The organism is Chromohalobacter sp. 48-RD10, from assembly GCF_029889785.1.
Lineage (GTDB): Bacteria > Pseudomonadota > Gammaproteobacteria > Pseudomonadales > Halomonadaceae > Chromohalobacter.
Map to the genome: position 1 here is coordinate 461,372 of NZ_JARANX010000001.1, position 57,671 is coordinate 519,042.

Sequence of the window (57,671 nt, forward strand, 5' to 3'; positions counted from 1 at the left end):
CTTTGCGCCCGGCCATGACATCCATCCAAAACAGCACTCTCGATGACATGAAAGGCGCAAGCGATGCCAAGGATCACGCTGCAACATCGGTGCGAGGCAACGCCCCTTGACTCTATCGCTCAGCGTCGCCATGTCTCATATATGCCCATCAATGCCAGGAGGCAAGCATGATATTGGAAGGCAAACAGATCATCGGACAAGACATCGCAGCCGGCCCCGGCACTAGTTTCCAGGCGGTAGACCCCGCCAATGGGGAGACTCTTCCACCCGAGTTTCCCAGTGCCGATAACAACCAGGTCGAGCGCGCCTGTCAGCTCGCCTGGGATGCCTTCGATTTATATCGGGAAACCTCACTGGAGGAGCGGGCCAAGTTTCTGGAAACCATCGCCGAGGAAATCGAACATCTGGGCGGTGGCTTGATCGAACGTGCCATGAGCGAAAGTGGCCTCCCGGTCGCACGTCTCGAAGGTGAGCGTGGACGTACCTGCAACCAGCTGCGCCTTTTCGCGGGTGTCGTGCGTGCTGGCGAATGGCTCGATGTCCGCGTCGATCCGGCGCTGCCGGAACGCACACCCATGCCACGCCCAGATCTTCGCCAGCGCCACATTCCGCTGGGACCGGTCACGGTATTCGGCGCCAGCAACTTCCCACTAGCTTTCTCCGTGGCCGGTGGTGACACCGCATCCGCATTGGCATCGGGTTGCCCGGTAATCGTCAAGGCACACTCGGCGCATCCCGGCACCTCCGAGCTGGTGGCGCGCGCCATCCAAAGCGCCGCCAAAAAGTGCAATATGCCTGAAGGCGTATTCTCCATGCTCTTCGATGCCGGTTACGACGTGGGTACCTCGCTGGTCAAGCATCCCAACATCAAGGCAGTCGGTTTCACCGGCTCGCGCAAGGGTGGTCTGGCGCTGCAACAAGCCGCGCAATCGCGTCCCGAGCCGATTCCGGTCTACGCCGAGATGAGCAGCATCAACCCCGTTTTCCTGATGCCCAAAGCACTTGAGGCACGCGGCACCGACCTAGCCCAAGCCTTTGTCGGTTCGCTCAACATGGGCGCAGGCCAGTTCTGCACTAACCCCGGCCTGTTGATCGGTCTAAAGAGCCCGGCACTGGATAGCTTCATCGAGGAAGCTGGCAAGGCGCTCAAGGACACGCCTGCGAATACCATGTTGACGCCTGAAATTCATTCGGCCTACGAGCAGAGCGTCGCCAAGCTGGCGGGCAACGCCAAGGTGAACGAAGTAGGCCGCGGCCTTGCCGGGGAAGGCGAGAACCAGTGCCAGGCTGGCCTCTTCACCACGCAAGGCGCCGATGTGCTGGCCGATGAATCGCTGCAGGAAGAAGTCTTCGGCGCCACCTCTCTAGTCGTCATCTGCAACGACATGGACGAGATGAAGCGCGTGGCCGAAGCACTGGAAGGCCAACTGACAGTCACCCTGCAGATGGACGAAGGCGATACCCAAGACGCAGCACAGCTGCTACCCACGTTGGAACGCAAGGCGGGTCGCCTCATGGCCAACGGCTGGCCGACCGGTGTCGAGGTCTGCCATGCCATGGTTCACGGCGGCCCCTTCCCGGCCACGACCGATTCACGCACCACCTCCGTGGGTAGCGCCGCGATCTTCCGCTTCCTGCGTCCGGTGTGCTATCAGAATCTCTCCGATTCGCTGCTTCCCAAGGCACTCAAGGAAGCGAACGGCCTCGGCCTGAAGCGTCTCGTCGACGGCCAGCGCGAGGGATAAGCATCTCCTCCTGATGCGCCTGAGTCCTCCGGGACGAGGGCCATCACCAACGCAAACGCCCCATGGCAGCAACATTGCCATGGGGCGTTTTTAATGGCCGCTCGTCAGATAACGAGCGGCGCGCGTGAGCCATTAACGGCTAGATCACGCCTGCGAACGATTCCGCTGAGGAGCGTCTCCGCCTTCACGTTGACGCCGCGGGGCGCGCTCCTGATCACCGCCGCGATCCTCGGCAATCTCCAGCGGACGACCGGCGACACGCGCCTGGCCGATGCGCGACAGCACAGCGGCCGGCAGCGTACTCGGCAATTCAACCATAGAGAAGGCATTGCGGATGTCGATACGGCCGATCTTGCCACCGTCGATGCCGCCTTCATTGGCCAATGCACCCACCAGCTGGCCGGGCTTGACGCCATCCTTGTGGCCCACCGACACGCGGTAACGCGTCATGCCAGCGCTCGGTCCACGATCACGACGATTGGGCTTTTCGTTGCGCCCCCCTCCCTGACGGGCGGGACGACGTTCGCCCGGCTTCGGCAAGCGACCAATGGGGGCCTCGCCGGAACGCGCCATGCTGGCCATGGCACACGCCAGATCCACGGGGTCATAACCGTCGTCGGCCAAGCCTTCAATCAGCTCACGCTGATAGTCGCTGTCCTGCTCCAGCGTCTTCAGCACGCGCTCACGAAACAGTTTGTCGCGATGGGCACGGATGACAGACTCATCGGGCAGCTCGACTTCCTGCATCGTTTGACCGGTCACACGCTCCATATCACGTACGCGACGCTGCTCGCGGCCACCGGCGAAGGTAATCGCCACGCCCTTGCGTCCAGCGCGCCCCGTCCGCCCGATGCGGTGAGTATACGCCTCGCCGTCTTGCGGCAGGTCGTAGTTGAAAACGTGCGTGATACGCGGCACGTCGAGACCGCGCGCGGCAACGTCGGTGGCGATGAGGACATCGACCTTGCCACGCCTGAGGCGATCGACGGTCCGCTCGCGCAGGCTTTGATCCAGGTCGCCGGACAGCGCCGCCGCGTTCACGCCACGCGCCAACAATTGCTCGACCAGCGTGGTGCAGGAGGCACGTGTGCGCACGAAGGCGATAGCAGCGTCCACCGGCTCGACCTCGAGTAAGCGCGATAGCGCCTCCAGCTTGGCGCCACCTTCGATACGAACCAACCGCTGCTCGATGCCTTCGGCCGTCTTGGTCTTGGTCTCGATCATGATCCTGAGCGGATCGACCAGGTACTGATCGACGATGCGCGAGATTTCATTGGGCAGGGTCGCGGAGAAAAATACGCGCTGCGCTTCTTTCGGCGTCTCGGAGACCACACGCTTGACGTCATCGATGAAGCCCATGCGCAGCATTTCGTCAGCCTCGTCGAGCACTAACGCATTGAGGCCGTCGAGTTTGAGGCTGCCACGATTGAGGTGGTCGATCACGCGTCCCGGCGTGCCCACGATGACCTGGGCACCACGGCGCAAACCGCTGAGCTGTTCGCGGTACTCTTGACCACCGCATAGGCTGAGAACCTCAAGCCCCTTGAGATCACGGCCGTACTGGACGAAAGAAGCGGCAACCTGCTGTGCCAACTCACGCGTCGGCGCAAGCACCAGCACTTGCGGCTCACGACGCTTGAGGTCAAGACGCGACAACAGCGGCAAGGCAAAGGCAGCGGTCTTGCCGGTACCGGTCTGGGCCTGGCCCAGCACATCGCGCCCGTCAAGCAGCGCGGGAATGGTTTTAGACTGAATCAATGAGGGCGTTTCATATCCCAGTGATTCGAGTGTAGAAAGAAGAACAGACGGCAGCGAAAGCTCGGCGAAAGTCGACGAGGCAGCGGGGGTCGTGGTCATGTCACACCTTGGATAGCCGGAGCGAACCGGCGGAAAAATTCAAGGCACCTTCATTGCCCATCGGCCGCTCGGCCTGGGGCATCGAAACAAAAGGCGCCGGTCGCAGCACCTGCGTCCTGCCGCATACGCGGCAGCTGTGGCGACCTTACGCGTCGTGGCGCGCCATCGATGCGGCAAGCGCTCTCACGGCCGGCTCGAAGCGAGCGGGCAATGCGCCTTGCGCAGAAACGTCCTTAAGGCTCTATCCACGCTAGGTGGAAGGCACATCGCACAGGGACGAATACAGGATGGAGGGGTCAACACATGCGAGGAAATGGCATACTACCATCGACCAATGGCTTTGCCCAATCTTATTCGTTCATCAAGCCCTATTCGCTTATCGAGGAATTCTCCCCATGCCGACGTTATGGATTGACGCCGACGCCTGTCCACGTCATGCCCGCGAAGTCATCGTGCGTGCCGCCGAGCGCACCCAAACGCCGACACGCTTCGTCGCCAATCACCGCTTGCCCTTGCCGCCCTCGGCCTGGGTCAGCGCGCTGGCCGTCCCCGGTGGCTTCGATGCCGCCGACGACGCCATCGTCGACCGAGTGGCGCCGGGCGATCTCGTCGTCACCGCCGACCTGCCTCTGGCGGAGGCCGCGTTGGCGCGCGAGGCCGAGGTCATCACCAATCGTGGCGAAACGCTGACCCGGGACAGTATTCGCGCCCAGGTACAGATGCGTGACTTCATGGAAACCCTGCGCGCCAGCGGCGAGCATACCGGCGGCCCCAAACCCTATGGCGACGCCGAACGCCGCACCTTCGCCAATGCGCTCGATCGCTGGCTGACACGTACCCGGAAGCGACGCTGATACATCGACCTAAGCGCCACGGCCCTAAGCACCACGAATGCCCCGCCCCGGCAACCGCTCGCGGTCATGCGGGCGTTCCAGCGCCAGTACCGGCCCCTTGGGAACGATACGCGTCGGGTTGATGGTCTCATGGCTGTAATAGTAGTGGCGCTTGATGTGATCGAAATTCACCGTCTCGGCAATGCCTGGCCATTGATAGAGCTCGCGCAGATAATTCGACAGATTGGGATAGTCCTCGATACGCCGCAGGTTGCACTTGAAGTGTCCGTGATAGACAGCGTCGAAGCGGATCAACGTGGTGAACAGCCGGATGTCCGCCTCGGTCAACCACTCGCCGGCGAGATAACGCTGCGTATCGAGCCGTGACTCGAGCCGCCCGAGCGCTTCGAACAACACCGTGACGTGTTTCTCGTAGACCGCCTGTTGGGTGGCGAAGCCGGCCTTGTAAACGCCGTTGTTGATGTGATCGTAGACGTCGGCGTTGACGGTATCGATGGTCTCGCGGAGATCCTCTGGATAAAGATCCAACCGGTTGCCGGTCAAATCATCGAATGCCCCACCCAGCATGCGCACCAGATCGGCGGACTCGTTGTTGACGATACGCCCTTCACGCTTGTCCCACAGCGCCGGCACCGTCACGCGCCCGGTATAATGCGTCTCGGTCAGCGTATAAAGCTGGTGGTGGTAGTCGACGCCATTGAGCGGATCGCCACTCGAGCCCTCGTCGATGGCGTAGGACCAGCCCTGCTCCAGCATCAGCGGACTGGTATGGGATACACCTACCAAACCCTCGAGCCCTTTGAGCTTGCGCATGATCAGGGTGCGATGCGCCCACGGGCAGGCCAGCGACACGTACAGATGAAAGCGTCCTACCTCGGCTTCGATACCCGGCTGCCCTTGCGGTCCCGATGCCCCGTCCGGCGTCACCCAGTCACGCAATTGAGCGGACTCGCGAACGAATTCGCCGCCGTGCTTCTTGGTGTCATACCACTGGTCGTACCAACGACCTTCGATCAACAGTCCCATACCTTTACTCCTACACTGATCCTGACGCTTATTGAGCGGACGGCCGGCAGCTGGCCACCCTCGATGCCGCTCAGCATAGAACGATTGATTCGGCGCTCAAGCGTATTAAAACGGCCTAACCGTTCGTTTCTATCGAATGTTCATCGCAGCAATCGCTCACGGCGTCGTGCAGCGCTGCCGCCAGCGCCCGCGTAGCCGGCCCGGCGCGATCCCGGTCGCGGAAAATCAACTGCATCGGCGTTTCGCGACGCCCCCCGAGCGCCAGAGGCAAGGGGACAAGCGCTCCCATACGCAATGCCTCGCGAATGCGGGTCGTCGGCATCCAGGCGAACCCCAATCCGCGGCACAGCATGTCGACCGATGTCACCAGGTGACTCAATGTCCAGCGCTGCTCAGCCTTGAGCCACCCGGCGTCCATCGACTGACGTAGCGCCGAATCGCGCACCACCAGTTGACGATGCTGCTCCAGATCGCGCAGGTCGAGTTCACGTCCCAGATGCTGTAGAGGATGTTCGGGATGCGAGACGGCCAGAAACTCCACATTGACCAATGGCTCGCCCAGAAATCCCTGGGCGGCGATGCCCGACACCACCAGGTCGGCGCGTCCATCGTAAAGCATCTCGACACCGCCATTGAGCACGGTTTCATGCAACTGCACGCGAACATGGGGATAGTGGCGCGAGACGCTGTCCAACGCATGCGCCAAGGCATCCGGCGGGAAAAGCTGATCGACGGCGATCACCACCTCGGCTTCGAGCCCCTCCCCCAAGCGTCCGGCGACATCTTCCAAGGCATCGGCGCTTTCCAGCAGTTGCCGGGCACGGCGTAGCAACATATCGCCCGCCTCGGTCAGGCGTACCTGACGTCCCACGGGTTCCAGTACCTGCACACCTAACTGCTCTTCAAGCTTATGCACCGCATGATTGAGCGTGGAGGGACTCTTGTGCACGGCCTCGGCAGCACGCGCGAACCCGCCATGATCGACCACGGCGGCAAGCATTCGCCATTGCGCTAACGTGACATTGACCATTCGATTATCCCGAAGGTTAGGAGCAAAAATATGCGATTAATTTTCGAAAAATACGAACTAGAATGCCAGTCATGATCATCGAGAGGGTTCACCATGACACACACAATGCAAGCTGACCGCCAGATCAAACACATTCGCTCCAGTCACCCAAGCCAAGACGGCGATGGCGTCAAGATCAAGCGCCTCCACGACTTCGAGGGTGGGCTCGATCCTTTTCTCATGCTCGACGAGCTGGGGTCCGATCAGCCCGATGACTATATCGGGGGCTTTCCGCCACACCCTCACCGAGGCATGCAGACGCTCACTTATGTCATTCATGGAGGGCTGACACACGAAGACCACCTGGGTCACAGCAGCACCATTCATGCCGGCGATGCGCAATGGATGCACACCGGACGCGGGATGATCCATTCCGAAATGCCGCTGACCGACAGCCAAGGTCTTCACGCCTTTCAGCTGTGGATCAATCTACCTGCACGCGACAAGCTGAGCCCGGCCACTTATCGTGATATCCGCGCACTGGAAATGCCGTACCTCGAGGGACAGGAGAGTCGTTTGATCGCCCTCGGCGGCCGCTGGCAAAGCGCCACATCCAGTATCGATGGCCCCCTCGATGCCCTGGCTGGTGGTTCCGGTGTCGCCGACGTACGGCTCGAATCGGGCACCTTGTCGCTGACGCACCTCGGTGACGAAACCCTGCTGGTATATGCCTACCTGGGAACGGTGAAGATTGGCAATCAAACGGTAAATGCGGGTCATCTCGCAGTGCTCGAGGCAGGCGACGCACTTACGTTGGAAGCGGACGGCAAGGCCGGCGCCCTGCTCTTGCGTGGCACACCACATCGCGAGCCTATCGCTCACTACGGACCTTTCGTGATGAACTCACGCAACGAGCTCGAGGCCGCCATGCAGGCCTACCGAGACGGCAGCTTGACCGACTAAAATTATGCAGCTATTGTACAAATTGTGGCACCGGTAAAAGATTACCTACATAGCCACGCATATCCTATGTGGCAAGCTGCTGTTACCGGCTTGCCCATGCTGTATGCATGAACAGGATAGGCATTTCATTTAGCATGAGTTATCGTTCCAATGCCTTTTATCTATTTAACGTTCACGTATACGGCTTCTAGTTATCATGTTGCGGATTCTTCATTCGCTGCCCCGCACTCATAAATTAATCTTGTTACCGGTCGCCACCATGGTGACCGTGCTGGGCACGCACAAAATCGTTACCGTCATCGACGCCAATGGTGGCCATTCAACTACCCAGCAGATCACCCAAAACGACGACGATTCTCGTTCGTCGCCTTCGCTTGCAGACAATGCCCTCGCCACCCTGGAGACTGTCACCACTCGCGATATTCCGCTGAGTGAACTCAAGGCACAGGAAATCGTCGATGTCGACTTCATCGACAAGGCGCATGCAACAGACAACAACGTATCTGACGCATCGGCGTTCGATACCCAATCCTCTCGTCCTTACCTCGGCGCCGAGGCTCTTCACACGGCCATGCAGTTGCCAGGACTGCTTTCTGGGGATGAACTCGACGATGAAGCCTTGGGTGGAACATCCTACGAAGACTTTTCCATCGACCCGACGGAATTGCACGACGAGGATGGCTCTCCCGATCTTGAACGCGAGATCGCCACACAACAGGAATTCGTGCCGGAATGGGAAACCTATACGGTACAGAAAGGCGACACCTTCGCCGTGACGGCGGAACGTACGCTGGGACTGGGATACAGTGATGTCATGCATATCCTGGATAGCGTTCCCGACAAGAGTGCCTTGACGCACTGGCGTGTCGGACGCTCGTTCGATTACAAGCTCAATCAGAACGGCGACCTCCTGGCGCTACGTGTCATGAAAAATGCACGTGAAGGCTATGTCATCGAACGCGATTCTCCCCAGGACGAGTTCGACGTTTCCGACATCATCAAGGCCACCGAGCCGTCTCAACGTCTCTTTGCCGGCACGGTCAACGGAAGCTTCACCCTCTCGGCGGAATCCACAGGGCTCTCCCGCTCCGAGGTCGCACAATTGACAAGCCTGCTCTCAAAGAAATTGGATTTCCGCCACAATACGCGTGCCGGCGATCATTTCCAGGTACTCGTCGAATCCGACATGCTGGAAGGCGAAAGCGTCGACTCACGGATTCTCGCTGCTCAGTATCAAGGCGAGCGCATGGACCTGACCGTCGTACGCAATAACGCCGACGACCAGTTCTATACGCCCGATGGACAAGGCCTCGACCCAGCTTTCAACCGGTATCCGTTCGAAGGGCATTATCGCATAAGCTCGCCGTTCAACTTGCGGCGCAAGCATCCGATCACCGGACGCATCAGCCCGCACCGCGGCACGGACTTTGCCATGCGTGCCGGTACCGCCGTCGACTCGCCAGCAGCCGGTCGCGTCATCAAGTCCGCCTATCAGGCGGGCGGCGCCGGCAATTATCTGGTCATCCGCCACGACAACGGCTACAAGACGCGCTACATGCACCTCTCCAAGCGTCTCGTCTCCGAGGGTGATCGCGTCGAGATAGGTCAAAAAATCGCCTTGTCCGGCAACACGGGCGGTAGCACGGGTCCACACTTGCACTACGAGGTAATGGTCAACAACCGTTCCGTGGACGCCATGCGCGTCAAGTTGCCCGAAAACCAGAGCTTGGAAGGCAAGGCATTGGCAGCATTCCAGAAGGAAGCCAAGCCGTTACTCGCCAAGCTGGAAAGTGACAGCGACACACCGGCTATCGCCAGCGTACATCTCGATCAGGAACCCGGTGACGAAGGCTGAAGCATCTGCCCACTGTGCCTGATTCGGCAAACCGCCCCACCCAACAGTGGGGCGGTTTGCATTTCATCCTTCTCAATCGTTTCCGCGGCCCGAAAACGCCCGCCGTCCAGCAGCTGGTCGCCCCCATGGCGATGTCGCCACGCCGCCCTGCCAGCGACCATTCGGTCGCATGCTCACCTTCGCTCTTGGCATCGACGAGCGAATAATTGAGACCAAGATCATCGGCCGCTTCGCGCGTCAAGTTCGGCGTTTTCTTCCTCGGTAAGCATGAGCATCGGCTTGGGAAAGCGGCGGCCCAGTTGCCCCATGTGCTCCAAGGTAGTGCGTCGGCCCCCAGGACCCGGCCCTTCATGATGAAGATCGCCGACGTCGCGTTCGATCTCCGCTACTCCAACGCTAGAGGATGAGCCATGGAAATCCACAACAAAGCCGACAAGATCGGCCCTCGCAAGGCCTACACCTGGTTATTATGCCTAGGCTCACTGCCGGTGATGATGATTAGCTATCGGCATCATGCTGGTCTTCAGCCTTTTCACTCAAATGGCCGAAGGTGCCACTTTGGGGTCGTCCCCTTTATCAACAAGAAAGCCCTTGGTGCCGTCGCCAGCATCGTCGGTGCAGGCGGTAATGCAACCCCACGTCGATGCCAGCCGCACGCTGAACTGCCTTCGAATTCATGGCTCAAGCGCCTATGGGTTGCGATATACCGACCCGATGGCGCACTGTAAGCGGCCAGGATCGAACACCTGAAGGAAAGGAGTACGTCATGACCATCGCACAAGGCGACAAGCTACCCAGCGTCACCCTCAAGACCAACGGTGCCAACGGCCCAGAAGACTTCGATACCGGCGAGTTCTTCGCCGGCAAGCGCGTGGTACTCTTCGCGGTACCCGGCGCCTTTACGCCGGGGTGCTCCAACACCCATATGCCGGGCTTCGTGATCAACGCCGATGACATTCTCGCCAAGGGAGTGGATACCATCGCCTGTCTGGCCGTCAACGACGCTTTCGTCCTCGGCGCTTGGCAGCAAGATCAAAACGCTCAGGCGATTACCATGATCGCCGATGGCCACGCCGACTTCACTCGCGCCATCGGCATGGAGAAAGACGCCAGCGGCGCCGGTATGGGAACGCGCAGCCAGCGTTACGCCATGATCGTCGACGATGGTGTGGTCAGCTACCTGGGGGTCGATGAAAAAGGCGTCGAGAAAAGCAGCGCCGAAACGATTCTCGCCAATCTGTAAGTCCGCTCAGCGTCGCCGCCCCTATGGCCCGCCTCTCGGCGGGCCATTTCGTAAGTGCCTGCCCGACTTTCGTGACGACGTCAGCGCCAGTCTTTTCGGATTAGACTAGAGATGGCATTCAAGACAAGGAGATGATACGCAATGACGTTATTCGACCTCACCGGCAAAACGGCGCTGATTACCGGCTCGTCCGGCGGTCTCGGCTATGCCATGGCCAAGGGGCTGGCGGACGCCGGTGCCAAGGTGATCTTGCATGGACGCAATACCGAAAAGTTGCAGCGTGCCCAGCAAGCGCTCATAGAGGAACATCACGACGTGCGCACCGCGTCGTTCGATGTCACTGACGAAACCGCCATCGAGCAAACACTTGCCGACTTGGGCGCTCAAGGCATCGATATCGACATCCTGGTCAACAATGCCGGTATCCAGCTGCGCAAGCCGCTCGTCGATACACCCCACGAGGAATGGCAAAAGGTACTCGACACCAACCTGAGCAGCACCTTCCTGATGGGGCGTCACGTTGCCAGGCAGATGATCGCCCGAGGCCAAGGAGGCAAGATCGTCAATATCGGTTCGCTGATGAGCTCAGTGGCACGTCCCACGGTCGGTGCCTATACCGCCGCCAAGGGCGGCGTACGTATGATCACGCAGTCGATGGCCGCGGAATGGGCCGAGCACGGCATTCAAGCCAACGCCATTGGCCCCGGCTACATGATTACCGAGATGACCCAACCCCTCGTCGACAAACCTGAATTCAATGACTGGATCATCAACCGGACACCCGCACGGCGCTGGGGAGCCCCGGACGACCTGGTCGGCACCGTGGTCTATCTCGCCGCTCCCGCCTCGAATTTCGTCAACGGCCAGATCATTTACGTGGACGGTGGGCTTCTCTCGGTGATCTAGGCACACCCATGGTGCACCGCCGCGGAAATTTTGCCCGTCTTGGGGCATCAGTTTCCGGTTTTGGTTCGGCACTGCACGCCGCTCTTACGGCCAGAAACGATAACATGCTGTCTTTAAAGTAAAATCAAAAAAATGGCACGCACTTCGCAACCTATAAGACACGAAGAACGCCAACCATCGAATCCGGCGCCTTCTTCCCCCTTTTTAGCGTCGTTGCCTTGCAGCGATGAACCGAGTGAGCTGGCGTGCTCCCCTAGTCCCCTTCTTGGGGACTTTTTTTGCGACGCGTATTTTGGATCTCTCCTGACATCGACCACACTAGTCCTTTCACTGCAATGAAATGAGGCTCACGCCACATGCCTTGTTGAAAATCGGCGGGCTATATCGGCAACAAGGCCTATTCGATGGTGGGCGCGTGCTTCCTGCCGATTGGATCGCGTCAAGGCGGCTACCGCCGAACTGATCGAAGCCATCGACTGGTTACGGCATCATCTCGTGCCGACGACACAATCATCACTCAAAAAAGGAGTCGCTCATGTCAGCCCCTAATGAAAGCCAAGGCACCTGCCTGTGCGGTGCCGTCAGCCTTCACGTGTCGCTTGCCGGTTACGGCGTGAGCATCTGCCACTGCCGCATGTGCCAGACCTGGAGTGGCGGCCCGATGCTTGCCATCGAAAGCGACGAGCCCATGACTCTCGAAGGCGAGGAAAACATCAGCGTTTATGCGTCTTCAGACTGGGCCGAACGCGGCTTCTGCCGGCAGTGCGGTACGCACCTTTTCTACCGTCTCGCCAATGGCCAGCACTACGCCTTTCCCCTCGGCCTCATTGATGCCGGCGAGCCCTGGACGATCGCTCAGCAGATCTTCATCGATGAAAAGCCGAGCTTCTACGATTTCGCCAACGACACGCCACGTTTGACCGGCGACGAGGTCTTTGCGCAGTTCCAAGGCAGTGCCGACAGCTAAGGGAGAGCGATGCCCCCGCACATGCGGGGTCATGGAGCCTGGTACTGGAAAGCTATCTTGAGGAGCTGGAACGTCTGATCCAGGTAACGCCCCTCAAGCCTTGCGACTGACCAGCACGATGCCCACTAGAATCGCCACACCGCCGAGCACGAAATTCCAAGACAAGGGTTCGTCGAGCAGCACGGCCCCGAACAACACCCCGAATATCGGTGACAAGAACGAAAACACGCCGAGTTGCGAGGCCCAGTAACGGCGCAGCAAGGCGAACCACAAAAGCAAGGCGCCGAACGAAATGATCAGTGTCTGGAAGCTCAAGCTGGCCACCGCCATGCCACTGAACGCAGCATCTTGCCAATCGCCCAACCACAGTGTGATAGGCAACAACAGCACGCCTGCGGTCAATAGCTGATAGGTCAGCGTCTGAAGTGGCGGCGCCTCGGAGAGTGAAGAGCGGCGCACCATCAGCGTGGTCGCGGCCCAAGAAAGCCCCGCCAGCAAGCCCAGGGCATCGCCCAGCAGGATCGCACCGGCATCTCCGCCAAGCGACGCCGAGGGCGCCATGGCGATGAGCATGCCTAGAAACGCCACGCCGATGCCCCACCATTGCGAGCGCACCAATTGCTCGCCCGGCACCCAGAGATGCAGCCCCAGTGCCGCGAACACCGGCGCCGTGTAAAGAAACACCGACATGTGCGACGCCAGAGTGTAGTTGAGTCCCCAGGCGACGAAGGCGAACTCGCCTGCAAAGCCCAGGCCGACCAGCACACCCGCACCCAGGCGCGCACGGAAATCCGCCAACCGGATGCCTCTCCAGCGCGCAATGACGAGCACCAATAGCCCCGCCAGCAAGGACCGCACGACGATCTGACCCAGCGGCGGGATATCGTCGGCCACGGCCTTGATGGCGACCTGCTGCAACCCAAGCGCCACACAAAAACCGGTCATCGCCACGCCAGCGGTCATGTCGAGATCATGCCGCGCGTGAGTCGATGTCATGCTGGGACGAGCCGTCACGGTGCCCGAAAAAGATTTGGTCATGATCGCAACCTCCATTGAATCGAGACTCAGTGGAGCATTTGCGGCGCTGCGATCCAAACGATTAATCTACCCCCTCAGGCTCAGGAAAACTCAACTCATGAAGATCGAACGACTGCCCCTCAACGCGCTACGCGCCTTTTCGGAGGCCGCGCGCGCCGGCAGCTTCAAGACGGCGGCCAAGCACCTCGGCGTTACGCCTGGCGCGGTCAGCCGCCAGGTCAAGCAACTCGAGGATCGGTTGGGCGCGGCGCTGTTCGAGCGTCATGCCAACGGCATGCGCGTCAGTGAAGCCGGCCATCTGCTGGCCGAGGATGTCGATGCCGGTCTGGCGCGCCTCGCCAGCGGCGTGCTGGTTTGCCCTTTCGGCGAGCGCCACGTAATCGACTCGCCGTTCACCTACGACCTGATCCTTCCCGCCACCGGCCAAGCCCCACCCGCCATCCAGCACTTCATCGACTGGCTGATCGCCGAGGCCGAACGGTTTCGAGGTCAAATCAAATAGGGGCGAGACCGAAAAAGGAAATCATCGACCCTGTTCAGTTTATTATCAAATTCCAAACGGTCGCGTGAAAGTACATTCCTTTACCAGCCAATATTTATAATTTACAATTATAAATTATAAAAAATTGGATTTTATAATATTATCGATAACCTGCTTAATACCCATTCATCAGGGAGTACCAAGGACAAACCTATGAAACGGCAAACACTCACCACAGTAGTGGTCCTGGCGCTGCTCGGCACCTGCTCTTCCGCATGGGCAAGTCATGCCTTCTATGTTGGAAAGAACCTGACAGAAAGTGGCAATGTCTTAGTAGGCGGCACCGGAGAGGAGGTATCGAGCCATTGGCTGGAAATCGTGTCCGCCGCCGATCATGATTCCGAGAAAAAAATCGACGTCGGGGTAACCGAGGACGCCTGGATTCCCGGCGAGCTGATCGAAATTCTTCAAGTCGAGCATACTTACCGCTACCTTTCGATGTCTTATTCGGACTATGAGGGCTTTCCCGCGCCGCTGACTAACGGCGGCGTCAATGAGCACCAAGTGGCAGTACGCGACGTATGGGCCACGGGCCGCGAGGAGCTTATCGACGCTACCGAGACGCCGCAAAAAGGCGTCCAATACAGCGACCTGGCTCGCCTGGTACTGGAACGGGCCAAAACTGCACGTGAAGGGGTAGAGCTGATCGGCGACCTGATCGATACGTATGGCTATGCCACCTACGGTGGCAATACTCATTTGATCGCGGACCCCAGTGAGGCTTGGGTGGTCTGGGAATTGCCCGGCAGTCAGGGGCTATGGGCGGCTGAGCGCTTAGGGCCGGATGATGTGCGGGTTCTGTATCCCGGTTATATTGAGGATTTTCCGAAAGACTTCCAGGACAACGACGACTACATGGGGTCTGATAACCTCGTATCCTACGCGGAGGATAAAGGCTGGTTCGACGCACAAGGCGATGAGCCCTTCAATGTCTTCGACGTCTACGGACGTCAGGATACCCAAGCACGCACCGGTGGCTACAAGTACATGAGCCAGGCTAAATTGGAGAAGGCTACGCGTGACATGGCACCTGTCTCCGAGCAGGACATGATCGCTCGGGTACGAGATCATCGTATCTCCGACGACGAGGCGGGTTATGGTCAGGTAGTCTCTCTGGAAAAAGGCCGTGATCCAGATATGGTGCGCATGTGGGTGGCGCCGACTGGCTCGGTCGCCGCGCCTTATATTCCGTGGTGGCTAGGCGTTCAGCAGGTCCCTTCTTCCTTTGCGCAGCATCGCTATCTGACCAAGGGGGCAGGTTCTCACTTCATCAATCCCGATTATGCCATGCAAGAAGCGAGCGACTTCGCGGGGCGTCGCTTCAAGCAGGTCATGTACTACATGTGCGAAGACCCGAAAACCTTCCGTCCCACCGTGCAACGCATGCTCAAGGGATTCGAGCAGAAGAGTTTCGATGACATCCAGTGGGTCGAGGAGTCCGCTCGCACGCTCATCGAGCAAGGTAAGCGCGAGCAGGCCAAGTCGCTATTGACGTTCTACTCCAATACGCGTGCCAGCGATGCTATGCACTTGGGAGCTACCCTAGTGGATAGTCTGGCAGCTTATAGTCATCTAGTGACAGGTGAGCGCCGCCCCAAAGACGAGCATATCAATGATCAGGGCGGTGAAACCGTCAACTGCTTAGTGGGCGCTGACCCCGACAAGCCTCAACCAGCGCAATAAATGACGCTTGGCTAGCGTCGCGCGGCCGCCTTTCGAGGCGGTCGTTTTTCGTTTAGGGGCCTCAAGCGGCAGTGTCTGCATGCAGATACCTGGCCTCTGCTCACGCCTTATGCCATAGCCAACTCACTCCACCGCACCTCTTTGGCATCTGCACCACGCTGCCCACGGCGATCAAACACGGCGAGGGCAGCGGTAATCCCGGGAACGATCTCGGTGGGCCGCCCCGCCTCGGCCAGTACCGCAAGTTCTTCCCCCATGCGCCCGCAAATGCCCGGATCGCCGCCCTTGAGACGCACCACCGATTTCCCCCCGCGCCAGCCGAGCCAGCAAGGCACTCACGCTTGCGATGAATGTATCAGGCCGTTTCCAGCGCCTTATCATCCCAGCATGCGCCACCGCCTCTTCGAACAATGACTTGAGTTCGGGAATGCAGGAACCGCACTGGGTCCCGCAGGCCAGGCGCGCCCAGCGCATCGACATCGGTATCGCCACCGCGAATCGCCTTGCGGATCACCTGAGCACCAACCTGATGGCAACTGCATACCACCGGCCCCGTATCGGACCAAGCGCTGTGCGAGCACTTCGCGCACACCCGCCAAGAGCTCTATTCCATTGTCCGCGTGGAGGGCATGAAGACCTTGCGAACTGATCGAGAAGCACGGCACATCCTCCGATCATGGCCTCGTCGCTTCATCAGCCCCGAAGCTCGGCTCTTGATCAGCCCCGCCGCTCGCCAAGGCGTTAATACGCCCCGTCAGGCAACGTGGCAAGAGATACGCGCTCGGTCTAAGCACACGCACAAAATTGCAATTTTTTGTCGCTCTACCATGCTTAAGTCATGTAACCCACAGAAGGAGAATGCCCGCCCCCACCTTGACCGGACTGTTTTGCAGGCGACGCTGCCGGGGTGTCGGGCGCCACGGAGGCGCAACGCCATCCTGTCAGGGTCGGAGAAGCCGTTAACCAAGGAGTGCTTCCCCCGATGGTGAGACTCGACAAGAAAGTAACCCGGCTCTACGTACTGGATACCAATGTCCTGATCCATGACCCCACAGCCCTGTACCACTTCGAGGAACATGATGTCGTCATCCCCATGACGGTGCTGGAAGAGCTCGACAAGCACAAGAATGGGATTCGTGAAATAGCCCAGACCGCGCGGCAAATCAGCCGCACCCTGTCCGACCTGACCTCCCGTTTTACCCCTGAGCAAATTCAAGAGGGCATTCCGCTACCCGTGAGCCACGGCCCCAGCGGCCGCCTGCGTTTCCTGTGCTACACCGACCTCAAGACGCTCGACCCATTAGTCGATTCTCCCGATAACCGTCTGCTCGCCGAAACCTGCCGCCTGCGTGACGAACGTCCCGACGCGTCGGTGATCCTGGTTACCAAGGACATCAACCTGCGCGTCAAGGCGGCGGCGCTGAACGTCCCCGTGGAGGATTACCTCAACGACCGCGCTTTCGACGATCTCGACGCCATGATCGAGGGCGCCAAGGTTTACGCCGAGGCCGGTGCGGAAGGCCAAGGACTGTGGGACCGGCTCAACGTCGAGGTCGATGTCGAGCGCACGGAAGACGGCACCTTCTATCACCTCGCCGGCGAGCTACCCAAGGACTGGCACGTCGGCATGCTGGTATCGGACAGCGACAACGGCGCCGGTTTCGAGGCCATCGTACGCTCGCTCGCGCCGCACCGCGCCACGCTGCAACTGCTGACCAACTACCGCCATCACGACGGTGTGTGGGGCGTACACGCCCACGACAGCCGCCAGAACTTCACCCTCAACCTGCTGATGGACCCTGAGATCGACCTGGTCACCATCGCCGGCAACGCCGGGACTGGCAAGACCTACATGACCCTGGCGGCAGCGTTCCAGCAAACCCTGGACACCAAGCTTTTCGAACGCATCGTCTTCACTCGCGCGCCGATTCCCATGGGCGAGGACATCGGCTTCCTCCCCGGCTCCGAGGAAGAGAAGATGTCGCCCTGGATGGGCGCCTTCCATGACAACATGGACAACCTGCTACGCGACGAACAACACGGCAGCTCGAGCTGGAGCGACGGTGCCACCCGCCAGCTAATCGGCTCACGCGTGCAGATCCGCGCGCCGAGTTTCATGCGCGGGCGCACCCTGAGCGACACCTTCCTGATCATCGACGAGGCACAGAATTTCACGCCCAAGCAGCTCAAGGCACTGATCACGCGGGCGGGGCGCAATACCAAGCTGGTACTGCTGGGTAACGTCGGGCAGATCGATACGCCCTACCTCACCGCCAACACCTGCGGCATGGCCTACGCCGTGGAGCGCTTCCGCGACTGGCCGCATGCCGGCCACGTGGCGCTGAAAAGCGTCGAACGCTCACGCCTCGCCCTCGCCGCGGAGGAACTGCTCTGACATCGCGTCTCGCGACGTGTTTCCCCTGCGATTTCATCCTTGAACGAATACGCCCCGGCCGATGGCCGGGGCGCGCTCTTTGTCACTGACGTTACAGCTACTCTTGTACAACCTCTTGGGCGAGCTAGGGATCACGCAGCATCTCGGCGGATCTACTCTTCGGTAGAGGACGGCTTGCGGTTGTTGACCACGTCCTCGATGAGCTTCTCATTTTCGCTGCGCGGCATTTCGTCGAGCATCTGCCTGGCAGTCTGATAATCGCAGACTTCGGTACTGCACGAGCTACAGAACACGATATCGTCAGGTTGTTGCGCCTGGGAGACTGTCACCTTATGACTACCGCAATTCGGGCATCCCTTGGGTAAACGCAACTCGACGGAAAAATCTTCGTTCATCGCCTTTCCTCCATGATCCTGCGGTGGCAGAGCAACCGCCGCACCGTGACCCTCGCGATCCATGTGTCTATCTATCCATGTGCCTATCCACAGTGTTTGGGGCCAGGGCGGAGAAATCAAGCGCACTCTACCAACCCACGTTAGCGCCGCAGAAAGACCACGCCCAGATTGTTCGCCGGCAGTTCATCGACACGTTGCAACGCAAGCCCGTTTAGCCGGGCCTCGTCCTCGACATCTTCCAGCGCACGAATGCCCCAGACTGGGTCGCGCTGGCGCAGATCGGCATCGAAGGCCGCATTGCTCGAGGCGGTATGTTCGCCACCGCGCATGAAGGGGCCATAGACGACCAGCACGCCATCTTCGGGCAAGCGACGCCCTGCCTCGCGCAGCAGCGCCTGGGTCGCCGCCCAGGGCGAGATATGCAGCATGTTGATGCACAGTATGGCGGACGGCTCATCGGCGTCATCCGGCCAGGGCTGCGTTACGTCCAGCGCCAGGGGTAAGTGCAGGTTGGCAAGTGCCGCGTGACGCTGCCAGGCGGCGATGGAGCGCCGGGCGCGTTCGCCCGGGTCGCTGGGCTGCCAGGTGAGTGCGGGGAGATGCTCGGCGAAATACACGCTATGCTCGCCGCTGCCACTGGCGATCTCCAACACACGCCCCGAGGCGGGTAGCACCTTGCGCAGCAGCGTCAGAATAGGTTCACGATTGCGCTTCGCGGCAGGTGTAGAAAGGCGCACGCCATCGCTAGGCTCAGATTCTTCCATGGTCTGCATCATGCCCTCTTTACGCCTAGCCGCGCGTTCAGCCAGTGGCCAATGTCGCCAATCTGTTCAGGACACAGCGCATGCTGCATGGGATAGGTACGGTAGTTGACCGCATAGCCCAGCGCCTCGGCCCGTTCGGCGCCCTCGTGGCCCAGGGTTTCAGGCACCATCGGGTCAAAGCTGCCGTGATGCACCTCGATGGGCAGCGCGCGATTGGCCTCGCTGAGCTGGATCGATTCGGCCGTGGCGAAATAGGTCGACAGCGCCAGCAGACCCGCCAGCGGCTGAGGATACGTCAATGCCGCGTGGTAGGCCACCGCGCCGCCCTGCGAGAACCCAGCGACGACAATGCGGCGACTGTCGATACCCTTGGCGATCTCGGCACCGATCAACGCATGCATTCTATCCGCCGAGGTCTTGAGCTGAGCCTCGTCGATGCGCCGACCGAGATTCATGTCGAGGATGTCATACCACGCCGGCATCTCCATGCCGCCGTTTACCGTCACCGCCAAGCGCGGTGCATGCGGCAGAATGAAGCGCACCGCCAGATCATCCGCCAGAGGTAACGCCGGCACCAGCGGCTCGAAATCGTGACCATCGGCGCCCAGCCCATGCAACAGAATCACCGTCGCATCGGCGGCACGGTGTTGGGGTTCGATGATCAGTGGCGAAGATTCGGCCATCGGCTCGGCTCCTTGAAAAGCATTCGAAGACACAAAGGCTCAGGATGTGCAAAACGTTCCCGGCTGTCCATATTCATGGGGCACGACGCCCCCGTTCTAGAACGGCCAGATCAGCGGGGTTAGTACCAACGTCATCACGCCGACCAGCACACTCAGCCCTCCGCCCACGCGCAGATAATCGCTGAATCGATACCCGCCAGGTCCATAGACCATCAAGTTAGTCTGATAGCCGATGGGAGTCAGAAAACTCGCCGAGGCGGCGAACATCACCACGATCACGAACGGCATGATATCCACGCCCAGTTGCTGCGCGGCGCCGGTGACGATGGGAAAACTGATCACCGCCGCCGCGTTGTTGGTTACGATCTCGGTGAGCAGCGCCACCACCAGATAGGCACCGATCAGCAACAGATACGGATTGCCGTCGGCCAACGTCAGGGCGCCTTGGGCCAGGGTCGAGGCGGCGCCAGAGCTTTCCATCGCCGCCCCCACGCCGAAGGAAGCCGCGATGGTCAGCAACACCTGCGTATCCAGCCCCCGCCGCGCGGCACTGATCGTGCAGCAGCCGGTCATCAGCGCCAAGGCGGCACCGAGCATCGCCGCCTTGAGCAGGCTCAACACGCCGAATGCCGCCAGGGCCACCACGCCCAGCATGATCGACCACGCCACCCAAGCACGCTCGTGGTGTGGGCGTGCCTGGCCGTTGAGCTCGCTGATCAGCAGGAAATCTCGCGACTGACGGTGGCGCTCGATGAACGCGGGGCGTACTTCCATGAGCAGCACATCCGCCGGCTGTAGCTGAATCTGGCCAAGGTTGCCGGAAACCCGCTCACCATGGCGACAAACTGCCAGCACCGAGGCACCGTAGAAGGTACGAAAATGCCCCTCGCGCAGCCGTCGCCCCAAAAACTGGCATTGCTCGGACACCACCGCCTCGACCAGTCGCCGTTCGGCGAAGGATTTCTTGAGGCTCGACTGCCCCTGCCCGGTAGGCCGCAGACCGCGAATCTGTTGCAATTCCACCGCCGCTTCCGTGGTCCCCGCAAACACCAGCCGGTCATTGGCCTTGAGACGCTCGCCGCGCCCCACTACCGAAACGATGTTGCCCTCGCGCTCGATCTCGACTAGAAACAATCCATCGAGGTGGCGAAGCCCAGCTTCTTCAACGCTCTTGTCGACGATGGGACCTTGTGGGTCGACCTGCATCTCGATGGTGTACTCGCGCGGATTCTCGAAGACATCCGTCGCTGTGCGGCGCTTAGGCAACAACCAGCGCCCCACCAACATTAGATAGGCCAGACCGACAAGCGCCACGGGCACGCCGATCCACGCGATATCGAACAGATGCAGCGCCTGCTCGGGATAGCGATCGCGCAGCAGGCCATCGACCACCAGGTTGGTACTGGTGCCAAGCAACGAACAGGTGCCGCCCAGAATCGAGGCGAAGCTCAGCGGCATCAGCAAGCGGTGCGCCGGCAAACGCAGACGCCGACTCCAGCTCAGCACCGCCGGCAGAAACGTCGCCACCACCGGCGTGTTGTTGAGGAAGGCGCTGGTCGCCGAGACAGGAAGCAGCAACCGCGCCTGAGCGCCCAGCTCATGGCGTGGACGCCCCAGCACGTAGCGGATGAGAAGGTCAATGCCGCCCGTCTCGCGTATGCTGGCGACGAGAATGTACATGAAGGCCACGGTGAAAAGGCCGGTGTTGGAAAACCCCGCCAGGGCTTCGTCGGCGTTAATGACGCCGGCACCGAACAGCGCGATCACCGCGCCCATGAGGATCACGTCCGGGCCGAGGCGACTCGTCGCCATCAACAGAAAAGACGCCGCCACAATGGCCAGCGTCAGCCAAGCATCGAATGGCATACCGCCAGTGTCCTAACAAGAGATACGATGCCCGCATTGTGACGAACCACGAATATTCCTGGAAGTTATTTGTGGGAATGGCCTTAGATACTTTTTGATCTATGCAGACAAGGAAAGCTCATGGTTCGCTGGTGGCTGACACTGCTACTCGTCAATGCCGCACTCATCGCCACGGCGATCCCTCGCCTGGGCGTCGCCGCCATGCCCTGGCTGGCGCTGGAGGGCCTGATTCTGGTCGGCGTGCTGAGCCTATGGCCTCGGCAGCGCCTGTCGCGCCGACTTTTGGCATACGTCAGTGCCGCGCTGATCGTGCTGGCACTGGCCTGTGCGCTGGGCGATACGATCACCCAGGAGATCCAGGGCCGGCCACTCAACCTCTATCTCGATCCCTCGCAGGTACCGATCCTGCTGGAGTTGTTGCGCGACAACCTAGGCCTACCGATCAGTATCGCACTGGTGACCGCGACGCTCCTGGCGCTGCTGGCCATCGGCCTGGGCTTGGGGCATCTGCTGGCGAGCCTACCGCGCCACGGCGCACCTCGCCGCTGTGCCTGGGGCACGCTGATACTCGGCGCGGGGCTGGCGCTGCTCGGCTTGTGGCGCGACGCGGCCCCCGTCGGCACACCCGGCATCACGCTGCTCACCGACCAGGCCACCCGCACCTACGAGACCCGCGCCTCGCTGCGCGATTTCGACGCACGCCTGTCGACACGTGAATCCCCGCTCGATGCGCCGGGCGGTCAGCCCTTGCCCGAACTTGAAGGGCACGACGTTATTCTGGCGTTCGTGGAATCCTATGGCATGGCCGCGCTCGAACGTGAGCCTTTTGCCGGGCCGGTGAACGCCCGACTCGATGCCATGGCCGAGGCCTTCGCACAAGCCGGACTCAGCGTGGCCAGCGGCCGGCTCGTATCGCCCACGCTTGGCGGGCAGTCACGACTGGCGCATGCCAGCGTGCTCAGCGGATTATGGGTCGACTCCACATTGCGCTACGACCTCTTCCTCGAAAGCCCTCGAGCCACCTTGATCGACGACTTGGAGCGTACAGGGCATACCAGCGTCGCCATGATGCCGGCGATCTATCGCGACTGGCCGGCAGGACGGCGACTCGGTTACGACGAGATTCACGACGACGCACGGCTCGACTATCGCGGCCCGCGCCTGGGCTGGGTGACGATACCCGATCAGTTCGTCTGGCATCGCCTGCGCCAGGTACGCCGCGAGCATAGTGAGCCGCTGTTCGCCGAGCTGGCTCTGATTAGCAGCCACGCGCCCTGGGTACCGGTGATCGAACCGCTGCCCTGGGACGACCTCGACGACGGCCAAGCCTTCACGCGTTGGGAAGGCGAAGGCAGCGACTTCCTCGAGCTTTGGGGAGACAACGCCGGCATGCGGCAACGCTACGGCCCGGCGCTGGCCTATTCGCTGTCGGTCGCGAGGGAATACGCCGAGCGTTACGTGAACGACGAGACCCTACTGATCCTGCTCGGCGATCATCAGGCCGCACCAGGTATGCTAGGTGTTACGCCCAGCCGCGAGGTCCCCGTGCACATCATCAGTGGCGATCGCGCACTGATCGAACCGCTACTCGAGCACGGATTCCAACGCGGCATGCAACCACCCCAGGACACGTCCGCGCGCTCGATGGACGAGCTGCGCGGCTTACTGCATACCCTATATGGGTACGACGACACCTGACGCCGCCTTTCTGTTATAGGCGGTGTCAGGCAAAAGCGGTAGCTATAGGCGGTGTCAGGCAAAAGCGGTAGCGTTAAGCACGGGCCCGGTCACGGCGGTCCTTGAGCAAGCTCGCCACGCCAGTGACCACCAGCGTGCCAATGATGATGGTCATCGACAGCCAGATGGGAATCTCGGGAATCGCTTCGATGGGATGACCACCGTTGATGAACGGCAGCGTATTCTCGTGCAGCGCCTCGAGAACCAGTTTGACGCCGATGAAGCCCAGGATCACCGACAGCCCAAGCCCCAGATAGACCAGGCGTGACAGCAAGCCTCCCAGCAGGAAGTAAAGCTGCAACAATCCCAGCAACGCGAAAGCGTTAGCCGTGAAGACGATATACGGCTCACGCGTCAATCCATAGATGGCGGGAATGGAATCCAGCGCGAACACAAGATCGGTGAAACCCAACGCCACAATCACCATGAAAAGCGGCGTCACCAGGCGCTTGCCATCGACCTTCGTGATCAGGCGTTGGCCGTGATACTCCTTGGTGATAGGCAGCCAGCGCTGCGCCAGACGCACCGCCAGATTCGGGCGGTATTCCTCTTCTTCATCACTGTCTTCGAAGCTTTCCTTACCCAACTTGTAGGCCGTCCATAGCAGGAAGGCGCCGAAGATATAGAACACCCAACTGAACTGATGGATTGCCGCCGCGCCCACGGCAATGAAGACCCCGCGCATGACCAGGGCGATGACGATACCGATCAACAGCGCTTTCTGCTGATGGATACGCGGCACCGCGAACTTGCTCATGATGATCACGAACACGAACAGATTATCCACCGATAAGCTTTTCTCGGTGATGAAGCCGGCAAAATATTCCGCGCCGTGCTGTGCGCCCCACACCCACCAGAGCCCTGCGCCGAATACTATGGCCAAGGCGATATACACGCACGACCACGCGGCCGATTCCTTGAAGCTCGGTTCGTGCGGCTTACGGACATGAGAGACGAAATCGAAAACGAACAGCGCAATGATGCCAGCCACAGTGGCCAGCCATACCCACAGGGGGACGTACATAGGTCTACCTCCGGTCAACGGTCAACGTTGCCGAAGGTCTCTCCCGCTCGGCATGAGTGCCGAGCCGCTGTCACCGGGGCGTTGCGCCCGTGCTGACGATGACAACGCGAACTGACGGGCCGGGCGGCCCGCGTCGGGAATACTCCCCTTCCGCTGCGGCGCATTGTGGGGCGGCGCGCGTCGTAACGCAACGTTTATCGTCACGGCGCGCGCCTTTCTCCCTACGTGAGAAACCGGCGGTTTTCGGCTGAGGCACACTCAAACCACGCATCAGCGTGCGTGTGCGTCGCTCGGCAAAGTGACCGGTGAGTTGCTTAGTCTTCAACCGAGGATGAAGATCACGCAGGCGGCAGTGAGCGCCCCCATGGTCCCATTGAACACTCTCCAGGCGCGTGGCCCCTTGAGCCAGCGGCCAATGGCCGTGCCAAAGCCCGCCCAAAGCGCTATGCAAGGAAATCCCACGAGTTCAGCGAAACCCGCCAATACGAGCGCATTGACGACGGTGTTGCCGTCCTCGGGCAGGAAACTCGCCATTAACGTCAATCCCATTACCCAAGCCTTGGGATTGGCGAATTGGAAGGCGGCTGCTTGCCAAAAGCTGAGCGGTCGTCCTTCGCTCGCATCGAAGGAGGGTGGCGGCGCCGTTGCAATCCCCCAGGCCAGATACAGGAGATAGAGGCTGCCGATGACGCGCAGCAACGTCTGCACCAGCGGGAAACGCTCGAATACGACACCCAACCCCAGGGCCAACGACGAAAACAACAAAAAGCAGCCACCTATGATACCCAATAGATGCGGCAAGGTACGTCGAAAGCCGTAATTGGCCCCAGACGCGGTGAGCATCATGTTGTTGGGGCCTGGCGTGATGGTCATAGCGATCATGAACAGGGCGGCAGGCCCGAGGAGAGCCAAGGTTTCCATCTTAATTGTACCCCTACAATTTTTCATAACTGGTTTCAATTCACCGACTATTTCGAGCATAATGGGTACAATAAAGGCGTCAAAGGTTTTATTGTCACCATGACAATTTGGACACCCGAGCTGCCTGAAGGCGGCCCACGCTACCGGCGTATCGCCGAGGCCATTGCCAAGGGAATTGAACTTGGCGAACTCACCCCCGGTGATAAGCTACCGCCCCAGCGCCAGTTGGCCGATAGACTAGGCGTCACCATCGGTACCATCACCCGCGCCTACGCCACGGCCCACCACCAGGGCTGGTTAGACTCTCGAGTTGGCAGCGGTACCTATGTGCGCCAATCGATTGAGGAATCTCCTACCAGCTTCCGCGCCGGTGAGCCTCTCGATCGAGGCATGATCGACATGGGCATGAGTCTGCCGCCGCCCCACCCATCAAGAGCCCAAGGCCTGCAACGCGCGCTCGAGCACATCACCGCCTCACCCGGCGCCCTCCAGGTCGCCACGGAATATCAACCTGAGGCCGGTAACGAGACTCAGCGGGCGCGAATCGCCGCCTGGCAAGGTAGTCTCGGTTTCCCCGACGACCCGAGTCGGCTGGTGATTACGCAAGGTGGTCAGCACGGCATCCAGCTCGCCCTGCAGGTACTCTCCCAACCAGGTGACCTGGTGGCGGGGGATGCCCTTACGTATCCAGGGTTCATCTCCGCCGCCCAGCAGGCCCATCTACGATTGATGGCAGTGCCAATGGACGCCAACGGCCTGGACGTCGATGCCCTCGCCCGGTTGTGCGCTCGACAACCACCGCGTGTTCTCTACACCACTCCAGACCTCAACAATCCGACAGGGGCCCAGCTCGATGAAACACGCCGCGAGCAGCTGGTGGCCTTGGCGCGCGAGCACGACATCTGGCTGATTGAAGACGCCGTGCAATACCTGCCTTTAGCCAACCGTGGCACGCCGCTCGTCACGCTGGCCCCGGAACGCACGTTGCATATCTTCAGCACCTCCAAGGTACTGACCGGTGGGCTACGCATTGGCAGTCTTACAGTGCCAGAACGCCTCCTGGAACGCCTCGGAACGGCGATCCGCGCCCAGAGCTGGATGACGCCCCCCCTGATGGTGGAAGCGGCCTGCCATTGGATGGAGGATCCCGGCAGTCGAGCACTATTGCATTGGCAGATCGATGAGCTTGCCGCCCGCCGCGAACTAGTGCTGGAGCACTTGGCCGCCTATGAACCGCTAAGCCACGAGGGGTCGTCGATAGTATGGTTACCACTGCCGTCAGGGCGGCGCAGCAGCGAGTTGCAGATCCTGCTAGCACGACGTGGCGTCAAGGTCTCCACCCCAGAGCCATTCTGCATGGGAAGCGAACCAGCGCCTCAAGCTCTACGGCTGTGTCTAGGGCCGCCCGTCGACCGTGAATCGCTAGCGCAAGCACTAACGATCATCGACGAGGTCCTCGCAGAACCCCAGACATCTCCCTGGCAGACTCTTTAAGCCCATGTTTTAAATACCAACATGTTTCAAGTACCAAGCAACTGCTGATCATCTAGAGCGCTTATCGCTCGCCCAAGCACAGCCACCCAACCGAACCACAAAAAACCGCCGGTCGATCCGGCGGTTTCTGGTCGTGGCATATTGTCGTGATGCGTCAGCTCGTGCGGGAAGCACTCGGCAAGGCCGCGGGTTCGCTCGCACCCTGGTCACGCTCGCGCAGGGTGAAGGCGCCGACGGTCTCGGCGAGGCGCTGTGACTGGGCCTTGAGTTCGGCGGCGGCAGTGGCGCTTTCCTCGACCATGGCGGCGTTCTGCTGCGTCATGTTGTCCAGATCGGTAACCGCCACGTTGACCTGGCCGATGCCGTCACGCTGCTCGCTGGTCGCGGCGCTGATCTCGTTGAGCACATCCGTGACGCGCGTCACGCCATCGACGATCTCATTCATCGCCGTGCCTGCGCTACGCGCCAGTTCGGCACCGCTCTGAGTCTTGCTCGAAGCATTGTCGATCAACGACTTGATCTCACGCGCCGCCTCGGCACTGCGCGTGGCGAGCTGGCGCACCTCGCTGGCGACCACTGCGAAGCCACGCCCTTCCTCGCCGGCACGCGCCGCCTCCACGGAAGCGTTCAGGGCCAGCAGATTGGTCTGGAAGGCGATGCCATCCATGGTGGTGACGATCTCGGCGACTTGCTGCGAAGCCGTTTCGATCTCGTCCATGGTCTTGACCACGTCTCCAACGACCTCGCCACCGCGCGTCGCTGACTGACTGGCCGATTCGGCCAGGGCGCTGGCCTGACTCGCCGAGTCCGCAGTATGCGAGACGGTACTGGTCAATTCCTCCATCGAAGCCGAGGTTTCCTGCAAGCTGGAGGCAGTAGTATCCGTGCGGCCGGCGAGATCCTGGCTCGCCGAGGCGATCTCCGAGGACGCCACTCGGACCGAATCGCTGCTGTCGCGGACATCCAGCAGCACATCGTTCATCTTGTCGGCGAAGGCGTTGAATTGCGTGGCCAGCTCGGCGATCTCGTTACGCCCGCGCACCGGCAAACGCTGGGTCAGGTCGCCGCCGCCGGAGGCGATATCGCGCATGCGCCCGGCCAATTGGCGCAACGGCCGCGACAGGCTGCCGCCCAGCAACCAACTCACCACCAACCCCAGCATCGCGATGACCGCACCCACCGCGATCATGCCCATCATATCGGCCTGGCGCTGATCCTCGAGAGCCGCCTGAAGGTTATCGGCACCCGCCATGACCACATCGGCCGGTAGACGAATCATCACCTTCCACGGCTCGCTGCCTTCCATCAGTTGGAACGGCCAGTACAGCTCGATCATCTCGCCCGAAGCGTCGCGTACCGGATCGCCCGCGCTGACACGCTCCAGCTTCGCGCTAATGGCCTCATCGAAGACAGCCTCGGCTTGCTTGCCCGCCGTCTCGCCATGCCCGGTATAGGCGGTCACGCCACCGCGCGGCGCGATCAGCGCCATTTCTCCGGCACCGTTAAATAGCGTCCGATTAGCCTCATTCAACAGGGTCTGGATAAAGTCTACCGACAGATCGACACCAGCGCTGCCCCGGAACTCGCCATCGACCATTACCGGCACGTTGAACGAGGTCACCATTAAGGTCTTGCCGTTGTAATCGTACGGCGCGGGATCGATGACACAGGGCGCCTGGGTCTCGCGTGGGCATAGATAGTATTCGCCCTCGCGCACGCCGCTGTCCTGAAGCGTCTCGCTTTCCATTGTCTCGCCGAGAGGCAGCACCTCGATATCACCATCCTCGGTGCGATACCACCACGGCATGAAGCGGCCATTGGAGCCATAGCCTGCGTCTTCACGGCCCGTGTAATCGCTGTCATTACCGAAGGCGTTGGGCTCCCAACCGATGAAAGCATCCAACAGATCGGAGTTTTCCGCCACCGTGTCACGGACGACGTTCGACAGCTCCTCGCGGGTCAGCGAGACGCCCTCATCCTCGCCCATCAGCTCATTGAGCGAGGCCAGGTTACGCGCCTGACCCAGTGCCTGATTCAGGCGGGTCTTGATCCGCTCGGCCTGGGTCGAGGCCACGGCATCCAGACGCTGTTCGATGTTCTGCTCGAGCAACTCACGGGTCTGTTGGTCGACGACCTCCGCCGAGCGAGAATTAGCAAAGGTCGCATAGCCGACCAAGGCCACCACCAGCACCACGATGCAAGCCCCGACGAGCGTCGCGACCAGGGTGCGAATCGACTTGAAATGCATGCTCACACCTCCCGCCGTGACGGCTCGTTGGGGAAACATGCAAAAGGCAACGACGCCGATACGGCACCGCCCGCCACGTGGTAGCACATGGGCAAGCAAGACAACATGGAAACGATCTCGTTTAGGATAGGATTCGAACGGGAAGGAGCATGGAACCGATGCCCTATGCCATACGTATCGACACATTACGCGTAAACTTTAAGGCAGAGCGTGAGGCACCCCCGTACCCACTGAGCCTGCCGGCTATGGAGCCGGGCCTACACCACCTCGATCAAGAGTCGCACAGCCCTTGCTTGTAATAGCGTCGGGGGTTTTGCACACTGCCTCGCGTTGGCGCCGATGCAAGACGCACCGCTGGCAGCATGCCCAACGACGACAACAGGGAATGTGGTATGTCCAATGCCTCCAGGCTCTCCGCGACCCCGCAAGACAACAGCTCGTCCACGTCCTCCGCGTCCGGAGACCGCCTGCACGACCTGCTCCTACGTGTCACCCAGAGTGACCGCCGGGCCTTCGCCCAACTCTACGAGGCCACCTCGGCGAAACTCTACGGCACGGTGCTACGTATCTTGAAGGAACAGGGGCGGACGGACGACGTCGTCCAGGAAGCGTATGTCACGATCTGGCAGAAAGCGACACAATTCGAAGCCGAGCGAGCCTCGCCGATTGCCTGGATGGTGGCCATCGCCCGCCATGCCGCCATCGACGAGCTGCGCCGCCAGCCCCGAGCGCCACACGAGTCGGAAGAGTCGCTGTCGCACATGGCCGCCGACACGCCCAGTGCCCGCGAACACATCGAATATGAGCAGGACGCCCGGCGGTTGCACGCCTGCCTGGAGGAGCTCGAGACTGACCGGCAGGACATGGTGCGCCTTGCGTATCTGGACGGCTGGTCACGCGCTGACCTGGCGACGTATTTCGAACAACCGGTGAATACCGTCAAGACCTGGCTCCATCGAGCCTTGAAGCAACTCAAGGGATGTCTGGCACCATGACCGATCACGACGATATCGACATGCTGGCTGCCGAATACGTGCTAGGCACCCTCGAGGCCGACGAACGCGCCGAGGTGGCACAACGGCGAGAGCACGACACCGACCTGGACGCGCGCATTCACGCCTGGGAAGCCCGTCTCGCCCCGCTCGGTGACGAAGTCCGGACGGTCGCTCCGGGGCCGGACCTGCTGGCAAGGATCGAGCGTCGCCTCGACGAGCTCGAGACGACTTCTCGAACAAAACCTGAGCCGGAAGCCGACGCAAGCGGTACAGCGCAGCTAATCGTACTGCGCCGCCGCCTGGGATTCTGGCGCGGAAGCACCGCCCTGGCGACGGCCGCGGCGCTGGTGCTAGCCGTGCTTCTGCTCCCGCCCCTCGGTGAATCGCCGGAAGAACCACCCTTCGTGGCCGTATTCCAGCAGGACGACCAGCAGCCCGCCTTCATGCTTTCCGTCGACCTCGACAGCCGCCGGCTCGACGTACGACCGGTGACGGCCAAGCCGCTACCGGACCGCACCTACCAGCTATGGATCAAGGCCGACTCGCTCGGGCCCAAGCCCCGCTCGGTGGGCGTGTTGAACGACGACTTGAGCCTGCCGGCCGACGCCCTCAGCGACTACGACTCCGATCTACTCAAGCAGGCCACCTTCGGCATCAGCATCGAGCCCCCGGGCGGCTCTCCCACCGGCCAGCCGACGGGCCGCGCGATTCACGGCTACCTCTATCCCACCGATCGGGAAGCGACATCGCAACACCTGTGATTTTTTTCGCACCGAGGTGAAACCTTGTGCGCGCTCTCCTCGTAACTAGAAGCACGCCCATCCAACTACTTCGCAACGATGGGGCGTGCTCGGAACTCAAGGAGAGAATGATGATGACCAAATTCATGGCAAGCGCATTCGTATCCGCCACCCTGCTCGCCGGCGCCTCTCTGGCCCAGGCGGAAATGCACGGTGACATGCACCCACAGGTCTGGGCCGACGATCAGTCCGTCTCCGGCGGCACGGTCACCGCGGAAAAGGTCACGGCGGACAGCAACGGCTGGCTGGTGGTCCACCGCACCGACGAGAGCATGAAGCCAGGCCCCGTGGTCGGTCACGCCCCGCTCAAGGAAGGCGAAAACATGGACGTCACCGCGCTGCTGACTGAAGACGTCAGTGCCGGCGATCACCTGATGCTGATGGTCCACAGCGAAGAAGGCGGCATGGAGCCCGGCGTGTTCGAGTACACCCTCGGCGCCAAGAAAGACGGCCCCATCAAGATGGACGGTGAGCTGGTCACCAAGACCATCACCGCGCAGTAACCGTTCTCCGGCATGCCGAGAAACGGAAGGGGCCTGCGGGCCCCTTTTTGATGCCTCGCGTCGCCAAGGATTGCGCCCTCTCCTTCCAATCCGTAACTCCGCGCCCTCATGGGTAAGCACTTTCATCACCCTTTGCTCCCTAGGGCTCGCCAGAGTCTCGACACGGCCTCTCACACAATAGAGGACACTGGGGACAGACAGACCACGTGAAGTACAGGCTTCGCCCTTGCCCGTGTCGCGCGAACCTTTAGACGCGGCGTGACAAGAACAGTCCCATAGACTCCGGCAAATACCATAGCAGGCACTACACCAACGACTTCTTGCGTCTTCCACCACCTGTACCGGATTGGATGGGTGATTTCGATACCGACTAGTTGTTGGCTGTATTAGCATGCCGCCTATCAGATGAGCATGTTATCTCCACGACCGGGAGCACACTGGATGTCTTACTCGTTTAACGATCACGGGCGCGGCCTGCTCCTAGTCACCATCGGCGTTACCGTCTTAAGCATCGACAGCCTGCTGGTTCGCCTGGCAGCTACCGACGGCTGGAACATCATCTTCTGGCGAGGCGGCCTGATGGGGTTATCGCTCGGCTTGCTATGTCTGAGAGGACGTCGGTTGGCGACCTTGCGCGGTAACCTCGGAAAGTCGTTGGCTTCCGCGCTACTGTTGGCCGTGACGTCCTGCCTGTTCGTGCTCGCTGTCATGAACACCAAAGTGGCGAATGTCGTCGTCATCCTGAGTGCCGCACCGCTTTTTGCTGCCTTTTTCACGCGGTGTTTCCTGCTTGAGCCAGTGGCGTTGCGCACCTGGTTAGCAATCGCGTTGGCCATGTTAGGGATGCTACTGGTCTTCTTTGGCTCCCTCAGTGGAGAAGGGTTTGTCGGCGATATCTATGCGCTGATTGCGGCGACGGCTATCGGCGGCAACCTGACCCTGTTACGCCGTCATCCCCATCTCGACAGGATTCCGCCTATTGCCATCGGCGGAGGTATATCGGCAGTGGTGGCCTTGCCGATGGCGACGCCACTGGCACTCGCCCCGCAAAGCTATGGCGTTCTCGCCCTGATGGGGCTATTGCAGATGCCACTGGCCACTGCATTGATCAATAGTGCGACCCGTTATCTGCCTTCGACGGAGGTGGCTCTTTTCTATCTGGTGGAAACCTTGCTGGGCACTTTATGGGCCTGGTGGTGGCTGGGTGAACAACCTCCACACGCCACCCTCTTCGGCGGTTCGTTGATCCTGCTGACCCTCTTCGTCAATGCCTGGCTTGGTTTGCGTTCTTCGGGTACTGGATGCGTCCGACGATATGGCGTAGGCAGCGAATGAGATGGCGTAGCGCTGACCAGGCCGCTCGCCGATGCTGTTGTTGGCGGCATGCGGAATGCGCACGATCTCGGCCTGGGTACCATCGATCGTATGACCGAGAATCCACCCGTCATCGCGGCAATGCGCATACATGTCCTGCTTAAAGTAATCGCAGTGCCCGCACGACGTGATGCAAGAGATCAGGACCGCGAGGCCACTGACGCCCCCGCCGACCTCCTCGATCACCCCGATACCCTCATGCCCCAGAGTACGGCCCGACGTCACCGCCGGCACATCGCCCTTGAGGATGTGCAGGTCGGTGCCGCAAATGGTGGTATGCGTCACCCACACGACGGCATCCGTGGGTTGCTCGATTGCGGGCCGCTCCCTCTCCTTCCAGGCCCGCTGCCCCACTCCCTCATAGACAAGCGCTTTCATGTCGACCTCCACGGATCACGCCCACCGCGACTCGGCAGGCACTCGGCGGACTCAATGAACAAGTGCAACACCTGAACCATCAGGTACGTTATCCCCATGACTCATTGCTACTGCCACCTTACCGCTGAAGAACGTGCCACTATCATGCTGATGCGTGGCGCTTACTCGATACGTGCCATCGCACAGCACCTTGGGCGCGCTGTCAGTACCATTTCTCGGGGGCTGGCTCGACATACGGTACCCACGCAACCAGGCGACGACGCTAGCCTCGCGGGCTTCAGAGCAACACTGTCGCGGCGTCTACCACGGCGACCATCAAAGCTGCGTCCTGGGACACCATTATGCGACCTGGTGACCTATCTGTTACGTAAGTACTGGTCGCCCAAGCAAATCGCCCTCACACGGAAGCGTATGTACCCAGATGACGCGACACGCCAAGTCTCACACGAATCTATCTACAACGCGCTCTATGTGATGCCACGAGGCTCGCTGAAAAAGGAGCTCATTGCTTGCCTTCGGCAGGGCAAGGGGAAGAGACGTCCACGTAGTCGTGGTAAGGATCGCCGCCATCAGATCCCAGACCTGGTCAGTATTCATCTTCGGCCACCCGAGATCGAAGATCGACTCATGCCGGGGCATTGGGAAGGAGACCTCATCATGGGAGCCAGCAATCGATCTGCTGTGTGGACCTTGGTAGAACGTACGACACGGTTCCTGATCCTGGTCAAAATGGATAGCACCACGGCAACGGACGCCGTGGTCGGCTTTAGTGACAAGCTGAACCGTGTGCCACGCGCTTTGCGGCTGTCGATGACCTATGACCAGGGGAGCGAGATGGTCAAGCATGCGACAATCACACAGCGCACAGGGACGGCCATCTACTTCGCCGATCCACACAGCCCATGGCAGCGAGGGTCGAATGAGGATACCAACGGCCTGCTTCGACAGTATCTACCCAAGGGCACAGATCTATCGGTTTACACCCAAGAGGAACTCGACGAGATGGCAGATTCACTCAACACGAGGCCTCGAGAGGCCTTGGATGCGAAGACGCCATTGGAAGTGTATGCGGAAATTCTCAAGAAGTCGGTGTCCGAACCTTCAACACACCAATAGTGTTGCGCTTGGAGTTTGAATCCGCCCAAATTGCCGTTCTGCTTTCCTCATTCACCACAACAACACACTGTGCTCTCATGATCGCTCATGCTATCGAGTACAGCGTCGGTGACCACCTTCCCCAGCGAGGCGTTGCTTCTCGAAATCATGGGCTTGCCGGCGTCCACCTCGCTGACGTAGGTCCTGCCTTCTCCAAGCAGCCGGCCCATACAGGCACTAGACGAATGCCCCTTGAGAGTGATGCCCACGCACCATGCGTATCTGCTCAGTTTCACGTAACCTAGCGTAAAAATTTATAAGTAATCTATGAACGCAGCAGGGAAGCCGCTATGACCAAGCAAGCTTTCAGCGAACGGGATATCTGTACCAAGTTCATCACACCGGCCATCCAGCAGGCGGGGTGGAATCTTCATACCCAGGTTCGCGAAGAGTACCCGGTCAGTGACGGCCGCATCATCGTGCGGGGCCGCATGCATCACCGCTCACACCCACGTCGAGCGGACTACGTGCTGTGTTTTCAGAAGAACCAGCCCATCGCTGTCATCGAGGCCAAGGATGCCAGCCATAGCCTGGCCCATGGCATGCAACAGGCGCAGGCCTACGCGGAAAAGCTCGATGTGCCTTTCGCCATCAGCTCCAATGGCAGCGGCTTTCTGTTCAGCGACCCGCACCGTCTGGTGTTCGATCAGGCCGAGACCGAGCTGGCGCTTGATCAACTACCGGGGCCGGATACCCTCTGGCACGGGTATCGCCGCTGGAAAGGCCTAAATGAAGAGACGCGCCCAGTCATCGAACAGCCCTTCTTCAATGACGGCAGCGGCCGTGCACCCCGTTACTACCAAGCGGTGGCTATCAATCGCACGGTTGAGGCCATCGCCAAAGGGCAGAATCGTCTGCTGCTGGTAATGGCCACAGGCACCGGTAAGACTTACACCGCTTTCCAGTTGATCTGGCGGCTATGGAAGGCCGGCCGCAAGCAGCGCATCTTGTTCCTCGCCGACCGCAACGCCCTGGTTGACCAAACCAAGAGAGGCGATTTCAAGCCCTTTGGCCAGGCGATGACCAAGATCACCAAGCGCCAGATCGAGAAATCACACGAGATCTACCTCTCGCTGTACCAAGCCGTTACCGGCAGCGAAGAAGAACAGAACATCTACAAGCAGTTCTCGCCGGACTTCTTCGATCTGGTCGTAATCGACGAGTGCCACCGAGGCAGTGCCGCCGAAGACTCCGCCTGGCGCGCCATCCTGGACTACTTCAGCGGCGCTACCCATATCGGGCTGACCGCGACGCCCAAGGAAACCACCGAGGTTTCCAACATCCACTACTTCGGCGAGCCCATCTACACCTACTCGCTCAAGCAGGGCATCGACGACGGCTACCTGGCGCCCTACAAGGTGATTCGGGTCGACCTGGACCGCGACCTGCAAGGCTGGCGCCCCAGCGATGGTCAAACCGATATCCACGGCGAGCTGATCGAGGATCGCATCTACAATCTGCGCGACTTCGACCGCAACCTGATCCTGACCCAGCGCACCGAGCTGGTCGCGCGGACCATCACCGATTATCTGGCCCAGACCGACCCGATGCAGAAGACCATTGTGTTCTGCGAGAACATCGACCATGCCGAGCGAATGCGCCAGGCGCTGGTCAACCTCAACCCGAAGCAGGTCGCGAAGAACCGCAAGTACGTGATGCGCATCACTGGGGACGAGCTCGAGGGTAAGGCCGAGCTGGACCATTTTACCGATCCCGAGGAGCCCTACCCCGTCATCGCGGTGACCAGCAAGCTGATGACCACCGGTGTCGACGCCAAGACCTGCAAGTTGATCGTGCTCGACCAGCGCATTCAGTCAATGACCGAGTTCAAGCAGATCATCGGGCGCGGCACGCGCATCGACGCCGAGCACGACAAGTTCTGGTTCACCATTCTCGACTTCCGCAAGGCAACGGAGTTGTTCGCCGACCCCGCCTTCGATGGCGAGCCCGAGCAGGTCTATGTGCCCAGCGACGGCGATCCGCTGCTGCCCGATGACGATGCTTCTGAAGACGAGGGCGAAGACGACGCCCCGGAGGACGGCAGCGATTCACCGGACGGCAAATCAACGTCAGATCCTTATGATCCGCCACTGGGTGATGGCGACGACGGCACGGACGGCCTTGGCGAGCCTCCAAGCAAATATGTGGTCAATGATGTCAGCGTGGCCGTCATCGGGCGTCGTGTGCAGTACCTGGGACCGGATGGCAAGCTGATCACCGAAGAGCTTACCGACTACACCCGCAGGACGGTGCGCGCCCACTACGCCACCCTGAAAGACTTTCTGCGCCGCTGGGAAGCCAGCGAACGCAAGCAGGCCGTGCTGGATGAGTTGGCCGGTCAAGGCGTGTTCTGGGAAGAGCTCACCAGCGAAGTCGAGAAGACCCTTGGTGATACGCCGGATCCCTTCGATGCCATCGTGCACATCGTCTACGGCCACCCCGCGTTGACTCGCCGCCAGCGCGCGGCCAAGGCGCGCCAGTCGGATTACTTCGCGCGCTATGAGGGCCAGGCGCGCGCCGTACTGGATGCCCTGCTCGACAAATACGCCGATAGCGGCGTAGCCACCATCGAAGACACCAAGGTGCTGCAGGTGACGCCGCTGGACCGGCTTGGCACCACGGTGGAGTTGACCCAGGCCTTCGGCGGCAAAGCAGGCTATCGCGAGGCCGTGCGGGAGCTCGAAGAAACACTCTACGCCGATGCCGCTACAGCCGTCTGACCGGGCTAGGTACAATACGTCGCATTCTGCGCGCCAGCGGCTCCGCTGGCGCGCTTCTGGTTATTGAAACGGGATTCCCATGAGCATCAGCAGTACCATCAAGAGCATTCAAGACATCATGCGCAAGGACGTCGGTGTCGACGGCGATGCCCAGCGCATCGGCCAGCTGGTCTGGATGCTGTTTCTGAAGATCTACGATGACCGCGAACAGGAATGGGAAGTGGTCTACGACGACTACGTGAGCCCCATTCCCGAGCATTTACGCTGGAGTAATTGGGCCGCCAATCCGGAGGGCATCACCGGCGAGGCGTTGAAGGACTTTATCGACAACACCCTCTTCCCCGGTTTGCAGCAATTGGATGCCGGGAGCGATGCCCGCGCCGCCGTGATACGCAGCGTGTTCGAAGATGCCTACAACTACATGAAGTCCGGCCATCTGCTGCGCCAGGTGATCAACCGCATCCAGGACGGCATCGACTTCAACGCCTCCCAGCAGCGGCATGCCTTCGGCGACATGTACGAGCAGATCCTCAAGGATCTGCAGAGCGCCGGCAACGCCGGGGAATTCTACACCCCGCGCGCCGTGACGGAGTTCATGGTCAATCGCGTCGATCCCAAGCTTGCCGAGAGCGTAATGGACCCCGCCTGTGGTACCGGCGGCTTTCTCACCTGTGCCATCGAGCACAAGCGCAAGCATTACGTGCAGACGCCCGCCGACGAGCAGGCGCTGCAATACAGCCTCTATGGTTGGGAGAAGAAGCCACTGCCTCACTTGTTGGCTACCACCAACATGATCCTGCACGGCATCGAGGTACCCAGCCAGATTCGCCATGACAACACGCTGAACCGCCCCTACCGGGACTGGGGGCCGGGTGAGCGGGTCAATGTCATCGTCGCCAACCCACCGTTCGGCGGCACCGAGGAAGACGGCATCGAGAGCAACTTCCCGGCGGAATTCCGCACCCGCGAGACCGCCGACCTGTTCATGACGCTATTCATCCGCCTGCTGAAACCCGGCGGCCGCGCCGCCGTGGTGCTGCCGGACGGCTTTCTGTTCGGGGAGGGCATGAAAACCCGGCTTAAGGAAAAGCTGCTGAACGAGTGCAACTTGCACACCATCGTTCGCCTGCCCAATGGCGTGTTCAACCCGTATACCGGAATCAAGACCAACCTGCTGTTCTTCACCAAAGGCCAGCCCACCGAGAACATCTGGTACTACGAACACCCCTATCCCGAAGGCTACAAGAACTACAACAAGACGCGCCCAATGCGCTTCGAGGAGTTCGCGACCGAGATCGACTGGTGGGGCGACGAAGCCGACGGCTTCGCTAGCCGCCAGGAAACGGAGCAGGCCTGGAAGATCGGCATCGACGAGATCAAGGCGCGAAACTATAACCTGGATATCAAGAACCCCTGGCAAGGCGAAGAAGTCAGCCACGACCCGGACGAGCTGCTTGAGCAGTACGCCCAACAGCAGGCGGAAATTCAAGAACTCCGCGACCAGCTCAAGGCCATCCTCGGTACCGCCCTCACCCGAGATACGGAAGGCCAGGCATGAGTGCACATAAGCTGATCACCGACCACCTCGACCTCTGGACCAGCGCTGTTACCCACAAGAGCGGTACCGGGCGTGGCACATCGGGTAAGAACGGGAAAATCGAGCTGACCGGCATCAAAAAGCTGCGCGAGCTTATTCTGGAGCTCGCCGTGCGCGGCAAGCTTGCCCCTCAATCTCCTGAAGATACTTCTTTCAGTGAATTACTTCTCAGGCTCCGAAAAAACCATACGCCGCCTAAAACAAGGGGACGCCAAACGGTATCAGGCGAGATTGCGCCAGATGAGCAGCCTTTCAATATACCGAGGAGCTGGACGTGGACAAGGCTAGGTGAAATAGCTAAAAACCTCGATAGCCAGCGTAAGCCCATAACAAAATCGGCACGAAAAGATGGCCTATATCCATATTATGGTGCTTCTGGCATTGTAGACTATGTTGACGACTACCTATTTGACGAACCATTGGTACTAGTCGGTGAGGACGGTGCCAAGTGGGACAAGGGAGAAGGAACAGCCTTTCCGATTTCAGGCAAGACCTGGGTAAACAATCACGCCCATGTTTTAAGGCCAAACAGGAAAGCTATCGCCGATGAATACCTAGTTTATTTCCTAGCTGCCGCCGACTTAAACCAGTATATCACCGGGATGACCGTTCCTAAGCTGAATCAAGCTCGACTGTCATCTATACCAGTTGCCACACCGTGCATTGATGAACAACATCGCATCGTGGCCAAAGTCAACGAGCTAATGGCTCTCTGCGACCGGCTGGAGAAGCAAGTCGGCGATCAGCTAGACGCCCAAGAAGTGCTGGTCGACACCCTGCTCGATGCCCTCACCCGCTCCGCCGATGCTGCCGAGCTAGCCGAGAATTGGGCCCGCGTGGCCGAGCACTTCGATACCCTCTTCACTTCTGAGGCCAGCATCGACAAACTCAAGCAGACCATCCTCCAGCTGGCAGTGATGGGGCGACTGGTGGAGCAGGATCCTGATGATGAGCCAGCGATTCATCTTCTGAACCGATATGGTATCGAAGGAAAATCTGATTTTCTTTCTGGATGGACTGAAGTTACTTTGGGTAATCTTGGGGAAATTCTTGGTGGATCTACACCAACCAAGTCCAATGCAGGATTTTGGGAGGGAAATATCCCTTGGGTTTCTCCAAAAGACATGAAACTCTCTGTCATCCAAGATTCTCAAAAAAAAGTCACAGAACAGGCGCTGCAACAGACAACATTGAAAAAAGTGCCAAAAAATAGCCTTTTAATGGTTGTTCGAGGCATGATTTTGGCTCACTCTTTCCCGGTAGCGATCAGTGGGCGTGAAGTCACGATCAACCAAGACATGAAAGCCTTGGTCCCGCCGGAGGAAATCACCCTTTATCTTCTCTTGTACTTACAAGCGGAGAAACCCAAGCTGATCGAACTTGTAGACCGCTCTAGTCATGGTACTTGCAAGTTAGTTTCAGAGAAACTTTGGTCGTATACTGTTTACTTACCTCCGATTGAAGAGCAATCCCGTATCGTTCAAAAAGTCGACGAACTGATGGCTCTATGCGACCAGCTCAAAGCCCGCCTAGGCGAGGCCGGCGAGACCCGCGCCCAGCTCGCTGAAACGGTAGTGGAAAAGGCGGTGTCCTGATGGCTTACGACAAACCTTGGCTCAGTTACCTTGAACAGCTACAACAGCTTAAAGACCGAGGCCTGACAATAACCGATGAGCAGCGGGCTCTGGCCCACTTGCAGCGGATCGGCTACTACCGCCTGAGCGGTTATTGGTATGCTTTTCGCGAGCGCTCGGGGGCATGTTCTCCGTTGAGCAAAAACGGCAAGCCCATGCTCAAGAAAGGCAGAACGGACCACCTGATGCTGGATACGTTCAAGCCTGGCGCCACCTTCCAGCAAGCCGTAGACCTCTACGTGTTCGATAAGCGCCTGCGTCTGCTGGCACTGGACGGGCTTGAGCGTATCGAGGTCGGGCTGCGGGTGGATATTGCGCATACGCTGGGGCGGTTGGATCCATACGCCTACCTGAACCCTTCCCTGCTGCACGATGAATTCGCCCAAAAAATCGATCAGAAAACCGGACTGACGCCGCTGCATAAATGGCAGGAAAACCAGGCGAGGCTGATCAATCGCTCGAAGGAGACCTTCATCGAGCATCACAAGAAGAAATATGGCTTGCCCGTACCGATCTGGATTGCTAGCGAGATTTGGGATTTCGGAACGCTATCGCATCTGTTTGGTGGCATGCGCGAGCGCGAGCAGGACGCCATCGCCGCTCGATACGGAATCAGCAACGGTCGTGTCTTCGCTTCCTGGCTGCGCAGCCTTAATTATCTGCGCAACGTTTGTGCACATCACAGCCGTCTCTGGAACCGGAACATGGCCGACCAGCCTCGAAAACCCGCGCAGGTAGAAGTGCCGCTTTTCGAGCACGCCTGGCAGGACTCTCATGTCCAGGCGCGCCCATTTCTACTGTTCTGCATCGTTCAGCATTTGCTGATGACGACAAACCCTACCTCTACTTGGTGGCAGCGTCTAAGCGAGCTATTGGTTAGCTTTCCAGACCTGACGCCGACCGGGCTTAACCTCAAGGGAATGGGCATCATTGATGGCTGGCATGATTGGAAATGGAAAGAACGGCAATAAAAAACCCCTAAGCAGCGCTACTGCCGAGCAGTCGCACCGATAGGGGCCGTGTTGAAGCGTATCTTAATTGCTACCTTCTACGCGTGCAAAGGGTTTTATATAGCCAATTAGAATAAGTGAGCTAACATGGCGATCGAGCAAGGAATCTGGAAGCTGGCAGGCAGTACAGGTGAGCAGCCGCAGAAGCTGCGGCCCATGGGACTCGCCGACGAGGGGCAGCTGGAAGAGCAAATCATGCAGGATGTCTCGATCCTCAATCAGGACTGGCTGTTGATCGGGCGACAGGTGCGCACCGGCTTCGACAAGCTGATCGACCTGCTGGCCATCGACGCCAATGGCACGATGATCATCATCGAGCTCAAGCGCGACAAGACGCCCCGCGATGTGGTGGCCCAGGCCATCGACTATGCCTCCTGGGTAGTCACGCTGGCCGACTACCAGTTGATCGAGATCTACCAGGCCTTCGCCGAGCGCTATCAGCGCCCTCACACGACGCTCGAGGACGCCTTCGAGGCCAAGTTCGGCATTCCCCTGGATAGCGTCACGGTCAACGAGAACCATCAGTTGGTGGTCGTGGCGACTCAGCTCGACGCCAGCAGCGAGCGGATCATCAACTACCTCAACGAGTACGCTCAACTCTCGATCAACGCCATGTTCTTCGCCTCTTTTGAAGACCAGGGCAACCGCTATCTGAGTCGAGCCTGGATGATCGACCCGGACGAACCAATCCAGCCAGCGACTCGTAAGACACGCAAGGAGCCATGGAACGGCGAGTTCTATGCCTCTTTCGGGGATAATCGCCCTTGGGAGCTGGCACGCCACTATGGCTTTATCGCCGGCGGCGGCGCGGCCTGGTACTCGAAAACGCTCGCCATGCTGTCCGAAGGTGACCGCGTCTGGGTCAACATCCCCAAGACTGGCTATGTGGGCGTAGCCGAAGTGACCGGCGAGCGTTGCCGCGCCGATCAGTTCAGGGTGCAGACAGATCAAGGCAGTACACGACTTCAGGACATCACGACGGCCAACGATTATCCGCATCTGTACCGAGCTATCGATGCCGATGACGAGGAAGCTGCGGAATATCTCGTACCGGTACGTTGGGTGGCCTCGCTCCCAACTTCCCGGGCGTTCAGCGAAGTTGGTCTGTTCGGCAACCAGAACACCGTCTGCAAGCCGACGACGCCAAAATGGGATCATACCGTGGCACGGCTGAAGCAGGCCTGGAAAATCGACGAGTCGTAGTGAATCTCCAGGAAAGCCCATATGTCATTTGCGGACTTATGGGCACAGCCCCTCAAGATAGATCTTCCGAGTAGCTTTCGGCCAGCTTCTGGATGTTTTGATCCATATACTGCACATGACAGGAACCTGAGCGCCAGCTGCTGCCGCCAGCCGTTCCAGTGCGAACGACGCATACAAAAACGCCGCAATCGCCAGAAATAACGATTGCGGCGTTTTCATTCGGCAGCGGTTTAGCCAGACGTCGTGTTGAGCGTTTTTTCCCCAGGCTTGCGAATCACCATGAAGTAGAAGAAGACGGCTGTCAGGGCGATGAAGAACAGACTATCCGGGCTGGTCAGGAAGACCAGTGGGCTGCCGTCATTGATCGACAGTGCGCGACGACAGTATTCCTCCAGGCTCGGCCCGAGCACGAAGCCCAGCAGCAGACAGACAGTAGGATATTTCTGCTTGCGCAGGAAGTAGGCCAGCACGCCGAACACCAGCGCCAGGGCCATCTGGAAAGTCGAGTAGGTCGCGACATAGCTGCCCACCAGCGCCACCACAGCGATGCTCGAGTAGAGAAAGTCGCGACGAATCGACACGATCTTCAGGAAGTACGGCCCCAGCAGGAAGAGCGTCAGAGGCACCAGAATCAGGGCACTAACGAACAGCGAGGCAAACATCGGCGCGATCAGATCGAGCTGCTGGGTCATGAACTGAGGCCCAGGCTGCAGGCCATTGATCACCAGCACGCCGAGAACGATGGCTGTCGTTGGATCGCCAGGAATCCCGAAGGTGAGCATAGGGACGAAAGCACCGCCACACATGGAGTTGTTGGCGCATTCGGCAGATGCGATGCCTTCAGGATTCCCTTTGCCATATCGCTCCGGGTGCTTCGAAGAACGCATGGATTCTGCGTAGGAGACGAAAGCCGCCATCGAGCCGCCAGCGCCGGGCAGGATACCGACCGAGTAGCCGATAAGCGCACTCTTCAGATAGCGCAGAATGCCAATTTCCCGGACTTCCGACAGCGGCGGAATGAAGTCGCGCCGACGCACCTTCGCGGCCTGCAGCTTGCTGGGGTCCACGGTGCGAGTACTGCGGCTGTCGGCTTGAATCAGCAGCTCGCTGATGGCGAACGTGCCAATGATCAGCGGCATCATATCAATCCCCTGAACCAACACGCTGCTATCGAAGGTGAAACGCGCGACCGGTTGCACTACATCGATGCCAATAGTAGCCACCATGACACCGAGCAGGGTGGCAATCATTCCCTTCGTGACCGATCCGCGCTGGGAGATGATGATCACGATGAGTGCGAAGGCGATCAGGGAAAACTTGCCGGGCGTGCGAATAAGCAAGGCGACATCGGCGGCCAGGGGAGACAGTACCATCAACAGCAGAGCCCCCACAGAACCCCCGATCATCGACCCGAGCGCGGCATGGCCCAATGCCTTGGCACCTTCGCCGCGCTGCTGCATCGGATAGCCTTCCAATGCCGTCATCATCGACGAAGGCGCGCCAGGAATATTGATGGTCGTCGCCGTGATGCTGCCGCTGCACATGCCCGCCATGAAGATACTGGCACATGCCACCAGTGCCGTGGTGACATCGAGGCTATAGGTCAGGGGAAGCAACAGCGCGATAGCTAGCACTGACGTCAGTCCCGGCACTGCTCCGAACAGCGTGCCGATCAGGAAGCCGCCTACCATATAGAGAAGCGTTTCGGGATTGGCCAGGGCAGAAAACCCACCCAACAGTCCATATAGCGATTCCATGATCATTGACTCCACAGGGTCGGCAGACGAACCTGGAAAAAGACGTCGAACAGCAAGAATCCGGCTCCGGTGATGATCAGCGTGGCGACCAGCTTCATCGGCCACTTCTGCACGGAACCGCTACCGAACTGAAACATCAGCATCAACACGTAGAGGAATGTCGATACGAAATATCCGATCAAATCAAAGGCCAGCAGATATAAAGCTGTAAGAAGAACAACGCTGATGGCGCCAAGCGAAATTCCACCAATGCTTTTGCTCACCTGATCCTCATCTGAAGCGCCGCCCCCATCACCTTCGCCGGATTCCTCGCCATGCTTGCTGCGAGCTCGACGAACCTCTTGTGCCATCACGCACACCAGGGCGATCAGCATGATCAGTGCTGTCGTTATAGGAAAGAAAGAAGGCGTCATGTTGCCCTCTTTCATCGGGGGACCAAGTTGTATCGCTGACAACAGATAGGCAAGCGTGATAATCGCCAGCACTGCCGGAACGTAGAACCCGCCGCCTAGGGAAAACCGTTTGGGGGACATATCAGAACCTGTTGGAAAACCGCTGCGCCATGCAATGTGCACGGCGCAGCGACAGCATGAGCTCGTATTGGACTTTTACTTTTCCAACACGCCCTTTTCGACCAGATCATCCATGGTCTCGAAGAGCCGCTGTTGAGTATCGTGCGACCATTGCGTCACATCGTCGGAACCCAACCAGGCAGGCGTCACGCCGATTTGCGTCAACCATTGCTGGAACTCGTCACTCTCGTAAGCTTCGTTATAGGTCGCTTCCAGTGTCTCAATTACATCGTCAGGAGTACGTTCAGGGGCCACCAGTGTAATGAAGCTCCCCATTTGCAGATCCAATCCGGTGTCGGTTTCCGTTACAGGCGGAACATTAGGAAAACCTTCGTTCTGCGTGTCGGAGAACTCGACCAGGCCACGTGCCTGACCAGACTCGATCAAGGGTGCGAGATCGCCCAGGCTAGTAACGACCGCATCGACCTCGCCGTTGAGAAGTGCCTCTTTCTGAGTGGCGGCACTGTTATCGTAGGAAACGATCTTGAAGTCGGCGCCTGTCTGCTCCTGGAGCTGCAGCAGCGTCAGGTGCGTTCTGGCCCCCATGTTCTGGATGCCGACACGGATACTGCCGGGATTTTCCTTAGCGGCTGCAATCAAATCGCTCAATGATTGATAAGGCGCATCCTCCGCCACGGTAATCGCATCGGCCTCTTGGGTGATGCGAGCGATCATCTTCATGCGATCCATGTCGAAGCCGGGCAGCATATCCTTCCAGGGGATCGTGATGATGCTGTCATACGTAATAGCCGCAATCGTGTAACCATCCGGACGCGCATCCATCAATTGAAGCAAGCCGGTAGCTGTCATGCCGCCTGCGACGTTTTCCACGTACATCGAGACCGGTACGGAATCTTCCGCAAGATTTGAGATTTTGCGCACGATGGCGTCAGTGCCGCCGCCGGCAGCCGCAGGGACGATGACACGAATATCGCGATTCGGAAAATCGGCCTGAGCAGTACTGGCAGCAAACGTTGCCATGCAAGCCATTCCCAAAAGTGTTTTTTGCAGCTTCATTATTTCCCCCTTTCTGAGCTCATCGTCTTGCCACATGCCTCCAGCCGAAGCACCTTTACTGCATTCGATTTCATCTCGTTCAGTCGGTAGAGATGCAAACCAAATCGCAATATTCAAAACCCATCACTTCAGGTCTGATCCTGTAGCTCGAACCGAATGAATCAATCCTGTCTCATGTAACGTCATACATCATACAACAAGCTAGAGACTCAGTTCGGGAGAGGCAATACACCAAAGGTCTCATGTAGACGAAAGTCACCCATGGCGAACACTTGGTCAGCCACCGACATACCCACGGAGTGATGCTAAACGTCATCTTCAGCTTCTCGGTCACGCTACACGACGTTTATACCCAACCGCCGGCTATCAGAGACTCAGACAACAACTCCGAGAACGGAAATCGCACAAGGGCTGGCTGAGCCTACGTTATTCAGGAGGGATCTGGCCTGCATGATGGCGGGTGCACAAAACGATGGTAGGAATGCTGACAAGACCGGTGACGGACTAGCGCTGGCGATGAAGCTCGATCACCAGCGCCAAGAGAACCACTCAGGAGTTCGCCATGCGGACGCTACCGGCATCTGCACTGCGTGCTCTTACCAGCCAAAAGCCCACGGCGCCGGCGATTACCAGCATGACGCCGCACCCCGTCGCCAGCAGGTAGGCGCCCGTCACTACGCTATCGGCTACAGCAAAGCGTCCGGCCAGCGCCGCCAGCGAATCGGCGTACTGCCACCACAAAAAGGCCCCCACCACGACGCCGGTAAGCATGGTCGCCACGGCTACCCGGCGGCTGACAGCCGCCCAACTGCGCTCGTTCTCCACCGGGCTGCGATGCAGGAAGGCACGGTACTCACTCTCGGCCTGGCTGACGCGGGTCAACCTGGAAGCAATTACGATCGCCGCCAGCGCCACGATAGTACTCAGCAGAACCGGGTGGAGATAGACGGGTAGCGAGATCCAGTCGGCCTGCTTCATCAGCGACAGGATCAAGTTGCCGACGAAGCCGACCCCTAGGCCCCAGCCGGCACCGGCAGCGGTAATCCGACGGCTCCAGATACTCATCAGCGCCACCGGCCCCCAGGAGGAGGCGAACAACGTGGCAGCAAACCACACCACCGCCATCACCGCCGGCGGTTGGAAGAGCGCCAGCAGCAGTGCCACCAACCCGGCCGCCAGAACACCGATACGGCTCGCCCGCATGGCACTACGCTCGCTGCGCGAAGACGGCAGGATATCGTGGGCAAGGCTGAAACCGATGATCGATAGAAAGGTCGAGCACGAGGAGAGCCCGGCAGCAAACACGCCGGTAAGGATAATGACGCCGAGCCAGCTCGGCAGTACGTTGAGTGCCGCCCACACCATGGCACGCTCGCCGTCGAGCGTCGGGTCATAGAGGTTGATCGCTGCGCCGGTCATCATCATCAGCGCATAGAAGATCGCCAGCACCACCGCGGTGAGCATCGCCGAACGCATCACGACGTGCTCATTGCGCGCCATCAGATAGCGGCTCGACTGCCAGGGGCTGGCCGCCAGCACCGTGGCCCACACTAGTCCCAGCGTCAGCCCCCAGATGAGCGCTTCACCGGGCGAGGAGAAGGTCGCGCCCTCACCTTCGATCACGCCGTGCCACAGCGCGATGCCGGGCTTGTCGGACTGCGTCAGCAATCCCTCGATCACCCCCGACCAGCCCCCAAGGTCGCTGATGATATAGAGCGAGCCGCCCACCGCGGCGACAGAGAAAATCACGAACATCACGGTGTCGGTCAGCACCACGCCCTGAGAACCAGAGTAGAGAATGAAACCCGTGTAGGTGAGCCACACCAGCACCAACCCAGCCCAATAGGGCAGCCCGGTGAGTTCCTCGAACATGATGCCCGCGCCCTGCATCACGCCTAGCAGGTAGGCACCCAAGCCAAAGACGGTGGTGAGCCCGGCGATCATCTGCACGCGCTTCGAGGCAAAGCGCTTGCCGAAGAACTCAGGCACCGTCAACGCCCCGCTGCGACGCAGATAGCGGCCGAACACCAGCGCACCGAGTAGACAGCCCGAGGTGCTGATGGCGGCGAAGATCAGCATGACAAAGGGGTAGCCATCGTAGGCGAAACCGGTCTCGCCCAGGAAGGCGCTGGTACTCAGGTAGCTGGCAACCAAGGTGCCGAGAATCATCAGCGTGGGGGCATTACGCCCAGCGACCAGGTAGTCATCGAGATCCTTGACCCGGCGGCCGGCCAGGTTGCCGATGATGAAGTAGCCGATGAGGCTCAGCACGATAGCAGCGGTATAGACCATGGCGAATGACACTTGTTGTTGGAATTCGCAGCCATGGTAAGTACCTACATACGGGTCATTGTCTTCGTTGCGACATCCACCTCAATCAACGCGACTCGCCCTTCTTTCCTCAGCATCACCGGCCATGCTCCTTTGCAACTATCCATGAATAGCTGTCAAAGGCAGCGCCTGTGTAATACGCCTGGGGCACGGCCAATCAAGAAAGATATTCCGAATAACTTTCGGCCAGCTTCTGGATGTTCTCATCCATGTACTGCAAATGCGTTTTCATAGCGCTTTCCGCAGCGTCGGGGGCGCTCTTGGCGATGGCATCAATAATCCGCGTGTGTTCCTCGACGATCGCGGGCACGCGTTCTTCGTTGAGAAAAAGCATCCGGACTCGATTGATATGCAGCTGAACGTGATAAATGATTTGCCACACTGATGGTCGCCCAGCGATATCGGCAATCTTTTGATGAAGCTCTTCGTCGAGGGTTTCGATCTTGTAGTATTGCCCTTGCCGATACACTAGCCGCTGATGCTCAAGATTGTCGTATAAATCTTGAGCATCGCGGTCGCTGCATTGAGCGGCGGCATCGCGTATCAAAGCGCATTCCAATACCGAACGGGTGTAATGAGCCGCCTTGACCACCTCGAGTCGGATAGGCGTCACGAACGTGCCGCGCTGGGCGAAGATATCGACGAAACCGTCGTAGCGCAGCCGCATCAGGGCTTCGCGAATCGGCGTGCGACTGATGCCGAACTCTTCCGACAGCGCTTTTTCATGAATCCTTTCACCGGGTTTCAGTACGGTGGTAATGATCTTGTCGCGTATATCGCTATAGGCACGATCACTCGACGACCGTTCCTGCACCCCTTTCATCATGCTTTTGACTCCTGGTTAACGCGGCCCATGACGCTCGGTTACCGCCCATCCTACCCTTCCGCCCTATACGGAGCTAACCGTTGGCAGCGCGCACGCATCGCGTATCAACGAGTGGTCGAGTTCCTGCAGGTCGTTACACCCGAGGAGCCCCAGGGTGCGGTCCATCTCCTTGTACAGTAAGCAAAGTGCATGATCGACGCCCGCCTGGCCGCCTGCGCCGAGCCCGTAGAGCGTCGTTCGGCCGAGCAGCACCGCGTCTGCTCCCAGGAGTACCGCCTTGAGAATATCGCTGCCGCGCCTGAAGCCACCGTCCAGCAAGATGGTGAGCGCATCACCCACGGCCACCTTGACGTCGGGGAGGATCTCCATCGGCGAGACAGAGCTGTCCAGTTGGCGTCCGCCATGGTTGGACAACACGATGCCATCGATACCGTATTCCACCGCCGTGCGGGCTTCTTCCGCCGACAGGATGCCCTTGATCAGCAAATTACCGGACCAGTTATCCCGCAGCCAGCGAATGTCCTCCCAGTTCAGGGAGGGCATCAAATGCTTGCCTATCTCGGCAGCCGCGCCCTGCACGGAGGAATCCTCGGGCGGCAACAGATCACCCAGGTTCTTGAAGGTCGGCACGCCATGCGGATACAGCACGTCCTTCATCCAGCGCGGTCTGCTCAACACATGCAGCTTGTTACGCCAATTGAGCACGAAGGGACGCGCGTAATTGCGCGTGTCCCATTCCCGGTTGCCGTAGATGGCGCTGTCCGTGGTCACGACGATGGTGTCGTAACCTGACTCACGGCAACGGTTTACCAACTTCTCTACGTAGTCATGGTCGCGATAGAAGTAGATCTGCATCCATGGCCATCCACCGGGGACCTTGGCGATCTCCTCCAGCGGCTCGGTCGAGGCATTGCTCAGCGTGAACGGAATGCCCCGGTCCGCCGCAGCGCGAGCCAACTTGGAATCTCCATCCTGTGTAATCATGCCGTTGAACCCCGTCGGTCCGATCACGACCGGCATGCTCATCCGGTGGCCCAACAGGTCTCGGCTGAGATCCCGCTGACTGACATCGGTCAACGTCTTGGGCGTGAACCGGTAGCGATTGAAGACGGCTCGATTGTTCAGCAGGCTGACTTCGTCGTCGGCGCCACCATGAATGTATTCATAGACGAAGTTCGGAAGCCGTCGGCGTGCGATCTCGGCAAGTTCCGCGATGCTCAGTGCCTGATCGTAGCGCCGTCTACGTGGCATGCTTCTTTTCATGTCAGCTCCATCATTCAACCGTTGTGCAGAATACTTAAGGGATAGGTCACGATCTCGGGGAAGAGAATCAGTGCAAACAGGATCGCCACGTACATCAGCAGCATCGGCCATATGCCACGCGAAATGTCGATGATGCTGATTCGGCTGATGCTGCAGCCCACATAGAGCACCGTGCCCACCGGCGGTGTGATCAAGCCGATGGAGAGGTTGATGATCATCACAACACCGAAGTAGATGGGATCGATACCGAGCTGCTCGACCACTGGGATAAGCACGGGCGCGAAAATCAGCACGGCGGGCGTCATATCCATCACGCAGCCGAACAGCAGCAGTATGACCATGATGATCAAGAGCATCAGTGTCGGGCTATCCGTAATACTCGTGAGCCCTGCCGCGATCTGGGTGGGAACCTGCGCTACCGTGATTGCATATGCCGTGACAATGGCGGCCGAGGCAATCAGCATCACGATGGCCGTCGTCTTGGCGGTATTGGTGAGCACATCGAAAATCTGCGTCAGGCGGATTTCTCTGTAGAAGAGACTGATAACGAAAGCATATACCGCTGCAACAACGCCCGCCTCGGTCGGTGTAAACACGCCACCACGCAGCCCGACAATAATGATGAGGGGCAATAGCAAGGCCCAAAAGGCACGTTTGAAACTTCGGAAGCGCGCCTGCCAACTTGCACGCTCGAGTCTCTGTGTATCGGCTTTTCGAGCAACCAGCCACCAAGTGAACGTCATGCCGATCGCCATGAGAATTCCGGGCACGATGCCACCCATGAACAACCCGGTAATCGAGACGCCGCCCACGACCCCGTAAAGAATCAAGGGAATGCTCGGCGGAATCACGGTGCCCACGATGCCGACGGACGCCACTAGGGCAGTCGAGCGCTTTTTCTCGTAGCCTTGTGCCACCATCATGGGAATGAGGATCGAGCCCAGCGCTGCGGTATCGGCAACGGCGGAGCCGGATAACCCAGCAAAGATCACGCCGGCCACGATGGCGACATAGCCCAGGCCGCCTTTCACATGGCCCACCAGTGACGAGGCAAAGTCGACGATGCGCTTGGAAACGCCCCCGGCATTCATGATCTCGCCGGTCAGGATGAAAAAGGGAATGGCCATCAAGGCAAAACTATTGGCCCCGGTGATGAAATGCTCGGCCAATGTCGTGACATTGAACATGTCCTGAGTCCACATCATCACCACGGCGGAGCTGAGCATGGCAAAGGCGATCGGCATGCCGATCAACATCAACGAGAACAGCACGGCGAGAAAGACGACGACCATCATGACACCGACTCCTGGTCATGATCGTATGCCCATGTGGGGCCATTGCGGCCGGTCAGGACGAAGCTCAACGCCTGGTACGCCATCACTGCGGACATCAGAATGGCCGCGATCATGCCGGCATAGTAGTAATTGTTGATGGGAATATCGGTGGCGGGCCCGGTAATCCCCACGTTCAGTTCGATCAGGACCAGCAGTCCTTTGACCACGAGCGTCATCACCGCCACGGTCAGGGCCGTCGTCAGCAGGAACAGCAGCTTCTGAAGCCAGCCGGGAATATGGCGCACCAGGATATCCACGCCCAGGTGGCTATGTTCCACCACGGCGAGGATGGAGCCCAGGAACACGACCCATACGAAGAGGTATCGCGCCACCTCACTGGACCATGTCAGTCCGCTGTCGAAGGCATAGCGGAGCACGACATTGGTAAAGACAAACCCCACCATCAGCACCAGGGCCACGGCAATGGCCAGCCTGATGGATGTTTTCAAGAAACCGAACAAGGCCGTCATCGACATGAAACCACCTCTTGTCCACTCGGTTTTGCCATGCGAACTCCAGGAGTTCGCATGGCATGCGTATGACGAGCCTCAGGAGCCTTCACGTACCATCTTCACCATGTCTTCAGCCCAGTCGTACTGACTGTAAAAGTCGTCATAGATCGGCTGAACGGCTTTCACCATTTCATCGTAAAGTGCCTGGCTCGGCTCCGTCACTTCCAGGCCAGCCTTCTCGAGCTCTTGCTTGATCTCTGAGGCGGATTCGCGCATCAGCTGCCACTCCATCTCCATGGATTGACGAGAGGCTTCCTGGATGACGTCTTTCTCGTCATCGCTCAGGTTGTCGTAAAACTGCTGGTTCATCAGGTACACGTTGGGGCTGAACATGTGCCGGCTTTCCAGCACGTGGTTCTGCACCTCGTACCACCCCGAGCGATAAAGCGTGGCCAGGGGATTATCCTGTCCGTCGATCACCCCCTGTTCGAGCGCCGGGTAGACTTCGGACATCCCCATGGTTTGCACATTGGCGCCTAATGCCTGACCCACTTTCACGTACAGCTCCAAATTCGGCATTCTTAGTTTAAAGCCGTCGAAATCCTCCATGCTTTCGATTTTTTCTTTGCTCGAGAAAACGCGAAAGCCATTCGCCGTCCACGCCAAGGGCTCTACACCCAGCTCACGAAAATAGGGATCGATCTTCTCGCCGACAGGGCCATTCAGCATCGACTGTGCTTGATCATAGTCTTCGAACAGGAACGGCCACTCGGGGAAACCGATTTGCGGCTTGGCTGTCTGCAGCCCCATGCCGGCAATCGCCATTTCGATACTGCCGGTTCTGACCCCATTGGTGTATTGCCGCTCATCACCGAGCGAACTGTTCGGATAGATTTTGACTTGCATGTCGGAGTGGCTCTCGACATACGGTTTGAATTCCTCACGAATAGCCACGTTTTGCGGGTGGTCTTCCGCAAAATAACTCGCGACCTTGATGGTTGCCGTGCTCTGTGCGTAGACATGTCCGGCAAACATGGCCGTTCCCATCAAAGCGGAACCAACCAGAGTGCGGCCTATGATGGCTGAGAGTGAATATGTCATTTGTTGTGCTCCCCGTTAGCAGATACAGGCGCTGGCATCGGAGGCTCCTTTCAGGAGCCAACTAGTATACTAGTATTCACTCTGTATCGCGCCTAGAAAGACTTTTGTCTAAACGCAAACGTCCTGGTTCTCGTGCTGACGCTGAACAGGAAGGTGGAGACTTGCAGGTTAGGCGAGAGCGATAGCCCCTCCGGTGACAGTCGGACTTGGGGTCGCGTCATTCCCGAGATACCTTTACGCGCCTCACGCGTCGTTACCCACGACAATGAAACTCGGCACGGGGCAACCTTGCTGCCCTTGGACTCACCCCAATCATGAGGGAGCATCGCCCGGCATCTACGATCTTGGCACCGGGCGACGCTCCCACGGATTGAGTATGTCGATACCAATCGACTCGAAGTCCTTCACGTTGCGGGTAGCCAGCGTAGCGTGATGCTGTCGACAGATCGCAGCGATTTGAGCGTCCGCAGCATGCACCACCCTACCTGCACGCTCACTGATTGCCACATGTTCTGCGTAGTGCACTGCCGCAACCTCATCGAATGGCAGAATGCGACCCGCAAAGTCTTCCTCGAACATCTCCGCGGCCATGGCGGTGAAACGGCGTTGGTGTTTGCCGCTGGGCAAGCGCTCGAGGCCATAGAGAATTTCCGCCACGGTAATAGCAGAGATAGTCACGGCACTCGCATCCTGACTATCCAGCCAGGCGATGACGCACGCGTCCGGTTCGGGCCGCATAAGCTCGGATAACACGTTGGTATCCAGGACGATCATGCGTCGAGGTCCGGAGCGCGAAGCTTATCAGACCTGGCTGGCACTTCCAGCTCGACACCTCCCGCTGCCGCAAAACGCTCCCGTATACGGCTGCCTTGCCCCTCTTTTTGAGGTTGACTCAAGGCACTGCGAAGAATAATACGTACTTCCTCTTCCATGGAGTGACCATGCCTGGCCGCTTCCATACGAAGCTGAGTCTTTACCTGCTCGTCCAAATTGCGAATCGTGATCGATGCCATACTAGCTTCCCTATGCGATCTCAACGCAATCAATGATAGCGCCGAACCGTCGAAAGCATCTGCTCGAAAGAGGGAATGGCTGATGTTCTATGGCAGGAGGTAGTGGTTAGTGGCAGCCTTTGAGTATCACGCTAGATGTGAGGGAAGGGTATTGGGAATGGTGGGCCCAGACGGACTTGAACCGCCGACCAAGGGATTATGAGTCCCCTGCTCTAACCAACTGAGCTATAGGCCCTGACGCAACGGGGCAGTATCATAGCGGATGCCGATAAACGAGACTAGGGGTGATTGGCTCCTGGAGTGTGATTCCATCCCATGGAGGGTTTGGTGATGTATCAAATGAAGCGAATGGCGCGTCGTGTTGCTTGGGTGACAGCGTTGGGCGTGGTCGCGCTGCCTTGCGTGGCGCAGGCGGATTGGCAGCTCGATCCGGAGAAATCACGCGTCGAGGCGACGATCACCGAGATCACCTCATCCGGCTCAGAGGTGGCGCATCGTCACGCGTTGAAGCGCATGAATGGGCATATTACGGAAGATGGCACGCTACGCTTGCCGGTGCGGCTCAATCAGACCGACATCCTCGATCAGCTGGGCGAGTTGCCGCCGTGGATGGAGAGCCTGTCGGATACCAAGCTGACCACGGTGGTCACACAACTCGATCCCCAAGTGCTCGATGACCTGCCCGTGGGCGAGTCCCGTACCAAGACGCTGATGCTCAGCGTAAAGGATGGCGATGCGTCGCAGCAGGAGCCGCTGAAGGTGCGTTTCACGCGTGAGAGTGAAGGCGCGATTCACGTGCGTAATGCCGAATCGGTGTCGCTGGATGGCCGCGCGATCATGCAGAACCAGACCGCACGTACCGTGCTCGGGCTACTCGGCTATCAGCAGATCGATGACGAGGTGCCGGTCGAGCTGGATGCTGTATTAGTGGACCGCTAAGCGATGCCCGAGGTATGCGATCTCCCCGCCGGTTGTCAGAGCTGGCAAACCCAGTGGCCTTGGCCGCGCCCGCTGGCGGGCGTGGCCTGGCGCGGAATGAATTTCACGGCGCCCTCGGTGTGCGAAGCGGACTTTGCCACCCGAGGCATCGCATTACCGGCACAACTGGCTACGGCCATCGCCAAGCGCCGGGGTGAATTTCTGGCGGGGCGGCTTTGTGCCCGGGAGGCACTGTACGCCGCTACAGGGCGTGGCGAGGTACCGGGAATTGCGGACGATCGTGCGCCTTGCTGGCCCGAAGGCACGCTAGGGAGCATCACCCATAGCAGCGGTTTCGCCGCCGCCCTGGCGGCGCCGCGTGGCGTATGGCAAGGATTGGGGCTCGATGCGGAAACGCCATTGAGCCCCGCGCGCGCCGAGCGCTTGGCGGCGCAGATTCTCACCCCAGAAGAACGCGCGTGGCGTGATGGCCTCGACCGTGATGCCCAGGCACTGTTCACTACCCTAGCGTTCTCCAGCAAGGAGAGTCTCTTCAAGGCGTTGTATCCCTTGATCGGCGTGCGTTTCTACTTTCAGGACGCCACGCTCGTCGAGTGGCATCCCGCCACGGGGCACATCACGCTGCAATTGCGTCGCACCCTCTGCGACGGCTGGACGGCGGGCGTGACACTCGAAGGTCAATACACCGAGACAGCCTCACGCGTGTTGAGCCTGGTGGCCATTTCTACCAGTGCCGACCAATAAACGCTCGGTTTTCTCTTATACCAAGATATAAATAATAATCATTTTTATTGAGTTTGCATTACCATTCTGTACCCTATTCCCCGCTTGAGAACAACTCTCATTACCAAGGGGATACTAATGAAAAAGACACTTACATTCGGCCTCATCGCGGCGGCCGGTGGCTCGGTGTTGCCTGCTCTGGCACAGGATACGCAAGACACCATGGTGGTGGTCGGCGCGCGCACGCCCACGGAAATCAGCCAGATTCCCGGCGCGGCATGGGTGGTGGATGAAGCCCAGCTCCAGCAGCAACTAAACGCGGGGCAGTCCTTGAAATCGGCCTTGGGGCGGCTGATTCCTGGCTTCGACTTCGGTTCGAGCACCAATCGCACCAACTATGCACAGAACTTTCGGGGGCGCGATGCGCTGGTAATGATCAATGGCGTGTCACTGAATAGCTCACGCAGCCTGTCGCGGCAGTTCGATTCCATCGACCCGTTCAACATCGCGCGCATCGAGGTACTTTCCGGCGCGAGCAGCCTCTATGGCGGCGGCGCCACCGGCGGCATCATCAACATCATCACCAAGAAGGGCGAGCAAGGTGGTCCGCATTTCGAAAGCGAGCTAGGCCTGACTAGCGGCTTCAACGCCTCGGACGATCTGTCTCGGCGCGCCGCACAATCAGTATCGGGCGGCAACGAGCGCGTACAGGGGCGACTGGCCGTGGCGGTGCAGGAAAACGGCTCGTTCTACGATGCCGACGGGGACATCATCAAGCCCGACATCGCCCAGACGGGGCTTCAGGAAAACCGCTCGGTCGACCTGATGGGCAATATCGAGGCCGAGTTGAGCGATCATGAGCGCCTGGATATCACCGCCCAGTATTACGACTCCGCCTACGTGGGCGACAAGGGGCTCTACTACCCGAATTACGAGAGCGGCGCGACGTATTCGGAAAAAATCCAGGACAGCGAAGTCCGCGAAGGCTACGACTCGGACGTCGATCCCGAGACCGAGCGGCTATATCTCAACGCCAACTACCATCACGATGCCCTGCTCGGCCAACGCTTCTATTTCCAGGCCTATCACCGCGAAGAATCCTCGGTCTTCAACCCGTTCCCCGGCGGCAGTATCTTCACCGTCTCGGAACAGAACACCGACTTGACCGGCGCCAAGGCGGTCTTCACGGCGTCACCGAGCGACCCGTTGAGCGTGACCTACGGGCTCGACGCCTCGCGGGAGGAGTTCGATTCCAAGCGCTATACCCTGGCGCCCTCCGAAGGCGGCCTGGAACTCGACCAAACCGACGTGCTCGATCCGTATTATCCGTCGTTCCAGGCCGACACCCTGGCCGCGTTCGTGCAGGCGGATTATCAGCTCACTTCGAACCTACAGCTGTCCGGCGGCGCGCGGGTGGAGCAAACCGATGTCGAGGTCGAGCCTCAGGGCGGCAACGACGGCGGCTCCAACGACTACGACGTCTCGCTGTTCAATCTCAAGGCGCTCTACGACTTCCAGAACGGGCAGCAGACCTGGCTGGCGTATACCCAAGGCTTCGAGATCCCGGATATCGCCAAGGCGTATCGCGGCGTCAGCTTCGATATTTCCGACAACCCCGTGGACGGCATCAAGACCCAGCAGCTCGAAGCCGGCTGGCGCCTCACAGGACGTGATTGGCAATCGCAGATTGCCGCGTATTACAGCTGGTCGGACAAGGCAATCGACTATCTCTACAGCAACGATGGGGATCTCGAGATCGG

General features: G+C 59.5%; 49 protein-coding genes, 1 tRNA gene and 2 pseudogenes (1 of these 52 cut by a window edge). 26 read left to right on the forward strand and 26 right to left on the reverse strand.

All coding sequences use genetic code 11. The annotated features are described in order from the left end of the window. The first annotated feature begins 167 nt into the window (after window positions 1–167). The gene (locus tag OP496_RS02050; RefSeq protein WP_280561708.1) at window positions 168–1,745 is read left to right on the forward strand and encodes an aldehyde dehydrogenase (NADP(+)); all 1,578 of its coding nucleotides are present in this window, start codon (window positions 168–170) and stop codon (window positions 1,743–1,745) included. A gap of 144 nt (window positions 1,746–1,889) precedes the next feature. Here the strand turns inward: OP496_RS02050 and OP496_RS02055 are convergent, their stop codons facing one another. Further along, window positions 1,890–3,602, reverse strand: coding sequence for a DEAD/DEAH box helicase (locus OP496_RS02055; RefSeq protein WP_280561709.1), 1,713 nt, complete (start codon window positions 3,600–3,602; stop codon window positions 1,890–1,892). A 395-nt stretch (window positions 3,603–3,997) separates the two neighbouring features. Here OP496_RS02055 and OP496_RS02060 point away from each other — a divergent pair, with 395 nt between their 5' ends. Continuing rightward, window positions 3,998–4,456, forward strand: coding sequence for a YaiI/YqxD family protein (locus OP496_RS02060; RefSeq protein WP_280561710.1), 459 nt, complete (start codon window positions 3,998–4,000; stop codon window positions 4,454–4,456). A gap of 24 nt (window positions 4,457–4,480) precedes the next feature. Here OP496_RS02060 and OP496_RS02065 read toward each other — a convergent pair whose 3' ends face one another. Both OP496_RS02065 and OP496_RS02070 read right to left on the reverse strand, forming a co-directional pair. Beyond that, on the reverse strand, window positions 4,481–5,482 hold the full coding sequence (locus OP496_RS02065; protein ID WP_280561711.1) for a glutathione S-transferase family protein: 1,002 nt from the start codon (window positions 5,480–5,482) through the stop codon (window positions 4,481–4,483). 115 nt (window positions 5,483–5,597) lie between these two features. After that, window positions 5,598–6,512 carry a LysR family transcriptional regulator gene (locus OP496_RS02070; RefSeq protein ID WP_280561712.1) on the reverse strand — a complete coding sequence of 305 codons (915 nt, stop codon included), beginning with the start codon at window positions 6,510–6,512 and terminating at the stop codon, window positions 5,598–5,600. Window positions 6,513–6,605: 93 nt separating this feature from the next. On the opposite strand from OP496_RS02070, the gene OP496_RS02075 reads away from it, so the two are divergent. The 6 genes from OP496_RS02075 to OP496_RS02100 all read left to right on the forward strand — a co-directional run bounded on the left by OP496_RS02075 (window position 6,606) and on the right by OP496_RS02100 (window position 12,425). Further along, entirely contained in the window at window positions 6,606–7,454 is an 849-nt protein-coding gene (locus OP496_RS02075) for a pirin family protein (RefSeq protein WP_280561713.1), read from the forward strand. A 259-nt stretch (window positions 7,455–7,713) separates the two neighbouring features. Continuing rightward, the gene (locus tag OP496_RS02080) at window positions 7,714–9,309 is read left to right on the forward strand and encodes a peptidoglycan DD-metalloendopeptidase family protein (RefSeq protein WP_348521310.1); all 1,596 of its coding nucleotides are present in this window, start codon (window positions 7,714–7,716) and stop codon (window positions 9,307–9,309) included. Between the two features lie 410 nt (window positions 9,310–9,719). Further along, window positions 9,720–10,037, forward strand: coding sequence for a hypothetical protein (locus OP496_RS02085; RefSeq protein ID WP_280561715.1), 318 nt, complete (start codon window positions 9,720–9,722; stop codon window positions 10,035–10,037). 38 nt (window positions 10,038–10,075) lie between these two features. Then, entirely contained in the window at window positions 10,076–10,552 is a 477-nt protein-coding gene (locus tag OP496_RS02090) for a peroxiredoxin (protein WP_280561716.1), read from the forward strand. Between the two features lie 141 nt (window positions 10,553–10,693). Further along, complete coding sequence (locus OP496_RS02095) at window positions 10,694–11,458, forward strand: SDR family oxidoreductase (protein WP_280561717.1); 765 nt, start codon at window positions 10,694–10,696, stop codon at window positions 11,456–11,458. Between the two features lie 535 nt (window positions 11,459–11,993). Further along, window positions 11,994–12,425, forward strand: coding sequence for a GFA family protein (locus OP496_RS02100; protein ID WP_280561719.1), 432 nt, complete (start codon window positions 11,994–11,996; stop codon window positions 12,423–12,425). 93 nt (window positions 12,426–12,518) lie between these two features. Here OP496_RS02100 and OP496_RS02105 read toward each other — a convergent pair whose 3' ends face one another. Next, on the reverse strand, window positions 12,519–13,463 hold the full coding sequence (locus tag OP496_RS02105) for a DMT family transporter (RefSeq protein WP_280561720.1): 945 nt from the start codon (window positions 13,461–13,463) through the stop codon (window positions 12,519–12,521). A 97-nt stretch (window positions 13,464–13,560) separates the two neighbouring features. On the opposite strand from OP496_RS02105, the gene OP496_RS02110 reads away from it, so the two are divergent. Together OP496_RS02110 and OP496_RS02115 are read left to right on the forward strand one after the other, a co-directional pair. Continuing rightward, the gene (locus tag OP496_RS02110) at window positions 13,561–13,965 is read left to right on the forward strand and encodes a LysR family transcriptional regulator (RefSeq protein ID WP_280561721.1); all 405 of its coding nucleotides are present in this window, start codon (window positions 13,561–13,563) and stop codon (window positions 13,963–13,965) included. Window positions 13,966–14,157: 192 nt separating this feature from the next. Next, the gene (locus OP496_RS02115) at window positions 14,158–15,687 is read left to right on the forward strand and encodes a C69 family dipeptidase (protein WP_280561722.1); all 1,530 of its coding nucleotides are present in this window, start codon (window positions 14,158–14,160) and stop codon (window positions 15,685–15,687) included. Between the two features lie 107 nt (window positions 15,688–15,794). On the opposite strand, the gene OP496_RS18355 is transcribed toward OP496_RS02115, so the two are convergent. Next, the gene (locus tag OP496_RS18355) at window positions 15,795–15,986 is read right to left on the reverse strand and encodes an SAM-dependent methyltransferase (protein WP_348521994.1); all 192 of its coding nucleotides are present in this window, start codon (window positions 15,984–15,986) and stop codon (window positions 15,795–15,797) included. 100 nt (window positions 15,987–16,086) lie between these two features. Beyond that, window positions 16,087–16,255: pseudogene (locus OP496_RS02125) on the reverse strand ((2Fe-2S)-binding protein); the annotation flags it as partial. A 414-nt stretch (window positions 16,256–16,669) separates the two neighbouring features. On the opposite strand from OP496_RS02125, the gene OP496_RS02130 reads away from it, so the two are divergent. Further along, the gene (locus OP496_RS02130; RefSeq protein ID WP_280561723.1) at window positions 16,670–18,082 is read left to right on the forward strand and encodes a PhoH family protein; all 1,413 of its coding nucleotides are present in this window, start codon (window positions 16,670–16,672) and stop codon (window positions 18,080–18,082) included. 152 nt (window positions 18,083–18,234) lie between these two features. On the opposite strand, the gene OP496_RS02135 is transcribed toward OP496_RS02130, so the two are convergent. From OP496_RS02135 to OP496_RS02150, 4 genes are all read right to left on the reverse strand, one after another. Beyond that, entirely contained in the window at window positions 18,235–18,540 is a 306-nt protein-coding gene (locus OP496_RS02135) for a hypothetical protein (RefSeq protein WP_280561724.1), read from the reverse strand. Window positions 18,541–18,617: 77 nt separating this feature from the next. Next, complete coding sequence (locus OP496_RS02140; RefSeq protein WP_280561725.1) at window positions 18,618–19,241, reverse strand: DUF938 domain-containing protein; 624 nt, start codon at window positions 19,239–19,241, stop codon at window positions 18,618–18,620. An 8-nt stretch (window positions 19,242–19,249) separates the two neighbouring features. Next, window positions 19,250–19,924, reverse strand: a complete 675-nt coding sequence (locus OP496_RS02145) for an alpha/beta fold hydrolase (RefSeq protein WP_280561726.1) — start codon at window positions 19,922–19,924, stop codon at window positions 19,250–19,252. 96 nt (window positions 19,925–20,020) lie between these two features. Then, the gene (locus tag OP496_RS02150) at window positions 20,021–21,790 is read right to left on the reverse strand and encodes an SLC13 family permease (protein WP_280561727.1); all 1,770 of its coding nucleotides are present in this window, start codon (window positions 21,788–21,790) and stop codon (window positions 20,021–20,023) included. Between the two features lie 120 nt (window positions 21,791–21,910). Here OP496_RS02150 and OP496_RS02155 point away from each other — a divergent pair, with 120 nt between their 5' ends. After that, complete coding sequence (locus tag OP496_RS02155; protein ID WP_280561729.1) at window positions 21,911–23,488, forward strand: hypothetical protein; 1,578 nt, start codon at window positions 21,911–21,913, stop codon at window positions 23,486–23,488. 73 nt (window positions 23,489–23,561) lie between these two features. On the opposite strand, the gene OP496_RS02160 is transcribed toward OP496_RS02155, so the two are convergent. Next, complete coding sequence (locus tag OP496_RS02160) at window positions 23,562–24,551, reverse strand: TerC/Alx family metal homeostasis membrane protein (RefSeq protein ID WP_280561730.1); 990 nt, start codon at window positions 24,549–24,551, stop codon at window positions 23,562–23,564. A 321-nt stretch (window positions 24,552–24,872) separates the two neighbouring features. Further along, complete coding sequence (locus tag OP496_RS02165; RefSeq protein WP_280561731.1) at window positions 24,873–25,472, reverse strand: LysE family translocator; 600 nt, start codon at window positions 25,470–25,472, stop codon at window positions 24,873–24,875. A 99-nt stretch (window positions 25,473–25,571) separates the two neighbouring features. On the opposite strand from OP496_RS02165, the gene OP496_RS02170 reads away from it, so the two are divergent. Then, window positions 25,572–26,966, forward strand: a complete 1,395-nt coding sequence (locus tag OP496_RS02170; protein WP_280561732.1) for a PLP-dependent aminotransferase family protein — start codon at window positions 25,572–25,574, stop codon at window positions 26,964–26,966. 154 nt (window positions 26,967–27,120) lie between these two features. Here the strand turns inward: OP496_RS02170 and OP496_RS02175 are convergent, their stop codons facing one another. Next, window positions 27,121–29,214 carry a methyl-accepting chemotaxis protein gene (locus OP496_RS02175; RefSeq protein ID WP_280561733.1) on the reverse strand — a complete coding sequence of 698 codons (2,094 nt, stop codon included), beginning with the start codon at window positions 29,212–29,214 and terminating at the stop codon, window positions 27,121–27,123. Window positions 29,215–29,606: 392 nt separating this feature from the next. Here OP496_RS02175 and OP496_RS02180 point away from each other — a divergent pair, with 392 nt between their 5' ends. From OP496_RS02180 to OP496_RS02195, 4 genes are all read left to right on the forward strand, one after another. Further along, window positions 29,607–30,209, forward strand: coding sequence for a sigma-70 family RNA polymerase sigma factor (locus OP496_RS02180; RefSeq protein ID WP_280561734.1), 603 nt, complete (start codon window positions 29,607–29,609; stop codon window positions 30,207–30,209). Further along, window positions 30,194–30,970 (forward strand): anti-sigma factor, encoded by a 777-nt coding sequence (locus tag OP496_RS02185; RefSeq protein WP_280561736.1) that lies wholly within the window; start codon window positions 30,194–30,196, stop codon window positions 30,968–30,970. The genes OP496_RS02180 and OP496_RS02185 overlap by 16 nt, the downstream gene beginning before the upstream one ends. 110 nt (window positions 30,971–31,080) lie before the next feature. Beyond that, window positions 31,081–31,512 (forward strand): hypothetical protein, encoded by a 432-nt coding sequence (locus OP496_RS02190; RefSeq protein ID WP_280561737.1) that lies wholly within the window; start codon window positions 31,081–31,083, stop codon window positions 31,510–31,512. A 441-nt stretch (window positions 31,513–31,953) separates the two neighbouring features. After that, window positions 31,954–32,847, forward strand: coding sequence for a DMT family transporter (locus OP496_RS02195; RefSeq protein WP_280561738.1), 894 nt, complete (start codon window positions 31,954–31,956; stop codon window positions 32,845–32,847). A gap of 57 nt (window positions 32,848–32,904) precedes the next feature. Here the strand turns inward: OP496_RS02195 and OP496_RS02200 are convergent. Continuing rightward, a pseudogene (locus OP496_RS02200) lies at window positions 32,905–33,264 on the reverse strand (alcohol dehydrogenase catalytic domain-containing protein); the annotation flags it as partial. A 96-nt stretch (window positions 33,265–33,360) separates the two neighbouring features. Here OP496_RS02200 and OP496_RS02205 point away from each other — a divergent pair. The 6 genes from OP496_RS02205 (at window position 33,361) to OP496_RS02230 (ending at window position 42,583) form a co-directional block, all read left to right on the forward strand. Next, window positions 33,361–34,380 (forward strand): IS30 family transposase, encoded by a 1,020-nt coding sequence (locus OP496_RS02205; RefSeq protein WP_280561739.1) that lies wholly within the window; start codon window positions 33,361–33,363, stop codon window positions 34,378–34,380. A gap of 329 nt (window positions 34,381–34,709) precedes the next feature. After that, window positions 34,710–37,139 carry a DEAD/DEAH box helicase family protein gene (locus OP496_RS02210; RefSeq protein ID WP_280561740.1) on the forward strand — a complete coding sequence of 810 codons (2,430 nt, stop codon included), beginning with the start codon at window positions 34,710–34,712 and terminating at the stop codon, window positions 37,137–37,139. 79 nt (window positions 37,140–37,218) lie between these two features. Then, complete coding sequence (locus OP496_RS02215) at window positions 37,219–38,697, forward strand: class I SAM-dependent DNA methyltransferase (protein ID WP_280561741.1); 1,479 nt, start codon at window positions 37,219–37,221, stop codon at window positions 38,695–38,697. After that, window positions 38,694–40,331 (forward strand): restriction endonuclease subunit S, encoded by a 1,638-nt coding sequence (locus OP496_RS02220; protein ID WP_280561742.1) that lies wholly within the window; start codon window positions 38,694–38,696, stop codon window positions 40,329–40,331. Before OP496_RS02215 ends, OP496_RS02220 begins: the two co-directional genes overlap by 4 nt. Further along, window positions 40,331–41,341: an Abi family protein gene (locus OP496_RS02225; RefSeq protein ID WP_280561743.1), complete on the forward strand. Its 1,011-nt coding sequence runs from the start codon at window positions 40,331–40,333 to the stop codon at window positions 41,339–41,341. Before OP496_RS02220 ends, OP496_RS02225 begins: the two co-directional genes overlap by 1 nt. Window positions 41,342–41,467: 126 nt before the next feature. Continuing rightward, window positions 41,468–42,583, forward strand: a complete 1,116-nt coding sequence (locus tag OP496_RS02230) for an endonuclease NucS domain-containing protein (RefSeq protein WP_280561744.1) — start codon at window positions 41,468–41,470, stop codon at window positions 42,581–42,583. A 230-nt stretch (window positions 42,584–42,813) separates the two neighbouring features. Here the strand turns inward: OP496_RS02230 and OP496_RS02235 are convergent, their stop codons facing one another. The 12 genes from OP496_RS02235 to OP496_RS02290 all read right to left on the reverse strand — a co-directional run bounded on the left by OP496_RS02235 (window position 42,814) and on the right by OP496_RS02290 (window position 54,484). Continuing rightward, window positions 42,814–44,340: a tripartite tricarboxylate transporter permease gene (locus tag OP496_RS02235; protein ID WP_280561745.1), complete on the reverse strand. Its 1,527-nt coding sequence runs from the start codon at window positions 44,338–44,340 to the stop codon at window positions 42,814–42,816. A 2-nt stretch (window positions 44,341–44,342) separates the two neighbouring features. Continuing rightward, entirely contained in the window at window positions 44,343–44,873 is a 531-nt protein-coding gene (locus tag OP496_RS02240; RefSeq protein WP_280561746.1) for a tripartite tricarboxylate transporter TctB family protein, read from the reverse strand. A gap of 75 nt (window positions 44,874–44,948) precedes the next feature. Next, window positions 44,949–45,929: a tripartite tricarboxylate transporter substrate binding protein gene (locus OP496_RS02245; protein WP_280561747.1), complete on the reverse strand. Its 981-nt coding sequence runs from the start codon at window positions 45,927–45,929 to the stop codon at window positions 44,949–44,951. A 549-nt stretch (window positions 45,930–46,478) separates the two neighbouring features. Next, on the reverse strand, window positions 46,479–48,221 hold the full coding sequence (locus tag OP496_RS02250) for a sodium:solute symporter family protein (RefSeq protein ID WP_280561748.1): 1,743 nt from the start codon (window positions 48,219–48,221) through the stop codon (window positions 46,479–46,481). Window positions 48,222–48,417: 196 nt separating this feature from the next. After that, entirely contained in the window at window positions 48,418–49,086 is a 669-nt protein-coding gene (locus OP496_RS02255) for a GntR family transcriptional regulator (protein ID WP_280561749.1), read from the reverse strand. Window positions 49,087–49,149: 63 nt separating this feature from the next. Next, complete coding sequence (locus OP496_RS02260) at window positions 49,150–50,337, reverse strand: alpha-hydroxy acid oxidase (protein ID WP_280561751.1); 1,188 nt, start codon at window positions 50,335–50,337, stop codon at window positions 49,150–49,152. A 26-nt stretch (window positions 50,338–50,363) separates the two neighbouring features. Next, window positions 50,364–51,644, reverse strand: a complete 1,281-nt coding sequence (locus OP496_RS02265; protein ID WP_280561753.1) for a TRAP transporter large permease — start codon at window positions 51,642–51,644, stop codon at window positions 50,364–50,366. Beyond that, window positions 51,641–52,159: a TRAP transporter small permease gene (locus OP496_RS02270; RefSeq protein WP_280561754.1), complete on the reverse strand. Its 519-nt coding sequence runs from the start codon at window positions 52,157–52,159 to the stop codon at window positions 51,641–51,643. The genes OP496_RS02265 and OP496_RS02270 overlap by 4 nt, the downstream gene beginning before the upstream one ends. Before the next feature lie 72 nt (window positions 52,160–52,231). Beyond that, on the reverse strand, window positions 52,232–53,236 hold the full coding sequence (locus OP496_RS02275) for a TRAP transporter substrate-binding protein (RefSeq protein WP_280561755.1): 1,005 nt from the start codon (window positions 53,234–53,236) through the stop codon (window positions 52,232–52,234). Window positions 53,237–53,572: 336 nt separating this feature from the next. Next, window positions 53,573–54,010, reverse strand: a complete 438-nt coding sequence (locus OP496_RS02280) for a type II toxin-antitoxin system VapC family toxin (RefSeq protein ID WP_280561756.1) — start codon at window positions 54,008–54,010, stop codon at window positions 53,573–53,575. Then, the gene (locus OP496_RS02285) at window positions 54,007–54,249 is read right to left on the reverse strand and encodes a plasmid stabilization protein (protein WP_280561757.1); all 243 of its coding nucleotides are present in this window, start codon (window positions 54,247–54,249) and stop codon (window positions 54,007–54,009) included. Before OP496_RS02285 ends, OP496_RS02280 begins: the two co-directional genes overlap by 4 nt. 158 nt (window positions 54,250–54,407) lie before the next feature. After that, a tRNA-Ile gene (locus tag OP496_RS02290) sits at window positions 54,408–54,484 on the reverse strand. A 95-nt stretch (window positions 54,485–54,579) separates the two neighbouring features. On the opposite strand from OP496_RS02290, the gene OP496_RS02295 reads away from it, so the two are divergent. The 3 genes from OP496_RS02295 to OP496_RS02305 all read left to right on the forward strand — a co-directional run. Continuing rightward, entirely contained in the window at window positions 54,580–55,188 is a 609-nt protein-coding gene (locus tag OP496_RS02295) for a hypothetical protein (RefSeq protein WP_280561900.1), read from the forward strand. A gap of 3 nt (window positions 55,189–55,191) precedes the next feature. Then, window positions 55,192–55,932 carry a 4'-phosphopantetheinyl transferase superfamily protein gene (locus OP496_RS02300; protein ID WP_280561759.1) on the forward strand — a complete coding sequence of 247 codons (741 nt, stop codon included), beginning with the start codon at window positions 55,192–55,194 and terminating at the stop codon, window positions 55,930–55,932. 117 nt (window positions 55,933–56,049) lie between these two features. Continuing rightward, window positions 56,050–57,671, forward strand: the 5' portion of a protein-coding gene (locus tag OP496_RS02305; protein ID WP_280561760.1) for a TonB-dependent receptor. It continues 475 nt past the right edge of the window; only the first 1,622 of its 2,097 coding nucleotides appear in the window; its start codon is at window positions 56,050–56,052; its stop codon lies beyond the right edge, outside the window.

What these genes read in the sequence shown, in the direction of transcription:
- OP496_RS02050 (WP_280561708.1), top strand. Translation starts at nt 168, where the DNA reads ATGATATTGGAAGGCAAACAGATCATCGGACAAGACATCGCAGCCGGC.
- OP496_RS02055 (WP_280561709.1), bottom strand. Translation starts at nt 3,602, where the DNA reads ATGACCACGACCCCCGCTGCCTCGTCGACTTTCGCCGAGCTTTCGCTG.
- OP496_RS02060 (WP_280561710.1), top strand. Translation starts at nt 3,998, where the DNA reads ATGCCGACGTTATGGATTGACGCCGACGCCTGTCCACGTCATGCCCGC.
- OP496_RS02065 (WP_280561711.1), bottom strand. Translation starts at nt 5,482, where the DNA reads ATGGGACTGTTGATCGAAGGTCGTTGGTACGACCAGTGGTATGACACC.
- OP496_RS02070 (WP_280561712.1), bottom strand. Translation starts at nt 6,512, where the DNA reads ATGGTCAATGTCACGTTAGCGCAATGGCGAATGCTTGCCGCCGTGGTC.
- OP496_RS02075 (WP_280561713.1), top strand. Translation starts at nt 6,606, where the DNA reads ATGACACACACAATGCAAGCTGACCGCCAGATCAAACACATTCGCTCC.
- OP496_RS02080 (WP_348521310.1), top strand. Translation starts at nt 7,714, where the DNA reads ATGGTGACCGTGCTGGGCACGCACAAAATCGTTACCGTCATCGACGCC.
- OP496_RS02085 (WP_280561715.1), top strand. Translation starts at nt 9,720, where the DNA reads ATGGAAATCCACAACAAAGCCGACAAGATCGGCCCTCGCAAGGCCTAC.
- OP496_RS02090 (WP_280561716.1), top strand. Translation starts at nt 10,076, where the DNA reads ATGACCATCGCACAAGGCGACAAGCTACCCAGCGTCACCCTCAAGACC.
- OP496_RS02095 (WP_280561717.1), top strand. Translation starts at nt 10,694, where the DNA reads ATGACGTTATTCGACCTCACCGGCAAAACGGCGCTGATTACCGGCTCG.
- OP496_RS02100 (WP_280561719.1), top strand. Translation starts at nt 11,994, where the DNA reads ATGTCAGCCCCTAATGAAAGCCAAGGCACCTGCCTGTGCGGTGCCGTC.
- OP496_RS02105 (WP_280561720.1), bottom strand. Translation starts at nt 13,463, where the DNA reads ATGACCAAATCTTTTTCGGGCACCGTGACGGCTCGTCCCAGCATGACA.
- OP496_RS02110 (WP_280561721.1), top strand. Translation starts at nt 13,561, where the DNA reads ATGAAGATCGAACGACTGCCCCTCAACGCGCTACGCGCCTTTTCGGAG.
- OP496_RS02115 (WP_280561722.1), top strand. Translation starts at nt 14,158, where the DNA reads ATGAAACGGCAAACACTCACCACAGTAGTGGTCCTGGCGCTGCTCGGC.
- OP496_RS02130 (WP_280561723.1), top strand. Translation starts at nt 16,670, where the DNA reads ATGGTGAGACTCGACAAGAAAGTAACCCGGCTCTACGTACTGGATACC.
- OP496_RS02135 (WP_280561724.1), bottom strand. Translation starts at nt 18,540, where the DNA reads ATGGATCGCGAGGGTCACGGTGCGGCGGTTGCTCTGCCACCGCAGGAT.
- OP496_RS02140 (WP_280561725.1), bottom strand. Translation starts at nt 19,241, where the DNA reads ATGGAAGAATCTGAGCCTAGCGATGGCGTGCGCCTTTCTACACCTGCC.
- OP496_RS02145 (WP_280561726.1), bottom strand. Translation starts at nt 19,924, where the DNA reads ATGGCCGAATCTTCGCCACTGATCATCGAACCCCAACACCGTGCCGCC.
- OP496_RS02150 (WP_280561727.1), bottom strand. Translation starts at nt 21,790, where the DNA reads ATGCCATTCGATGCTTGGCTGACGCTGGCCATTGTGGCGGCGTCTTTT.
- OP496_RS02155 (WP_280561729.1), top strand. Translation starts at nt 21,911, where the DNA reads ATGGTTCGCTGGTGGCTGACACTGCTACTCGTCAATGCCGCACTCATC.
- OP496_RS02160 (WP_280561730.1), bottom strand. Translation starts at nt 24,551, where the DNA reads ATGTACGTCCCCCTGTGGGTATGGCTGGCCACTGTGGCTGGCATCATT.
- OP496_RS02165 (WP_280561731.1), bottom strand. Translation starts at nt 25,472, where the DNA reads ATGGAAACCTTGGCTCTCCTCGGGCCTGCCGCCCTGTTCATGATCGCT.
- OP496_RS02170 (WP_280561732.1), top strand. Translation starts at nt 25,572, where the DNA reads ATGACAATTTGGACACCCGAGCTGCCTGAAGGCGGCCCACGCTACCGG.
- OP496_RS02175 (WP_280561733.1), bottom strand. Translation starts at nt 29,214, where the DNA reads ATGCATTTCAAGTCGATTCGCACCCTGGTCGCGACGCTCGTCGGGGCT.
- OP496_RS02180 (WP_280561734.1), top strand. Translation starts at nt 29,607, where the DNA reads ATGTCCAATGCCTCCAGGCTCTCCGCGACCCCGCAAGACAACAGCTCG.
- OP496_RS02185 (WP_280561736.1), top strand. Translation starts at nt 30,194, where the DNA reads ATGTCTGGCACCATGACCGATCACGACGATATCGACATGCTGGCTGCC.
- OP496_RS02190 (WP_280561737.1), top strand. Translation starts at nt 31,081, where the DNA reads ATGATGACCAAATTCATGGCAAGCGCATTCGTATCCGCCACCCTGCTC.
- OP496_RS02195 (WP_280561738.1), top strand. Translation starts at nt 31,954, where the DNA reads ATGTCTTACTCGTTTAACGATCACGGGCGCGGCCTGCTCCTAGTCACC.
- OP496_RS02205 (WP_280561739.1), top strand. Translation starts at nt 33,361, where the DNA reads ATGACTCATTGCTACTGCCACCTTACCGCTGAAGAACGTGCCACTATC.
- OP496_RS02210 (WP_280561740.1), top strand. Translation starts at nt 34,710, where the DNA reads ATGACCAAGCAAGCTTTCAGCGAACGGGATATCTGTACCAAGTTCATC.
- OP496_RS02215 (WP_280561741.1), top strand. Translation starts at nt 37,219, where the DNA reads ATGAGCATCAGCAGTACCATCAAGAGCATTCAAGACATCATGCGCAAG.
- OP496_RS02220 (WP_280561742.1), top strand. Translation starts at nt 38,694, where the DNA reads ATGAGTGCACATAAGCTGATCACCGACCACCTCGACCTCTGGACCAGC.
- OP496_RS02225 (WP_280561743.1), top strand. Translation starts at nt 40,331, where the DNA reads ATGGCTTACGACAAACCTTGGCTCAGTTACCTTGAACAGCTACAACAG.
- OP496_RS02230 (WP_280561744.1), top strand. Translation starts at nt 41,468, where the DNA reads ATGGCGATCGAGCAAGGAATCTGGAAGCTGGCAGGCAGTACAGGTGAG.
- OP496_RS02235 (WP_280561745.1), bottom strand. Translation starts at nt 44,340, where the DNA reads ATGGAATCGCTATATGGACTGTTGGGTGGGTTTTCTGCCCTGGCCAAT.
- OP496_RS02240 (WP_280561746.1), bottom strand. Translation starts at nt 44,873, where the DNA reads ATGTCCCCCAAACGGTTTTCCCTAGGCGGCGGGTTCTACGTTCCGGCA.
- OP496_RS02245 (WP_280561747.1), bottom strand. Translation starts at nt 45,929, where the DNA reads ATGAAGCTGCAAAAAACACTTTTGGGAATGGCTTGCATGGCAACGTTT.
- OP496_RS02250 (WP_280561748.1), bottom strand. Translation starts at nt 48,221, where the DNA reads ATGGTCTATACCGCTGCTATCGTGCTGAGCCTCATCGGCTACTTCATC.
- OP496_RS02255 (WP_280561749.1), bottom strand. Translation starts at nt 49,086, where the DNA reads ATGATGAAAGGGGTGCAGGAACGGTCGTCGAGTGATCGTGCCTATAGC.
- OP496_RS02260 (WP_280561751.1), bottom strand. Translation starts at nt 50,337, where the DNA reads ATGCCACGTAGACGGCGCTACGATCAGGCACTGAGCATCGCGGAACTT.
- OP496_RS02265 (WP_280561753.1), bottom strand. Translation starts at nt 51,644, where the DNA reads ATGATGGTCGTCGTCTTTCTCGCCGTGCTGTTCTCGTTGATGTTGATC.
- OP496_RS02270 (WP_280561754.1), bottom strand. Translation starts at nt 52,159, where the DNA reads ATGTCGATGACGGCCTTGTTCGGTTTCTTGAAAACATCCATCAGGCTG.
- OP496_RS02275 (WP_280561755.1), bottom strand. Translation starts at nt 53,236, where the DNA reads ATGACATATTCACTCTCAGCCATCATAGGCCGCACTCTGGTTGGTTCC.
- OP496_RS02280 (WP_280561756.1), bottom strand. Translation starts at nt 54,010, where the DNA reads ATGATCGTCCTGGATACCAACGTGTTATCCGAGCTTATGCGGCCCGAA.
- OP496_RS02285 (WP_280561757.1), bottom strand. Translation starts at nt 54,249, where the DNA reads ATGGCATCGATCACGATTCGCAATTTGGACGAGCAGGTAAAGACTCAG.
- OP496_RS02295 (WP_280561900.1), top strand. Translation starts at nt 54,580, where the DNA reads ATGTATCAAATGAAGCGAATGGCGCGTCGTGTTGCTTGGGTGACAGCG.
- OP496_RS02300 (WP_280561759.1), top strand. Translation starts at nt 55,192, where the DNA reads ATGCCCGAGGTATGCGATCTCCCCGCCGGTTGTCAGAGCTGGCAAACC.